The sequence below is a fragment of the Polyangium fumosum genome, assembly GCF_005144585.1.
In the GTDB taxonomy this organism is placed as follows: domain Bacteria; phylum Myxococcota_A; class Polyangia; order Polyangiales; family Polyangiaceae; genus Polyangium; species Polyangium fumosum.
On record NZ_SSMQ01000065.1, the window covers coordinates 1 to 57,671 of the forward strand.

At 66.9% G+C, this 57,671-nt stretch carries 39 protein-coding genes and 1 pseudogene; 21 read left to right on the forward strand and 19 right to left on the reverse strand.

Annotated features, from left to right (window positions below; genetic code table 11):
* The first annotated feature begins 136 nt into the window (after nt 1-136).
* Both E8A74_RS40365 and E8A74_RS40370 read left to right on the forward strand, forming a co-directional pair.
* Nucleotides 137-658 (forward strand): formylglycine-generating enzyme family protein, encoded by a 522-nt coding sequence (locus E8A74_RS40365; protein ID WP_136934452.1) that lies wholly within the window; start codon nt 137-139, stop codon nt 656-658.
* A gap of 123 nt (nt 659-781) precedes the next feature.
* Nucleotides 782-1,834, forward strand: coding sequence for a formylglycine-generating enzyme family protein (locus E8A74_RS40370; RefSeq protein ID WP_170229738.1), 1,053 nt, complete (start codon nt 782-784; stop codon nt 1,832-1,834).
* A gap of 75 nt (nt 1,835-1,909) precedes the next feature.
* On the opposite strand, the gene E8A74_RS40375 is transcribed toward E8A74_RS40370, so the two are convergent.
* The 8 genes from E8A74_RS40375 to E8A74_RS40410 form a co-directional block, all read right to left on the reverse strand.
* Nucleotides 1,910-2,278, reverse strand: a complete 369-nt coding sequence (locus tag E8A74_RS40375; RefSeq protein WP_136934453.1) for a response regulator — start codon at nt 2,276-2,278, stop codon at nt 1,910-1,912.
* A 215-nt stretch (nt 2,279-2,493) separates the two neighbouring features.
* Nucleotides 2,494-4,050 carry a M16 family metallopeptidase gene (locus E8A74_RS40380; protein ID WP_136934454.1) on the reverse strand — a complete coding sequence of 519 codons (1,557 nt, stop codon included), beginning with the start codon at nt 4,048-4,050 and terminating at the stop codon, nt 2,494-2,496.
* A complete protein-coding gene (locus E8A74_RS40385) occupies nt 4,047-5,441 on the reverse strand; it encodes a M16 family metallopeptidase (RefSeq protein WP_136934455.1) in 1,395 nt (464 codons plus the stop codon). The genes E8A74_RS40380 and E8A74_RS40385 overlap by 4 nt, the downstream gene beginning before the upstream one ends.
* Before the next feature lie 65 nt (nt 5,442-5,506).
* On the reverse strand, nt 5,507-6,616 hold the full coding sequence (locus E8A74_RS40390; RefSeq protein ID WP_136934456.1) for an isopenicillin N synthase family dioxygenase: 1,110 nt from the start codon (nt 6,614-6,616) through the stop codon (nt 5,507-5,509).
* Nucleotides 6,617-6,692: 76 nt separating this feature from the next.
* Entirely contained in the window at nt 6,693-7,556 is an 864-nt protein-coding gene (locus tag E8A74_RS40395; RefSeq protein WP_136934457.1) for a DUF4215 domain-containing protein, read from the reverse strand.
* A 130-nt stretch (nt 7,557-7,686) separates the two neighbouring features.
* Nucleotides 7,687-8,532, reverse strand: coding sequence for a DUF4215 domain-containing protein (locus tag E8A74_RS40400; RefSeq protein ID WP_136934458.1), 846 nt, complete (start codon nt 8,530-8,532; stop codon nt 7,687-7,689).
* A gap of 65 nt (nt 8,533-8,597) precedes the next feature.
* Nucleotides 8,598-10,007 (reverse strand): PEGA domain-containing protein, encoded by a 1,410-nt coding sequence (locus E8A74_RS40405; RefSeq protein WP_136934459.1) that lies wholly within the window; start codon nt 10,005-10,007, stop codon nt 8,598-8,600.
* Between the two features lie 189 nt (nt 10,008-10,196).
* Nucleotides 10,197-11,759, reverse strand: coding sequence for a protein kinase domain-containing protein (locus E8A74_RS40410; RefSeq protein ID WP_170229739.1), 1,563 nt, complete (start codon nt 11,757-11,759; stop codon nt 10,197-10,199).
* 147 nt (nt 11,760-11,906) lie between these two features.
* Between E8A74_RS40410 and E8A74_RS40415 the strand changes: the two genes are divergently transcribed.
* Together E8A74_RS40415 and E8A74_RS40420 are read left to right on the forward strand one after the other, a co-directional pair.
* Entirely contained in the window at nt 11,907-13,445 is a 1,539-nt protein-coding gene (locus E8A74_RS40415; protein ID WP_136934461.1) for a ferritin-like domain-containing protein, read from the forward strand.
* Between the two features lie 110 nt (nt 13,446-13,555).
* Nucleotides 13,556-14,641: a hypothetical protein gene (locus E8A74_RS40420; RefSeq protein WP_136934462.1), complete on the forward strand. Its 1,086-nt coding sequence runs from the start codon at nt 13,556-13,558 to the stop codon at nt 14,639-14,641.
* 57 nt (nt 14,642-14,698) lie between these two features.
* Here E8A74_RS40420 and E8A74_RS40425 read toward each other — a convergent pair whose 3' ends face one another.
* Entirely contained in the window at nt 14,699-15,346 is a 648-nt protein-coding gene (locus E8A74_RS40425) for an HAD-IA family hydrolase (protein ID WP_136934463.1), read from the reverse strand.
* A 137-nt stretch (nt 15,347-15,483) separates the two neighbouring features.
* Between E8A74_RS40425 and E8A74_RS40430 the strand changes: the two genes are divergently transcribed.
* On the forward strand, nt 15,484-17,646 hold the full coding sequence (locus E8A74_RS40430; protein ID WP_136934464.1) for a hypothetical protein: 2,163 nt from the start codon (nt 15,484-15,486) through the stop codon (nt 17,644-17,646).
* On the opposite strand, the gene E8A74_RS40435 is transcribed toward E8A74_RS40430, so the two are convergent.
* The 5 genes from E8A74_RS40435 to E8A74_RS40455 all read right to left on the reverse strand — a co-directional run bounded on the left by E8A74_RS40435 (nt 17,647) and on the right by E8A74_RS40455 (nt 21,201).
* Nucleotides 17,647-18,096 carry a hypothetical protein gene (locus E8A74_RS40435; RefSeq protein WP_136934465.1) on the reverse strand — a complete coding sequence of 150 codons (450 nt, stop codon included), beginning with the start codon at nt 18,094-18,096 and terminating at the stop codon, nt 17,647-17,649.
* A 27-nt stretch (nt 18,097-18,123) separates the two neighbouring features.
* The gene (locus E8A74_RS40440; RefSeq protein WP_136934466.1) at nt 18,124-18,675 is read right to left on the reverse strand and encodes a hypothetical protein; all 552 of its coding nucleotides are present in this window, start codon (nt 18,673-18,675) and stop codon (nt 18,124-18,126) included.
* Complete coding sequence (locus E8A74_RS40445; RefSeq protein WP_170229740.1) at nt 18,672-19,232, reverse strand: RNA polymerase sigma factor; 561 nt, start codon at nt 19,230-19,232, stop codon at nt 18,672-18,674. The genes E8A74_RS40440 and E8A74_RS40445 overlap by 4 nt, the downstream gene beginning before the upstream one ends.
* A 246-nt stretch (nt 19,233-19,478) precedes the next feature.
* Nucleotides 19,479-20,546, reverse strand: coding sequence for a hypothetical protein (locus E8A74_RS40450; RefSeq protein ID WP_136934468.1), 1,068 nt, complete (start codon nt 20,544-20,546; stop codon nt 19,479-19,481).
* Between the two features lie 31 nt (nt 20,547-20,577).
* Nucleotides 20,578-21,201: a hypothetical protein gene (locus E8A74_RS40455; RefSeq protein WP_136934469.1), complete on the reverse strand. Its 624-nt coding sequence runs from the start codon at nt 21,199-21,201 to the stop codon at nt 20,578-20,580.
* A 146-nt stretch (nt 21,202-21,347) separates the two neighbouring features.
* Between E8A74_RS40455 and E8A74_RS40460 the strand changes: the two genes are divergently transcribed.
* Nucleotides 21,348-22,178 (forward strand): magnesium chelatase domain-containing protein, encoded by an 831-nt coding sequence (locus tag E8A74_RS40460; RefSeq protein WP_136934470.1) that lies wholly within the window; start codon nt 21,348-21,350, stop codon nt 22,176-22,178.
* Between the two features lie 5 nt (nt 22,179-22,183).
* Entirely contained in the window at nt 22,184-22,363 is a 180-nt protein-coding gene (locus E8A74_RS40465) for a hypothetical protein (RefSeq protein ID WP_136934471.1), read from the forward strand.
* A 231-nt stretch (nt 22,364-22,594) separates the two neighbouring features.
* On the opposite strand, the pseudogene E8A74_RS56145 reads toward E8A74_RS40465, so the two are convergent.
* Both E8A74_RS56145 and E8A74_RS40480 read right to left on the reverse strand, forming a co-directional pair.
* Nucleotides 22,595-23,773 (reverse strand): annotated as a pseudogene (locus E8A74_RS56145) (recombinase family protein); the annotation flags it as partial.
* On the reverse strand, nt 23,757-24,530 hold the full coding sequence (locus E8A74_RS40480; protein ID WP_136934472.1) for a hypothetical protein: 774 nt from the start codon (nt 24,528-24,530) through the stop codon (nt 23,757-23,759). The pseudogene E8A74_RS56145 and the gene E8A74_RS40480, both read right to left, overlap by 17 nt.
* A gap of 316 nt (nt 24,531-24,846) precedes the next feature.
* Between E8A74_RS40480 and E8A74_RS40485 the strand changes: the two genes are divergently transcribed.
* Both E8A74_RS40485 and E8A74_RS40490 read left to right on the forward strand, forming a co-directional pair.
* On the forward strand, nt 24,847-25,311 hold the full coding sequence (locus E8A74_RS40485) for a MerR family transcriptional regulator (protein WP_136934473.1): 465 nt from the start codon (nt 24,847-24,849) through the stop codon (nt 25,309-25,311).
* Nucleotides 25,312-25,425: 114 nt separating this feature from the next.
* Nucleotides 25,426-30,219, forward strand: a complete 4,794-nt coding sequence (locus E8A74_RS40490) for a DNA polymerase (RefSeq protein WP_170229741.1) — start codon at nt 25,426-25,428, stop codon at nt 30,217-30,219.
* Nucleotides 30,220-31,085: 866 nt separating this feature from the next.
* Here E8A74_RS40490 and E8A74_RS40495 read toward each other — a convergent pair.
* Nucleotides 31,086-31,688 (reverse strand): hypothetical protein, encoded by a 603-nt coding sequence (locus E8A74_RS40495; protein WP_136934475.1) that lies wholly within the window; start codon nt 31,686-31,688, stop codon nt 31,086-31,088.
* 478 nt (nt 31,689-32,166) lie between these two features.
* On the opposite strand from E8A74_RS40495, the gene E8A74_RS40500 reads away from it, so the two are divergent.
* The 4 genes from E8A74_RS40500 (at nt 32,167) to E8A74_RS40510 (ending at nt 34,726) form a co-directional block, all read left to right on the forward strand.
* On the forward strand, nt 32,167-32,424 hold the full coding sequence (locus E8A74_RS40500; protein WP_136934476.1) for a hypothetical protein: 258 nt from the start codon (nt 32,167-32,169) through the stop codon (nt 32,422-32,424).
* A gap of 3 nt (nt 32,425-32,427) precedes the next feature.
* Nucleotides 32,428-33,546, forward strand: coding sequence for a phage antirepressor N-terminal domain-containing protein (locus E8A74_RS40505; protein ID WP_136934477.1), 1,119 nt, complete (start codon nt 32,428-32,430; stop codon nt 33,544-33,546).
* Nucleotides 33,547-33,563: 17 nt separating this feature from the next.
* Nucleotides 33,564-33,698, forward strand: a complete 135-nt coding sequence (locus E8A74_RS55710) for a hypothetical protein (protein ID WP_269749921.1) — start codon at nt 33,564-33,566, stop codon at nt 33,696-33,698.
* Between the two features lie 110 nt (nt 33,699-33,808).
* On the forward strand, nt 33,809-34,726 hold the full coding sequence (locus E8A74_RS40510; RefSeq protein WP_136934478.1) for a hypothetical protein: 918 nt from the start codon (nt 33,809-33,811) through the stop codon (nt 34,724-34,726).
* Nucleotides 34,727-34,888: 162 nt separating this feature from the next.
* On the opposite strand, the gene E8A74_RS40515 is transcribed toward E8A74_RS40510, so the two are convergent.
* Nucleotides 34,889-35,605 (reverse strand): hypothetical protein, encoded by a 717-nt coding sequence (locus E8A74_RS40515; RefSeq protein WP_136934479.1) that lies wholly within the window; start codon nt 35,603-35,605, stop codon nt 34,889-34,891.
* 163 nt (nt 35,606-35,768) lie between these two features.
* Here E8A74_RS40515 and E8A74_RS40520 point away from each other — a divergent pair, with 163 nt between their 5' ends.
* Genes E8A74_RS40520 through E8A74_RS40530 form a run of 3 tightly spaced genes read left to right on the forward strand, consistent with a single transcriptional unit; the run spans nt 35,769 to nt 50,793 of the window.
* The gene (locus tag E8A74_RS40520; RefSeq protein WP_136934480.1) at nt 35,769-43,115 is read left to right on the forward strand and encodes a Tc toxin subunit A-related protein; all 7,347 of its coding nucleotides are present in this window, start codon (nt 35,769-35,771) and stop codon (nt 43,113-43,115) included.
* 11 nt (nt 43,116-43,126) lie between these two features.
* The gene (locus E8A74_RS40525) at nt 43,127-50,083 is read left to right on the forward strand and encodes a SpvB/TcaC N-terminal domain-containing protein (protein WP_170229742.1); all 6,957 of its coding nucleotides are present in this window, start codon (nt 43,127-43,129) and stop codon (nt 50,081-50,083) included.
* Nucleotides 50,080-50,793 (forward strand): hypothetical protein, encoded by a 714-nt coding sequence (locus E8A74_RS40530; protein ID WP_136934482.1) that lies wholly within the window; start codon nt 50,080-50,082, stop codon nt 50,791-50,793. Before E8A74_RS40525 ends, E8A74_RS40530 begins: the two co-directional genes overlap by 4 nt.
* Nucleotides 50,794-51,815: 1,022 nt before the next feature.
* On the opposite strand, the gene E8A74_RS53290 is transcribed toward E8A74_RS40530, so the two are convergent.
* Entirely contained in the window at nt 51,816-52,010 is a 195-nt protein-coding gene (locus E8A74_RS53290) for a hypothetical protein (RefSeq protein WP_170229743.1), read from the reverse strand.
* Between the two features lie 1,121 nt (nt 52,011-53,131).
* Here E8A74_RS53290 and E8A74_RS40540 point away from each other — a divergent pair.
* The 5 genes from E8A74_RS40540 (at nt 53,132) to E8A74_RS40560 (ending at nt 57,576) form a co-directional block, all read left to right on the forward strand.
* Nucleotides 53,132-54,208, forward strand: a complete 1,077-nt coding sequence (locus E8A74_RS40540; RefSeq protein ID WP_136934484.1) for a hypothetical protein — start codon at nt 53,132-53,134, stop codon at nt 54,206-54,208.
* 69 nt (nt 54,209-54,277) lie between these two features.
* Entirely contained in the window at nt 54,278-55,522 is a 1,245-nt protein-coding gene (locus E8A74_RS40545; protein ID WP_170229744.1) for an RNA polymerase sigma factor, read from the forward strand.
* Between the two features lie 788 nt (nt 55,523-56,310).
* Nucleotides 56,311-56,676 (forward strand): hypothetical protein, encoded by a 366-nt coding sequence (locus E8A74_RS40550; protein ID WP_136934486.1) that lies wholly within the window; start codon nt 56,311-56,313, stop codon nt 56,674-56,676.
* 149 nt (nt 56,677-56,825) lie between these two features.
* Nucleotides 56,826-57,206, forward strand: coding sequence for a hypothetical protein (locus E8A74_RS40555; protein WP_136934487.1), 381 nt, complete (start codon nt 56,826-56,828; stop codon nt 57,204-57,206).
* 1 nt (nt 57,207) lies between these two features.
* Nucleotides 57,208-57,576 carry a helix-turn-helix domain-containing protein gene (locus E8A74_RS40560; RefSeq protein WP_136934488.1) on the forward strand — a complete coding sequence of 123 codons (369 nt, stop codon included), beginning with the start codon at nt 57,208-57,210 and terminating at the stop codon, nt 57,574-57,576.
* Nucleotides 57,577-57,671: the final 95 nt, after the last annotated feature.

A 57,671-nucleotide genomic window follows, 5' to 3' on the forward strand; every position in this document is an offset into this window, starting at 1 on the left:
CGATACGCGAGACCTCCGCACGAATGGCTGCCGCTTGTTGTTCCGTACACATGTTGAGGCTCCTTCCGGCGGGGAGCCTGGGCACGAGGGACACGGGGCGTCAGGACGGGGGTGGGCGAGGTGATACAATCATCCGGTGGCTTGCGTCGACTGGTGCGACGCGCGCGCCTTCTGCGCGGGCGTGGGCAAGCGCCTTTGCGGCGCGTTCGGGGCCGAGCCGCTCGGCTATGACGAGTTCAACGATCCCACGAAGAGCGAGTGGACGTACGCCTGCTCCAACAAAGGAGAGAGGATCTATCCGTATGGCGATGACTACCAACCGGCCAGGTGCGTCGACGATCCCTTCGACGGCACCCTGAACGCCGGCAACGGCAATGCCGAGCCTGTCAAGACCGCCACGAACTGCAAGGTCAATGCCGGTTTCTCAGGCATCTTCGACATGTCCGGCAACGTTTGGGAGTGGGAGGACTCTTGCCGCCCCGCCGGCAACGGCGCCGATCCCAAGGACGATCAGTGCCGGGATCGGGGCGGCTCGTTCTGGGATCATGAAAACTTCCTATCCTGTACATCCCCGTCGGTGGACCGCAGGAGAGATCACTTCAACAAGAACACCGGCTTCCGCTGCTGCGCCGTTCCCGCTGTTCTCGGCTCCCCCTGAACCGGCGTGGGTTACGGCCTACAACTCGCTGCCCATCTTCAATTTTACACCACCGTTCGAACCTCCGAACCTTCCATTCCGCCCACTTCTATGCACCGTTGCTCCGTGGTAAAAGCATATCCCATGCACCGCACCTCTCTCGTCCTGTTTGGCGTGCTCTTCCTTCCCATCCTCGGCTGTTCGTTCGATACCAATGGAGCGATCCCCATTACCGGGGGCGGCGGACAAGCGGGCAACGGCGCGGGCGGAGACGCGAGTTCGACCACCGGGAGCGCGGGTGCGGGCGGCACCGGCGGGATGGGCGGCGCGGGCGGGATGGGCGGCGTCGGCGGAGCAGGTGGAATGGGCGGGATGGGCGGCGCAGGTGGAGCAGGTGGAATGGGTGGAATGGGTGGCCAGGGAGGTGTGGGCGGGGGCGGGCCGACGTGCCCCGTGGGCAGCACGCCCATGGTGCTCGTCGAAGGGCCCGAGGGGCCCTACTGCATCGACGCGACCGAGGTCACGAGCCTGCAGTATTCCTTGTGGCTCGCCACGCTGCCGGTGCCGAACACGCAAGATCCCGTGTGCGGCTGGAAAGACTCGTACGTCCCGCGTTCGAGCGGCAATAACTGCAACGGCTCCCATTACGATCCCATCACGAAGCCGAACCATCCGGTAGCTTGTGTCGATTGGTGCGACGCGCGTGCCTTCTGCGCGGGTGTGGGCAAGCGTCTTTGCGGCGCGTTCGGGGACCAACCGCTCGGCTATAACGAGTTCGACGATTCCACGAAGAGCGAGTGGACGTACGCCTGCTCCAACAAAGGGGAGAGGAACTATCCGTACGGCGATGGCTACCAACAGAAAAGGTGCGTCGACGATCCCTTCGACAACATGCTGAACGCCGGCAACGGCCATGCCGAGCCGGTCAAGACCGCCACGAACTGCAAGGGCGGGAGCGGCTTCGCGGGCCTTTTCGATATGTCCGGCAACGTTTGGGAGTGGGAGGATTCCTGCCGGTCCATTGGGAATCCCAACGATCCCAAGGACGATCAGTGCCGGGATCGGGGCGGCTCGTTCTGGGACCAGGAGGGCTTCTTGTCCTGCAAGTCCCCCTCGATCGATCGTCGGCGCGACTCCTTCAACAAGAACGTCGGCTTCCGCTGCTGCGCCGATCCAAACAACCTCGGCATGCCCTGATTCGAAAGGATCAAGGGAAGCCTCGGAGGAGCGAATGGGGGCGCTCCACCGAGGTTTCCCTTGTTCCGTGAACCTTCAGGCCGCGGCCGTGATCTTCGAGCGCAGGTAGCGGGAGACCTCGTCGAGCTCGTAGGGCTTCGGGACGAACCCGATCGCGCCGCACTCCGTCCGTTCGAGCTGGCGTTGCGAGAGCGGATACGCGCTCGTGAGAATGATGCGGGCCCGCGGGAAGCCGTGGCGGATCTCCCGGGCCAGGTCCAGGCCGTTGAGCTCCGGGATCATGAGATCGACCATCACCACGTCGTATCCTTGCTTGTCGTCGAGGTGGTCTTTGACCTCCTGGGCAGACGTCGCGAGGGCGACCCGGTAACCTTCGAGGCGCAAAGCCAGCGAAAGAGAACGGCGCTGTGTACTTTCGCTGTCCACGATGAGCACGCTGGGCATGTCTCACCTCCCTCCCGTGGGGCTCAAAAAAGGAACGAGGGACGTAGTAGCAAGGGCCGGGCCAAGATCCCCGCCGCCCCACGAGGGGGCAGATCTCAGGCATTTCCCGGGGGGTCACCGGGCTGACCAGGCCCCCATGCGGACGGACGCATTTCACCCCTGAAATCCGGGGCCACCTTCCGGTTTTCGTCTTCGCGATCCAGGGCGCGGGATCTTCAGGGCCGGGCGGGGGCCGCGGCGGCGGGCAACGTGCGGGTTCGGGCGAAGCGGCGCATCGGATCCACGACCTTCACCTCGCCGAACCTTTGCAAGATCGGGCCCACGGTCGTGGCGTCGCCCGAGACCACGACGACGGCGTGGCCGGAACGCACGTGCTCGGCAAAGGCCTTCGCCGCGGCCTCGGGGGCCATGGCGCGGATCGTGGCGATACGCTCGTCGAGGGCCTCGTCGGGCAACCCGCGGGATCCGAGGTCGCAAAGCTCGTCGGCGCGCGCCCCGGGCCGACTCGTGCTCACCGCGCGGATGCTGCCGAGGAAACGCGCGGCGGTTTCCATTTCGCGTGGACTCGGCGCCTCCTGGGTGAGGGCGCGAAGCTCTGCGAGCACCGCTGTGAGGGCCTCGCCGGTGCTCTCGTGGTTCGTTTTCGTGTACACGTAAAACGCCGACGGCCCGTTCGCGAACGGCACGATCTCCGCGAAGACGTTCGAGGCGAGCCCTCGGTTGTCGCGCAAATCCAAAGCGAGCCTGCCCGTGGCCGCGCCGCCGAGGACCTCGGCCGCAGTGACGAACCCCGCGTGGGTCGGCTCCGACTCCTTCGGCCCGAGCGACCCCACGACCATCTCGCTTTGCGTGCTGCCAGGCCTGTCGACGAGCGTGATCTTCGTCGACTCCGGGGGCATCGGGTCCGTGAAGGAGAGGGCGGGCGCCGCCTTCCCGGAGAGCCCGCTGAGGTGTTTTTCGGCGACCTTGCGGACCTCGTCCGCGGGCACGTCGCCGGTGATCGCCGCGATCATGTTTTTCGGGACGAAATACCGGCGATGGTACGCCTTGCAATCGGCGGGCTTGATCTGCCCGAGCTCCTCGGCCGTCGCGTCGAACGAGGCATACGGATGGTGCTCGCTCGGGAGCGCGAAGAGGTCGCGGTGCAGCATCATCAAAGCGCCCCAGGCGCCGTCGCTGCGTGCTTTCCCCGCGGCGCGTTCGGCGAGCGCGCCCTGCACACGCTCGACCTCTTTCGGATCGAGGCGTGGGCGGCCGAGGACCGACGCGAGCACCTCGGCCGCCTCGGCGAGGCGGGGCCCGGGCACCGAAATGCCGTACACCACCCGATCCGCATTCAGGTCCACCGACAAACTCGCCCCGAGCCCCTCGATGCGTTTTTGCAGCTCGATCGCATCGAGCGACCCCGCCCCCGACGAAGCCACGGCCCGCGCGCAGACCGCCGCGAGGCCCGTCCGTTCCCCATCCACCGCGGTGCCCGCGAGCACGGCGATCCGCAGGTGCACCACGGGCACCGCGCGATCGAGCACGCTCACGACACGCAGGCCATTTTTCAGCTCGATCCAGGTCGTCTTCGGCGTGGAAAACGGCCTCGGCGGCGCGGAATCGGGCGGCGGCTCTTTCGGGTCCGGGGCGGCTTGTGGCTCCTGCGGCTTCGCGTCGGCCGTCTTCGCGGGCGGAGGTGTGTGCAGCGGCGGGGGCGCGACGGTTTGGCCGGGACAACCCGCGACGAGGAAAGCGAAAAGCCCGAGGGCCCACGCGCGCCGCATCATCGCGACCCCTCCGCCACAGCCGCGACGTTGCCCGCAGAGGCCGGCTTCGGCCGCGTCTCGATCACGGTTCGACGTTTCGTCGTGAGATACTGTACCGCGGCCTTTTGCACGTCCGACGGCGTCACGGTGGCGAGCCGCTCGAGCTCGCGTCCGATCGCCCGCGCGTCGCCATTCCAGAGCTCGTGCTTGCCGAGCTCCACGGCGCGATTCCGATTCGACGCGAGGCCGAGGACGAACGCCGCTTCGAGCCTCTTTCGCGCCCGGATCGTCTCCGCCTCCGTGGGGGGCGCGTCGGCGAGCTCCTTCAGCGCCGCGTCGACCCGCTTCTCCACCTCCGGAACGGCCGCATTCTGCGCGAGCCGCACCTCGACGCGGAAGAGCCCCGGCCCGCGGCCGAACCGCGCATCGACCTCGGCCCGCGCCTCCATCGCGAGCGCATCCGCGCGCACGAGGCGCGCGACGAGCCGCGAGCCCTCGCCGTCGCCGAGGATCACCTGCGCGAAACGGAGCGCGTCGTGCTCGCGTGTCCCGAGCTTGGGCATCACGAATCCATACGAGAGCGCCGTCGCGCGGGCGAGCGCGTCCTCGACGACCTCACGCCGCTCTGCCGTCTGCTCGGGCACGGCGGGCTCGGCGAAGGGTTTGGCCTGGATACGTGCAATGTCGTCGAAATGGCGGTGCACGAGGGACATGGCCATGTCGGGATCAAAATCGCCCGAGATCCCGAGCACGGCTGTGTTCGGACCGAAATGCGCCGCGTGGAAGGCGCGGACCGCGGCGAGATCCGCACGCGCGAGATCCGCGCCCGACGTCCCGTGCGCATACGCCGGACATCCCTCGAACGCGAGCGCGCGGAGCCGGACGACCGTTTTTCCGTAGGGCACGTGATCCACGATGGCGAGGGCCTTGCCGTCGGCGTCGATCGCCGCTTGCTGGAGGTCGACGCCCCGCATGCGCTGGGCTTCGAGCCAGAGGCCGAGCGCGAGCTCGTTTTCGGGCACGATCATCGAATACGCCGCCCGATCGACCGTGCTCTTCGCCGTGACGAACCCGCCGCGCGCGGCGACGAGGGATTCGAATTCGCCCGCCGCGAGGTGTTTTGTTGCGCCGAACAGGAGGTGCTCGAAGAGCCGGACGAACCCACCCTCGCCAGGCGCCTCGTCCCGCGCGCCGACGTCGTAGGTGACGGCGAGGGCCACTGCGTTCGAGGCGTGATCCACGTTCATCACGACCCGCAGGCCGTTGTCGAGCGTGGCGCGCTGGATCGCGAGGCGCAGCGCCGGGGGCGGATCGGCCTTCGGAGGAGCTGCGAGCGCGGGCGCGGGCGCGGCGAGGAGCGCGAGCGCGAGCGCGAGCGCGACGAACGACGAGCGCGGGGAGGGGAGGCGCATGGGCCCGCGTTTCTTACCACGCGGGCCCTCGGGACTCAACGCGCGGCCTTTCGCGCGGGGCCCGTTCAGCGAGGCTCGCCCGCGCGCACGCTGGCGAGCCTGTCGTAATGGCGATAGCCGAGCTTCGAGAGGACCTCGGGCGGCGCGAGGCCGATGTCGACCAGCGTCTTGATATCATACGTGCCCGCCAGGACCGGCGGCCGATAGGCCGTCATCGTCTCCCGCGTTTGGAACGGCGGCAACGGGAAGAGGCGCGTATCGGTGTGCACGTGAACGAAATGGGCCATCGAGGTGCGCGCATACCCTGGGGTTTTCGGCGCGGTGATCACGTGGGGCGTCGCGAGCAGGCGCCCCCCGGTCAGGATCTCGAGCTGCTGGCCCACCTGGGCCACGATGCAGCCCGGCGGCGCGGTGCCCGGCACGAGCGCACCACCGGGACGACCCTCCGTGCCGCGCGTGCGCAAAAAGAGCCCGCTCCGGTCGTCGGGACGCGCGCAGCGATTTTGATCCCGGTCGAGGAACCAGCCGCCCGGCAGGAGCGTGAGCAAGTTGAAATCGGTATGCTCCTCACCCCAGAGCACGCCGCTCTCGCATTGCTGCGCGTCGAGCGGCAGATACTTGAGAGCGCGCGTGACGTGAGGGGCGCCGCGGGTCACGTCCACGAAGGTCTCGCGCGGCAAGGCGAGCGCGTCGGCGCACGCGCGGAGGAGCGCGAGGCCGGCCTCGTGCAGGGCAAGCCCGATCGCCTCGTAAAACGTGCGGAAGCGCGGCCGGTCCTCGGGCCAGACGTTCGGCGGATGGATCTCGGGGTAGAGCTCGGCCGCGACGGGATCGACGTCGATGGGCGCGGCAAACCAGCACTCCTTGAAATCCGGCTGACCCCCGGCGACGACGGCCTTTTCGGTGTTCGGCGGGGTGTATCCGCGCTGGAACCAGAGGTCGGCGCGGGCCCAGCGTCGCTTCTCGGCCTCGGGGAGCGCGGTGAGCGCGAGGAACTCGGCGTAGAACGCATCGAGCGCAGCGGGGTCGATGCCGTGGTTTTTCACGTACACGAGCCCGTACCGGCCGAGCCCACGCTCGATCGCAGCGGCGGCCCGTGTTTCGCGCTCGACGTCGCCGGAGCCGACGTCCTGGAGATCGAGAATGGGGATATCGTCGTGGAGCGTGCCGGTCATGGCGCGGGGACTACCATGGGTGGGGGAGGGGGCGCAACGGGGGTGTTTGGTTCGGGCGAACACGGGCCGAGGGCCGTCACATTGCGCAGAGGCTGTTCGTGCAGATGTTCGTGTAACAATCGGCGGGCAGAGCACAGGGTTCGCCGACGAGCTTCACGCAGGTTTTTGATCCGTTCATATCGGGGTCGGCGCAGCGGGTCGTCGAGCACTCGATGTTGGTTGCGCATGGTTGACCGAAGGCTTTGAGGCAATTTCCTCCGTTGCCTATGCATGCCTCACCCTCGGAGGCGAGGCACGCCTCGCCCGCGCCATAGCTGGGGTCCTCGCCGTACTTGTCGACGGCGCTGCACTCGCCGATGAACCCCGGAGAGATGCACGTCAAGCACGCTCCGTCGCACGGTTCCCCGCAGCAGACGCCATCCACGCAAAACGTCGTCGCACAGTCAGTTTTTGTCTCGCAGGTCTTCCCCTGGGCGCACGGCGAACAATGCGTGCCGCCGCAATCTGCATCCGTCTCGTCGCCGTTCTTGAGCCCGTCCTCACAGCTTTTGCAGCTATGATCGAAGCAATACCCATTAATGCTACAATGCTGGTTGACCAGGCACTCGACACACTGCCCCGCGCCGTCGCACAGACCCGCCGCGCACAACTCGCCGGCCTTCTTCGCCACGCAGATGCTTTGCGTACCGACCGTCCCTGGGCAAGTGTAGCAAGCGTCCACTGTGCACGACGTACAGCCGTCGTCGGCAGTGTCATTCCCATCGTCGCAAGTCTCGCCCGGATCGACGACGCCGTCCCCGCAAGCCGACATGGCCCCGCCCGAACCGCCGGCCCCGTCGACGCCTACGTACTCGTCTAGCCCGAGGAGCTGACCACAGCCGCCCCCGATCAGCGCCAGGGTTGCCAACCATCCGCAGATCCGCGCGTACGCTCCGTTCACCGGTACCTCAAGGCCTCCGGACGGACGCTAGCCGAGCTTCAGGCGGGCGTGAAGAGAGACGAAAGATGTGAAGGGGAGCTTGTTGGGGGAAGGGAGCGCGCGGGGGGCTCGTCGAGCCCCCACGGCTACTTCACAACATGGCGCAAACGCCATCCATGCAGTTGTTGCTGAAGCATTCGGCGTTCTCGGTGCACGGCTCGCCGTTTTGCTTCACGCACGTCTTCGTCCCGTCCCCGTCGGGATCGCCGCACCGCGTGGTGATGCATTCGTTGTTATTTGCACAGGTCGCACCCTCAGCTGAGAGGCAATTCCCCAGTCCCGAGCACGTTTTCCCATTTGCGGCGAGGCACGACTCCCCCATGCCGTAGCTCGGATCATCGCTGTACTTGTCGATGAAGTTGCACTCGCCGACGAGCCCGGGGATGTTGCATGCGGCGCACGCGCTATCGCATGCGGCGCTACAGCAAACGCCATCCGCGCAGAACGTCGACGTGCAATCCGCGCCCGCGAGGCACGTCTTGCCCTGCTCGCAGAGCCCGCAATGCATGCCACCACAATCGACGTCCGTCTCGTCGCCGTTCTTTACGGTATCATCGCACGCCGCGCACGCGTTCTGGAAGCAGTACCCAGTGCCGCACTGCGAATTGTCGATGCACTCGACACACTGACCCGCTTCATTGCAGATCTTGGTGTCCTCACACGCCTCGCCCGCAGCTTTCGGCGTGCACGCGCTCGGCGCGTTCGCGTCACACGTATAACAAGCGTCCACCGCGCAGGCGGAGCATCCATCGCCGTCCGTGTTGTTCCCGTCGTCGCACGTCTCGCCCATGTCGAGGACGCCGTCGCCGCAGCTCGACGCCATCCCTCCCGAGCCGCCGTTGCCCGCGCCGCCCGTCGTGTCCGGCGGAAGCGGGTCTTCGGAGGGACAGCCCCCGAGCGCCGCCATGAGCGCGCCGAGGGCCAAAGCCAAGGTCATCGATGATCCGTACCGATTCATTTGGAGATTCCAACCTCTCGTTCGTCGGGGCGTCCGGCCCTCGATCAAAAGCTACCCTTCACCACGACGCCGCCCGGCGTCACGTGGAAGGACGCAGAAGGCTGCGATTTCGGGCCCGTCAATGCGTACACCGCCGTACCCGCGCCGATGACCCCCGCGCCGATCAGCGTGATGAGGGATGTGATCCCGAGCGCCGTGCTGGTCCCCTGCGCATCCTTGAAGTCATTCACGCATTGCTGATTCGCTCGCGTGCATTGGTTCGACTCCCAGGTGTCGAAGCTCCCCGACTCGACCACCGAGTACCCAATGAACGTCCCGAGGCTCACGAGCGCGAGCCCACCCGCAATGCCCGCGCCCGCGAGGATCAGCGTCTTGTTCCGCGCCGGCGCCGGGGGCGGCGGCGGGGGCAGGGGTTTGGCCACGGGCTGCGGCGGGGGCGTGACCGCGAGCGGCACCGTGGTCTCGGCGCCGGCTGCGACCGTGAGCTCTTTCTTGGCCTCCGGCATTCCTTCCTTGCGCGCCGTGAGGATACGCGGCCCGGGCTCCACGAAGACCGCGCCGCCGAGCGGCGACGTCCCGACCGGCTTGCCGTCGACCTGCACCTCGGAGCCGTCCACGTCGACGCTCACGATCACCGTGCCGACCTTGGATTTCGCCTCGGCGAACATCTTCTCGGCCGCCTGACGATCCTCGGGCTTCGCCGCCTGGCCCTCGCGCAAGAAATACGAGAGGTGCTCCGCCGCGTCGCGTGGGTTTCCGAGCTGCATCTCAGAGCGCGCGAGGGCGAGCGCAATCTCCGCGTTTGGCTTGATCCGGAACGCGGCATCGAGCGCCTCGCGGGCCTTGTCGTGCTGGCCGGCCTTCTGCGCGCGCAGACCCTCTTCGAGTTTTTTCGCGGCTTCCTTCTCCGGATCGGCGGCGGGCGCAGCGGGCGCCTTTGCATCGGCGCCAGCTTGTGCCTTCGCGTCCGGCGTCGCGGCATCCTTTTTCGGATCGGGCGTCGCGGCTTGCGCCTTTGCATCCGCCGGCGCGGCGGGGGCCTTTGCTCCCGGCGGCGAGGCCGGAGGCGGAGCGGCGGGGGGCGCGGCCTGGGCCTTTGCGCCTGCCGGAGGCGCGGGAGGCGGAGCGGCGGGGGGCGCGGCCTGGGCCTTTGCGCCTGCCGGAGGCGTGGCCGGTGCAGCGACGGGTGCAGCGGCCGGGTTTTTCGCGCCTGCCGGTGACGCAGCGGCCGGAGCCGCCGCCGGGGTGGCCGGCGCCTTTGCGGCCGGGGGCGGCGCGGCGGGCGCCGCAGGCTTCGCGGGCAATGCCCCGCCCGACTTCGGCGCGTCCGCTGCCGCGGGGGAGGCCACGCTCGCCAGCGCCGCCGCGAACCCGAGCGCGGCCCACGCCGCGCGACCCTGTTTCGTTGTGCGCCGGATCTTACCGTCCGGTGGAGCCAACCATCGTCGTTTCATGCGCCGGCATTGGAACGCACCCCCGCGCCGTTCACAAGAAAAAAGGTACGCCTATTCCGTGCCCCAGGCTTCCGTCCGCGCCGACCCCCGGTCGTCCCACCTTCCAGCCAATCCACGCCACACGCCACACGTGTCCCATGGCAGAAGAATATTTCGGTGGTGGTTTGTCGCACCTTATCGTTCTCGCATTCAACGCGCCTTGCGTCGCCGCTCGCCCTTCGCTGCCCGGAGGCCCGCCTCTTCCTCGGCGAGCGCCGCGAGCTCTGCGCGCGCTTCTGCCTCCCGCGCGTCCTTCTCGGGCCGCGGCAGCTCCTCGATCCGTTTTCCCCCGGCCGCGATGCGCATGCGCTCGCCCCCGTGCTTTCGGGCGAGCTTCTCCCGCCGGATCTCCTGCCGCAGGCGCAGCTCCGCTTCTTCCTCGGGGGTCGGATCGACCGGGAACAGATACTTCACCGCGTGCGCGGCGAGCCCGACGCCCCAGCCGAGCACCGGGACAAACCACCATTTCCCTCCTGCCGTCACCATGTCGAACAAGAAAAAGAATACGCTGAAGACGCCCCACATCGCCGCATGCCGCTCGAGCTTCTGCTTCTGACGGGCCCGCTGCGCGGTCTTCCCGTCGGGGTCCGGGGCGGCCGGAGGCGTCGCGGGGGGCGCCGGTTCGAGCGCCGGCTTGAGCGCCACGAGCGCCGCGCGGAGTTCCTCCTCCTCGACGCCCACCTCCCGCGCGGCCGCGGCGAGATCGGCATACGCGTACTTGCCCCCCGCCGCCTCCAGCTTCGCCTTGCGCTCGAGCGCGAGCGCGATCGCCTGCCCGAGCTCCTGCGTGGAGTAACGCCCCGCCGTGATCGGCCCCGACGAAGGCCGCGGGGCCACGCGCGGCTCGCCTTTCGGCCCCTTCGAATCCGCCTCCTCCGCGAACGGTTCGAGCAGCTCCACGAGGTCGTCCATCGATCCGTACCGCTCCGCCGGCGAACGCGAGAGCGCGCGGCCGAAGACCTCTCGCACCACCGCGGGCACGCCCTCGGCCCGCATCGGCCGCGGCGGCTCGGACATCATCGCCGCCACGGTCGAGAGCGCGTCGTGCGCGTCCCAGGGCCTCGTCCCCTCGCAGAGCTCGTAGCCGAGCACGGCCCACGAGAACTGATCCGTGCGCCCGTCCGCGGACTTCCCGCGCACCTGCTCGGGCGCCATGTACATCGGCGTCCCGCTCACGCTGCTCTTCGTGGCGAGTGACGCCGCGGTCGGCTTCGCCGTGGGCCCCGCGGGATCCACGGGCGCCTGGCTGCGCCGCGCAATGCCGAAGTCGAGCACCTTCACCCGCCCGTCGCGCCGGACCATCACGTTCTCGGGCTTGATGTCGCGGTGCACGATGCCCGCCCGGTGTGCGGCCGCGAGCGCGCGGGCCACGTCGACGAGCCAGCGGATCTTGCGACCGACGGGCACGCTCGGATCGCCGACGTAGGCGCGCAACGTCTCGCCTTCGACGAGCTCCATCGCGATGAACGGCTGCCCTTCCCACGCGCCTGCGTCGTAGATGGCGATCGCGTTCGGATGATCGAGCGCCGCGACGGCCCGCGCTTCACGCAGCGCCCGCGCCGCGGCCTCCTCGTCGCCGGCCGCGAGCGTCTTCAGAGCGACCTTCCGATCGAGCTTCAGATCGTGGGCCCGATACACGACGCCCATGCCGCCCTCGCCGAGCACGGCTTCGATCTCGAAGCGGTTTGCCACCACGTCGGAAGCTTTCAGCATACGGCGCGCGAGGGTAGCGCCCGCCGCGTCCGCGCGCGAGTCTTCGATGCGACGCGAGCGTGCGCCGGATCTCGACACCATCCTTGCCTTCCTTTGCGACGGCGAGCGCCTTAGGATCGGCCCCTCACGCCACGAGGAGGAACCCTCATGCACGATCGATTTGCTTTTCTTTCGTTACGCCTCTCGCTCTTCGCCGCCCTCGGCCTCTCCGCCATCGCTTGCGGAACGACCGTGGAGAACGGCGGCTCCGGTGGATCCGGGGGCGCGGGCGGGGATCCGAGCACCAGCAGTAGCTCCAGCAGCAGCACGAGCTCGAGCCAGGGCGGCGGCTCGTCCGGCTGCGTCGGCGGGACACCCATTCCGCTCCCGGACGGCTCCGACAGCGGCTACGTGCGCTGCGACGACGGCACGATCCACCGCGCCGCGGCCGTCGCATGTGATCCCACGATCAACACGGCGGCCTGCGACGGCACCGAGATGTTCAAGGAGTGCACGTCGGACGCCGACTGCACGGCCAAGCCCCATGGCAAGTGCATCCACCGCGACGCGAACTTCGAAAGCCCCGGGCCCTCCTGCGGCTGTGTGTACTCGTGCGCGAACGACGCCGAGTGCGGGGCCGATTCGGTCTGCGTCTGTCAGGGCGTCGTCGAGAATGACGTCGCCTGGTCGCGCTGCTCGGCCGTCGCGAAATGCGCGACCGACGCCGATTGCGCGAGCGGCGAGTGTGGCATCACCTCCTTCCACGACGGCTGCTTCCAGCAGATCGGCCTCGCCTGCCGCGCGGACACGGACGCTTGTCGCGTGGACGCTGATTGCATGGCCGGCTACGCCTGCGCGACGCTTCCGTATAGCGCGGTCGGAGAGGCCGGCACGTTCAACTGCGAGACGCAAAACTGCGCGATCGGCCGCCCCTTGCTCGTCGCTGGCGCGGCCCGCACCGCGCCCACCTCGGCCCGCGCCGATTGGATCCTCGCTGAAATCACGCCCGACACGGCGTCGCTCGATCCGGCCGTCCGGAGCGCCCTCGCCGAGGCGTGGACCGAGATCGCCGCGCTCGAACACGCGTCCGTCGCGAGCTTCGCCCGCTTCACGCTCCAGCTCATGGCCCTCGGCGCGCCGCCCGAGCTGCTCTTCGCCGCGCAACGCGCTGCCGCCGACGAGGTCGAGCATGCCCGCGTCGGGTATGCCCTCGCGAGCCGGTATGCCGATCGCCCGATCGGCCCCTCGAAGCTCGATCTCACGGGCGTCCCGCTCGACACCGACCCGCGCGTCGTGCTTGCCTCCCTCATCGAGGAGGCTTGCGTGGGCGAGACGATCGGCGCGGCCGAGGCGCTCGCGCTCGCGGGGCTCGTGCGTGATCCCGCGCTGCGCGAGGTCCACGCGCGGATCGCCGAGGACGAGCAACGCCACGCCGAGCTCGCCTGGCGCACCTTGCGCTTCCTGCTCGCCGGGGCCGACGAGGACACGCGCCACTTCGCCCGCGCCACGTTCGACCGGGCGATCGAGGCTGCGTCCGCCGAGCCTTCCCTCCGGCGCGCCGTCGTGGCCGAGGACGTCGGCCTTTTGTCCTCCAAGCAAATCGGCGCCCTCCGCCGCCAGGCTTTGCGGGACGTCGTGCGTCCTTGCGCCGACGCGCTCCTCGCGCCTGCCGCGGCGCCGGTCGCCTTGGCCGACCTCCATGCCTGAGCGCCTCCGCGCGCGCCCGTGACCCCGCGCGGCTCGGGTCCACACCCCATAGCCGCGCGGTTCTCCCTTGACACAAGCGTGAAACATCCGGTCTGCTGGACTCTGACCGCATGCTGCGCCGTGCCCGCGCCCCCATGGCCCTCGGCGGCCTCGCGATCCTCGTGATGGGGCTCGCGGTCTTGTCGCTGGGCTCGCGATCGGCGCCCATGGCATCGGCGGCCGTGCAGGTCGAGGCGCCGCTTTCCCCGCCTGCGCCTCCGCCTCTGCCCGCGCCCCCGCCTGCGAGCGTGTCTCCCGCGACCGTGCCTGCGGTGCGGGCCCCCGAAACGCCGCCCGCGCCTCTGCCTCCCGCGAAAGCAAAGCCGAGCGAACGCGCCGACGCCCATTTTGATCGTTCCTGGCGCGCGCCGCTCGCCGGTGGGCTCTTGATGTTCCCGCCGTCGTGGTCGTCGGAGGACGGCCAGTACGACCTCGTCCTCCACCTCAACGGCAATACGGATCTCGTCGAGGAAAACTACGGATACGCGGGCGTGAACGCGGTCGTGGCCATCCTGAACCTCGGCGTCGGCTCGGGCGTCTACGAGGACAGGTTCGCCGATCCCGCCGGCCTCCGGCTCATCCTGTCACGCGCGCAGGACGTCATGGTGGCGCGTGGCTTGAAGAATGCCCGCCTCCGGCGCATCGGCCTCTCGGCCTGGAGCTCAGGGTACGGCGGCATCATCAAGATCCTCCAGCACGAGGAGTTTTTCGATCGAATCAACGCGATCGTCCTCATCGACTCCATTCATTGCGGGTACGACCCCCACTCGAAGGCGCTCAAGGTCGACCAGATCGAGCCCACGCGCCGCTTCGCGAAGAAGGCCGTGGACGGGAAGGTCCTGCTCTCGATCGTGCACTCGGAGATCGAGACGTACGGGTATCACAACGCGCACCGCACCACCGATTTCGTGCTCGCCTCGGTGGGCGTCTCGCGGACGCCGACGAACGTCTGGCAGCCTTTGCCGAAGGTTGCGGCGATGAAACACGTCGTCCCGAACGCGTACATGAAGCCGCTCGATCCGCTCACCGAGGCGCACCGCGGCGCGCTCCACGTGCGAGGGTACGGCGGCACCGGGCCCTACACGCACATGCTGCACCTCATTCAATTCTCGACGACCGCGCTGCCGGATCTCGTGGCGTTCTGGGGCAAGCCCTGAACGCGGGTCCGGCCCATCCGGACGAACCTCGTCCGGGTTTGGCACGAAGAAATCGACTCAGCCGAGGACCAGCGGGACGATGTCCTCGGGTTTTTCCAGCCAGTGCGAGGGCTCGGACGGGGCGAGGTGGGCGCGCGACATCGGTCCCCATAACGCGGCGCCCGTCGCGACCCCGGCGCTGCGCCCGGCGTGCATGTCGTGCAGGCTGTCGCCCACGAAGATCGCCTCCTCGGGCCGGGCTCCGAGCTGCGCGAGGGCGAGATCGACCGGCTCTTTGTGCGGCTTCGGGTTCGTCACGTCATCGGCGCAGACGAGGACCGAAAACACATCCGAGAGCCCCGCGACGTCGAGACCGCGCAGGGTGCTGTGCCGGTTCTTGCTCGTCACGACGGCGATCTTGACGCCCGCCTCGGCGAGCGCGCGGACGCAGGGGACCGCGCCGGGGTAGGGCCGCACGCACGCGTCGTGGTGCGCGAGGTTGTACGCTCGGTACGTCTCGATCATCGCGAGCACCGCCTCCGGATCGTCCGCGAAGCCGGCGAGCTGCGCCTTGAGCGGCGTGCCGACGCCGCGGAGCAGCACGTCGTCCTCGCACGGAGGCAGGCCGTGGACGGCGAACGTGTGGTGATAACTGTCGAGGATGAGCCGGATCGAGTCGATCAGCGTGCCGTCGAGATCAAAGAGGACCGTCTTGTATCGCCGCATGAGTGCCGCGTCATTACCACGTTCCCGTCCGGGCGCACGCGGCGCCTCGGGGCGGAAGGAGCTTCGGAGATTTCGGGGAACTCGCTGAGGCGCGGCGTGTCCTTGCCCCGACCGCCCAACCCCCCGAGGCCCCTTCGATGCTTTCGACTCCCCGCTACTTTTCCGCCATTCTTGTCACGGCGCTCCTCGCGACGAGCGGGCATGCTTTGGCGCAGACCGCGCCGAAGGCGCCCCTTCCCCTCAAGACCGTGCGTCTCTACGAGTCGGGGGTCGGTTACTTCGAGCGATCGGGCAGGGTCGGCCGCGACGCCGGCCTCGCGCTGCCCGTGCCGGTCTCGCACCTCGACGACGCGCTGAAGACGCTCGTCGTGCTCGGGACCGACGGAAAGACCAGCGTCGCGGGCATCGAGTTCGCGAGCAGCATCAGCGTGGAGAATGGCCGGGCGCTCGCCGGTTTGCCCGAGGGATCGGGCCCCGTCACGCACGCGAGCCTGCTCCGCAGCCTGAAGGGCGGCGGCATCGAGCTCCGCACGGCGCGCGAGACCGTGAAAGGCAAGCTCGTCGACGTGCTCGATCCCGAGAACGGCGAGCCGGGCCCGTGCGTGCCGGTCGCCGAGGGCGAGGCCCCGAAAAAGCAGGGCGAGGGCGCGCCCGTCCCCTGCGTGCCGCGCAAAGAGACGACGTTGCTCGTGCTCACCACGGAAGCCGAGATCCGGAAGTTTTTCCTGTCCGATGTGGTCGGCGTCAAACCCACGGATCCTGCGCTCGCGGCGCGGCTCGGCGCGAGCGCGTCCGTGTCCTCGACGCAAGGCACCTTGGCGCGGCGCGATTTGCGGGTGCTCGCGGAGAGCACGTCCGACGTCACGCTCGGGTATGTCGCCGAGGCGCCGGTCTGGCGCTCGACGTACCGGATGGTGCTCAGCGACAAGGAGCAACGCGGCATTTTGCAGGGCTGGGCGCTCGTCCACAACGACACGGACGAGGAATGGAAAAAGGTCAAGGTCGAGCTCGTCAATGGCCGCCCCGATTCGTTCCTGTATCCGCTCGCCGCCCCGCGCTACACGCGCCGCGAGCTCGTCGCGCCGGCCGAGGCGCTCTCCACGGTCCCGCAGCTCGTCCTCCAGACCGCGGACGCGATGTGGAGCGAGATGATCGGCGATACCTTCGGCGCCGGCGGGCTCGGGCTCTCGGGCCTCGGCGAGGGCGGGGGCGGGCGCGGGGAGGGGATCGGGCTCGGTCGCGTCGGCACGATCGGGCACGGGAGCGGCACGGGGACGGGCATCGACCCGAATTCGAGCACGGTGCTCTCCGTGGGGGATCTCGCGAAGGTGGCCGAGGCGGAGGGCATGGAAGCGGGCGCGCTCTTCCGGTATTCGATGCCCCTTCCGATCGACCTCCGGGCGCACGGCTCGGCGCTCTTGCCGTTCCTCCAGCAATCGATTTCCGCGCGGCGGATCGTGTGGTTCGGGAGCGTGTACGACGTTGGCCGGAGCGCGGCGCGCATCAAGAACGACACGAAGCAGACCTTGCCCGCGGGCCCCATTTCGTTCTTCGCGGACGGCGGCTTCGCGGGCGAGGCGCAGATCGACCGCCTGAAGCCGAGCGAGAGCCGGTTCCTCGCGTTTGGCACGGACATCGACGTCGAGCTCGCACAGAACAACATGCTGGTCACGGAGGAGGTGCAGCTCGTCGAGCTCCAGGGCGATCAGCTCGTCGAGCATTTCATCCGGCACACCCGCGTCGATTACACGGTCGAGAACCGGAGCGGCGGGGCGCGGACGGTGTTTTTGAACCTCGACTTCGTGCGCAACGCGACGGTGACCGGCGCGGACGAGCTCGATTTCGACGTCGTGTCGAACAAGCCGCTCGCGGTGTTCGCGAGCGAGCCGCGATCGAAAAAAGTGCGACGCGTCGAGGCCGACGAAGGGCTCTCCCGGCGGACGCTCGTGAGCGCGCTCAATCCGAGGGGGCTTCGGGCCATCGCGGCCGCGCCGAAATTGAGCGCCGCGCAACGCGCCTCGCTGGAGGAGGCGGCGAAACACCTCACGGACGCGGAGGCGCGCGAGAGCCTCTTGCCGAAACGAAGGGCCGATCTCGACGAGCTCGTCCAGGATCTCGGCCGGCTGCGGGGCTACCTCGCCGCCACGCGAGCGAAGAACGACGCGGAGAAGTTCACGGCGCAGATCCTCGAGAAAGAAGCCCGCGTGAAGGAGCTCCGCACGCGGATCGCCAGCCTCGGGACCGAGGCGGAGGGGTATCGCGGGCGGGCGCGGACGGCGCTGGCGAAGCTCCATCGGTGATCACGCGCCCGCGGGCTCCTCCCGGCTCGACGACGCCCACGTATGTTCGAGCCGCGCGAGGAGCAGGGGCCCGGCGATCCGCTCGAAGCCGGCCCGGAGCAGATCGTTCGCCGTCGCCGGCTCGACGATCCCGTCCGTCGCGACCGTGACGTGCGGAATGGCATTTTCCGTAAAACCATGTTCGAGGAGCCTCCCGTTGTCGAGGAGGAGCCCCACGACCACGGCCTCGATCCCGCCGTCGTCTCGTCGCGCGTAGCCCGTGACGGCGAGGGTGAACGTGCGGCCGAGGTCGTTCGCCGTGAACGGAGGCGGCAGATCGGCGGGGTTTTTCGTGCCGTACCGGACCGTGCAATGGTGGGCGATCGGGCGAGGTAACGTGCAGAAGCCTCGCCGGAGGGTCTCGGCGGAGGCCGGATCGAGGACGAGCGCGAAATACCCGTCGGGGTGCATGGCTCGACCCGAGCTTAGCGGAGAACGTCACCGCGCGCCGCGCGAAGCATTACGCAGCCTCTCCAGGAGGACGCGGGCCAGGCGGCGGAGCTTCTTCCAGAGCGATGGGGATTCCACCACGGCGGCGTCGAGCGGCGCGGGCGCCTCGGGCTCGGCCGTCTCCGCGGCCCAAGCGATGAGGCGTTCCCGCAAGGCCGCGGGTGCCGGGGCGCGCGGCGCGAGCGCTTCGAGGACGCCGTCGAGCTCCTCGGGGAACGGCTCCGACGTCTCCTCGGCCCAGGTCACGAGCTGCTCGCGCAACGCGTCCGGCGCACGCACGTCGGGGTCGGGCGCGAGCGCCGCGAGCACCGAGCGCAGGATCGGATCGGAGGCCGGTTCCGGCTCCGGTGCGACGCTCGGCGGGGGCGCGGGCGGGACGAACGGCGCGGGCATCGGGCGCGGCGCGTGCGGCTCGGTGCGCTTCTTGGCCGCCTCGCGGACGTCGTTGCGTGGGCGGACGAAGAGCGTGATGAGCTTCGCGAACCCCGTTTTCGGCGCGGGCGCCTGGGTTTGTCGCTTCCTCGCCTGCGAGCGCTTCATAACTCGCCCCCGGACAGCTTGAGTTTTTCGATCAGCCGCGAGAGCCGTGATTTCACGGTCCCGAGCGGGATGGAGAGCGCCTGCGCGATGTCATCGTAGCTGAGATCCTCCTGGTATCGGAGCAAGAGGAGCGCGCGATCGGTCTCGTTCAGGTCCTTCACCACGCCGCTCACGCGCTCGGCGCGCTGCCTTTGCTCGATGCGCGAGATGGGGTCCGTGCTCGCCGGGTCCGTGGCCTCGTCCGCGCCCGGCTCCTCGAACACCTGGCGCTCCCGCTCCCGCCTCCGACGCACGTCGATCGCCTTGCGCACCGTGATCTTGACAACCCACGCGTGCTTGTCCTCGACGGACGCGTCGTACCGGTGCGTGCGCATGGCCACGATGACCGCCATGAAAGCCTCCTGGGCCGCGTCGTCGACGTCGGGGCCGGCGTGGAGGACGCTGTGGACCCACCCGTAGATGAAATCCGCGAGCGTGCCCCCCGCCACCCTGTCGCCCCGAGCCGCCGCTTCCAGCAGCTCGACGGTGATGCGGTGTGTTGCTTGTCGCTTGATCATGAAACGTCCGGGCCTACCACGAGCGAGCGCGGCGGATGGTTCCCTCATTTCGAACGTCGCGACGTCGCGACGTTCGAAATGGAGCGTCCGGGCGTACCACGCAGGAGGGGGCGGATGGTTCCATCATTTCGAACGTCGCGACGTCGCGACGTTCGAAATGATGCGTCCGGACGTACCACGAACGAGGGCAGCGGATGGTTCCCTCGTTTCGAACGTCGCGACGTCGCTCCCGGCCCGACGGGCCCTTCAGCGCCGCTCGGGCAAGACGATCACGGTCCCCTCGGACGAAAGCTCGAGCCTCCGCCGCGCCGCTCCCTCCGTCATTTCGACCTCCATCTTTCCGGGCGCGACGACACGCGCCGTGGGGCGCTTCGGCGTTTTTCCGGACGGGCGCCCCACCGCGATGGGCGCGGGCCAGAGCCCTTTCCCGCGCTCGTCGTACCGCATCGCGAACACGGCCTCCTCGCGCCGCGAAAGCGGCCCTTCGGCCGTGCCCGCGCCGACGAGGACAAACGTATCCTCGGTATCGACCAGGATCCCGACGGCCGCGCCCGGATCCGGCTTCCACGGGAGCGTCAGCCCCGAGCGGCCCCACGCGCGCATGCCCCGCTCGTCGATCCGCGACGCGCGCGCCTCGCCTTCGCCCGCGGCCACGACGACATGCCCGTGCCCGGGCCAGTACAGCGCGGAGATCGCCTCGCAATGGGGGATCTCCACGACCTCGTAATCGGCGAAGATCCCGCCCTCCGAGGTCCAGGCGCGGAGCGCCGCGAGCCCGCCCGCCGCGTCGCAAAAGGCCACGCCGACCGACGCCTCCGGGCCCCGCACGACGGTCATCTCCCGCACGCCCGGCACGACCCCCGCGAGCGGCATTTCCTTCGTCCACGCCCGCGTGCCGTCCGCCGCGACGACCAGCACGAGAGGTTTGTCGGGCTGGGACGAATCCTGGATCAAGAGCGCCTGCCGATCGCCCGGGAGCGTCTCCACCTGCAACGAGAGCGGGAGCCCCACGTGCTCCCCGAAATGCGAGAGGACGGCGTCACGATGCAGGGAGAGCCGCGGATCGTCTTCGATTCGCTTGACGTCCGAGCGTCGGGGTTCGGTCGCTGGCAGCGAATGATCAGAGGGCCCCTCGGGCGCGGGCGCGAGGTCGGGCGGCGACGACGCGGGATTCGCGCCCGCGGAGGTGGTCGCCGCGGGCGAAGCGTCGGTCCCTGCGTCGGCTGGCGCGGCGCTCTCGTCGCGGCGGCAGGCGGGGAGAACGACGAGCGCGGCGGTGACGAGGAGCGTACCTGACGAACGCCTTCGAATCATCACGCGGAGTGTACCGCCCGGACGAGCCGCCTCAAGGACCGTCGAAGGTCGCGACCTCGGAGACGTAGGCCTCGTCGCCGCACGTGCTCACGAGGACGAGTGAACGAGCGCGTTGCCGCGGCAGCGGGAAAAACGCCACGAGGTGCGTGCCGCCGTCCTCCCCGCGCTGGTGTTCGGGCGCGACGAGCGTGGTCTTCGTGCCGTCGAGCACGACGACCGTGGAGGCGCAGCCCTTCGCGTCCGCAGGCAAATCCGTGGTGCAGGACTCGTTCGTGCACGCGAGCGGCAGGGGCCGCGGCGGGCGCGCGTGGGCCGGATCGAGATCGATCGCCGCGTGAAGCGAGCCGTCCTGCTCCTCGATGCGGAAATCACGGCCGGGCACGAGCACGCGCGGGCGCAGCCCGGGCACGTGGACGAAGAGCGGAATGTGGTCCGGGGGCACGCTCCGCGCGCCGTACGTCCCGACGAACCGGCCCGACGTGTCCACGGGGAAAACGCTCTTCGCGCCTTCGAGCGGGACCACAAGCGCGGCGTCGGTGGCTCGGGGGAGCCGGATTCGCCCCTCGACGTGGACGCGGGAGGTCCGGTCGCACCCCGCGATCACGAGCGCGCCGAGCCCGAGCACGACCCTGGATCGAACGAGGCGACGCCCCATCGGCGACGACCCTACCATGCGCGCGGGGAAGGGGGGACCCCTGGCGGCCGCCAGGCGGAAATCCGCGCCGCCACCCCGCGCCGCTCGAAAACCGCGGGGTTTTCCGCAGGTCTCGGTCCGGCACGGCGCTCGCAAAAAGGGCGGGCATGCAGGCGACGGCCCTGACCTTCCTCCTCGTCGGCCTCGACGCGTTTCCCGTGCGCGTCGAGGTGGACTCCGGCCGCGGGCCGGCGTCGTTCCAGCTCGTCGGGCTCGCCGAGGCGAGCGTGCGCGAGAGCCGCGTCCGCGTGCGCGCGGCGCTCTCGCAGATCGGCGTGGCCCTCGACGAGCACGTGATCACGGTGAACCTGGCGCCCGCCGATCTGCGCAAGAGCGGCGGCGCGTTCGACCTGGCGATCGCCATGGCGGTGCTCGGCGCGCTCGGCAAGGTGCCGGGCGAGGCGCTGCGCGGGCTCGCGTTCCTCGGCGAGCTCTCGCTGACCGGCGCGATCCGGCCCGTGCGTGGGGTCTTGCCCGCGCTGCGCGGCGCGGCGGCGCGTGGGCTCGGGCGCGCGGTGGTCCCGCGGCACAACGGGGCCGAGGCGGCGAGCGTGCCGGGCATCGACGTCCTCGTGGCCGACCACCTCGGCGATGTCGTGTCGGCCCTCGCGGGCGGAGACGACCTCCCGTCGGCCGGGCCGCGCCCGTCGCTCGCGACAAACCACGCGGAGGCGGCCGTGGATCTCGCGGAGGTGCGGGGCCAGCACGTGGCGCGGCGCGCGCTGGAGATCGCGGCGGCGGGCGGGCACAACCTCCTGATGATGGGCCCGCCGGGCGCGGGGGATTCTGGTTCCTCTGACCCACGACGTGCTCTCGTGCCTGCCAGCACCGTCATAAGCCGTTCGCTGGGTGGAGCGGCGTCGTTGGCCGGGAGCATCTCGCGGATCGGTAGCGCCAGAGAGACCGTGAACTCGGTGTTCGACATGGCACGCACCTGAAAGTCGTGCGCGCGCTTGAACTCCTGGAAGAGGGCGCGCTGGTACTGGGGGCGGTCCTCGACCCTCTTCTTGAGCTTTTGGAGGTACTCGCGGACGCGTTCGACCGTGATCTTGCTCGGCGCCGCGGCGGCCTGAGCTTCGAGCTCGGCAAGGTCCGCTTCGACCACCTGGAGTTCGGCGCGTAGCTCGCGTACACGGCCGAGAAGGGCAGCGTCTCCCTCAAGATCCTGCGATGACTCGAACAGGGTGAAGTACTTCGCGATCGCGCCCTTGAGCTCGTCGCGCCTGCGCCTGAGTGCAGGCACCCGTCGCTGCACGGCAGGTTGCTCTGCTTCGAGCTTCTTCTGGAGCCGCTCCACGTGCTCCATCACGAACTCCGGCGAGGACAGGATTTCGTGGAGCCAGCTCCAGACGCCGTCTTGTAGGCCGGTGGCGTTGATGAGCGGGAAGGAGCAGAGATCTGGCCCTCCCGTATGTCGGCGAGAGCAGATGTAGTAGCGCCGCGTCGAATGATGGGTCCACTTTCCAATGACGCGACTGCCGCAGCTTGGACAATGTAGAATGCCCGTGAGCGAGAAGGTCTCGTTCGCCTTCGGCCCCGGCCGCTGCCTCTTGACGGTGTTCTCTGACGTCTTGACGGACTGCGTCTTTTCCCAAGTGTCGGGCGTAATGAGCGGAGGATGCTCGCCCTGGTAGAGCTTCTGCTTGTAACGCGGGAGGCGAGAAGGGAGCCGCTCTTCGTACGCCCCTTCGTCGTAGGTCGTGAAGCCTGCGTACGCGGGATTGTTAATGATGCGGTTGACGTAGTTCGAGAGCCAGGCACAGCCGTTGCGCGTCTTGTAGCCGCGCTCGTTCAAATGCCTGCAGATCCGCTTGCAGCCGTACCGGTACTGGGGCGCGGTGTAGAGTTCGAAGATGAGACGAACGATTTCGGCTTCTTTTTCATCGATGTACCAGCACTTCCCGACGGGGTACTCGAGGCACGCACCCTTGTACGCCTCATCGGGCGAGTGGCCCACCGCCACAAGGTCCTTGATACGGCGCGACTGTGACGTGTAACCGAACGGCGGAGGGCCACCTCCGGTCTTCCCCTTGGTGGCCTTGCCACGCTTCATCTCTCGGATGCGTTCAGCCGTGAGGTTGACCTCGAGTTCACTGGCGGCACCGAGAACCTGCAGCGAGAAGCGCCCGTGGGCGCTCTTGTAATCGTACTGATGGGAGAAATCCCATAGCTCTACGCCACGAGCCCGCAGGGCGCTGAGTACTTGCGCCTGGATCTCGTTGGTTCTCCAAAGTCGATCCGTGTGGCGTGCGCAGATCCCGACGATGCGTCCAGCTGCGACATCATCGAGAAGCACCTTGAGTGCGGGCCTCTTGTCGACCCAGAGCTCGGCCGAGACGTGCTTCGGTTCGATGTAGATCTTGTAGTTCGTCCAGCCACGCTGCCTCGCCACTTCGCGTGCACGGTTCGTCTGGTTCGGGATGGAGAGGTCGACGGTGACGCTCTCTTCCCTGGTGACACGCACGTAAAAGGCCCACCAACGTGCAGGCGCCGGGCCGTCTCCCCAAGATTGAAGCTCAGCTGCGGTCATCATCTTCGTGCACCAGTTCTACAAGTAGCTCGCTTACGACGTCGAGAACATCATCTGAGAGCCGAAATCCGCGAGTCGCAAGCTCACGGGTGGGTTGGTCGACGGGCTTTATACATGCCGTGACTTCGTAGTTTCCTTCCTTTGGCGTTGAGCGGTGTAGCGAGACCACGAAGGATCCTCGTACGACAGGGAGCGTGTTTGCGTCGCGGCTGGGTTTTCGAGGCGACGTTGTGGGCTCGGAGCGTTCTCGCCCAGCGCTTAGTGCAGACGTATTGTGCGGACGGTCCGTAGGTTGTCCGAGCGCAACAACGTCTGGTTCTGGCTCTGGTCGCGGTGGCTCCGGCGATGCCATCGCCGCGTTCACGCGTGTCGAGGGGCGGCGCGCCTTGGGCGTACGAGGCCGCGCGCTCGTCGTGGTCTCGGGGCGTGCGGTGCGGGCAGCGTCATTCCGCGCCTTCATCCGCTCTGCCCGAGCCATCTCGGCGCGCCGCGCCGCCGTTCGGCGCCGGATCGCCGCGAACTGCTCGGGCGTCACACCCACGGTCTGTCGGCTGAGCTTCGCAATGCTGTACTGCCAGAGGAGCGCCGACTTGACCGGGTCGACGTCCTCGGGGTCCTCATCGGGCTCGGCTTCAGCTACGCGGTAGTAGTCGTCGTCGACGAGCCGCCAGACATCCCCCTCGTCGGGCCCATCGACGAACTGCTCGAGCTCGCCATGCGCGCCGGGCTGGGCTTCCTGCGGCAGAATCTGCTCTTCCATCACTGTCACCTCGGGAAGCGGCAAGGATACTACAAGCTTGTCATCTTGGCCAGGGCACCAGGCGCCCTTCTCCGGGAGTTTGGAATTCCGGGAGCCGGGAGTACGACATCTGCCCGCTGAAGGTTTGTCTGGGAACGTGCTTATTCAGAAGAACAAGTAGTTGTTCTTGTCGCTGACTACTTGTGGCGCGCGTTCTTCTTTCGGCTTGAAATGAAGGCTCTTGCGCGATCGGCACAAGTCCTTGTTGTGCCATGAAGACCTGCAGAAGGGGGTGGGGTTCCCTTTCTACGATGCCCCGTGATGGAATACCCACACCATGGATATTACCTATACGGCAGGCGACGCGGTCCGGGTTTCCGGGTTGCGTTATAAGAAGCTGGACGAGATTCTTCGCAGCGGGCTCCTCAAGCCCAGCGCCGGCGGAGGTCAGGGGCGCGGCTCGCCGCGTCGGTTCACGGCCCGAGATCTGCTCGCGTTGCGGCTTACGCGGGAGATCTTGAAGGCGGGTATTCGCGTGAGGACGATGGTCGGGCTCTTGCGCTACGTGCAGCGGGGCCACGGGTTCCCCGAGCTCCACGAGCTCGTGAACGTGGCCGTCTGGACCGATGGTGATGGCGTCGTCTTGTTCGACAAGACGAAAAAGAAGTCGGCCGCGGGATCGAGCGAGCGGTGCGTGAGCCACGTCGTTGACCTCGGTCCCGCCGCAGAGCGTGTGCTCCGCGGTATCGAGCGCATCGCGAACACGGAGCCGCAGAGCCGAAAGAATAAGAAGGATCGTTGAAAAAGGAGAACGGCTCCATCCGCTAGGTCTGCCGAGGCCGCGAATGGAGCCGTCCAGGAGGTAGACATGAATCTAGCATGCGCTTCTACGGAAACCAATACAGAGGGCGCACAGGTGCTGCCCCTCGAGTCTCATCACATCAACTACTTGAAAGAGCGCGCCATCGATCCGGAGCGAGCGGCCCGCGCCGGCTTGCATACTGTCTCCCCAGAAGAAGGGGCGAAGCGGATCGGGAGGGGCACCCCGCTGCCCTGCTCCGGCCTGTGCATCCCCTACCCGAACGAAGGCTACGCGCGTATCCGCCTCGACACGCCGCTCGATAACGCGCGGTATCTCGCCCCTGCGGGCGTCGAGGTCCCCATCTACGTTCCGGCAGATATCCCGCCGCAAGACGTGGGACAGCGTCTCTACGTGGTCGAGGCGCCCATCAAGGCGCTGGCGCTCACGCAGCATGGTTTTCCAGCCGTCGGTCTCGGGGGAACCGCGACGACCCTCACCACCAAGGGTGGTGATAGATACCTGAACGGGAGCTGGGACAAGATCCCGCTCCAAGGCCGCGAGGTCGGGATTCTGTTCGATGCCGGGCGTGCCACGAACCCGAGCGTCGCCCGCGATGAAGCGAGGCTCGTCTTGGGCCTCCAGAAGGCCGGCGCGAGGGTGCGGGTGGCCGCGCTCCCGCTGAAACCGAACGGCAAGGATCAGGGGCCGGATGACTTCCTCGCGGCCCATGGGCCTGCCGCCCTGCAAGCGGTCATCGACGCGGCTGTTCCCGCCAACCCTGTTGAGCGGGTCCAGTACCTCTCCACGCGCTTCACCACGAACGAGGAGCTCGCTCGCGCGGCCGCTGCGCTCCTCGATGAGCTGCCCTTTCTGGCTTCGATCAAGGAGCGCGGCATCGGCACCGAAAAGGAGGTGCTGTGGCTCTTGAAGAAGTTCAAGGTGACGCCGAGCGACTTCCACCGCGCGATGAGGCGGATGGAGGACAAGGGCAAAGAGAAGGCAGCATCGGCGCCCGAGGTGGTCTCGACCTGCAGGAAATACGACGTCCACAATGGCCAGTTGTGCCTCGTCCACCGAATCGGCGACGTCGTCACGCATGAGCCGATCTGCAACTTCACTGCCAGCATCGAGCACGAGGAGGTGCTCGATGATGGCGTCGAGCAGCAACGGCGCTTCACGGTGGCCGGCACGCTCGTGACGGGCGAGCAGCTCCACGCGGTGCACGTCAACCCGTCGGAGTTCGCGAGCGACGACTGGCCGCTCAAGAAGTGGGGCGCGAGGGCGGTTGTGTTTGCCCTTCCCCGCGCGGCCGGGCATCTCCGAGCTGCGGTCCAGGAGAACTCGAATCCGGCCTCGTCTACGACGTACACGCACACGGGGCTGCGCAAGCACCATGGAGATCTGATTTTCCTCCATGCGAACGGCGCGGTCGGAGCGGCAGATGTCGCCGTCGACATCGACGACATCTTCCACCGCTACGAGCTGCCTGAGCTGGCAGAAGACGTCGCCGATGCCGTTCGGCTGTCGCTCGACTTCCTCGACGTCGCCGATTCAAGGATCACGGCCGTGCTTCACGCGGCGATGTACAGGGCGCCGTTGCAGAGCGTGCTCTACTGCGACGCAGCCATCGCGCCCTACGGGCTGAGCGGCAGCTTGAAGAGCTCCGTTTCGGCTGTTGCCCTGTCGCACTACGGCCTCTTCGACCACAAGACGCTGCCGCTGAGCTGGACCTCCACGTCCAATGCGATCGAAGCGCACCTCTTCACGATGAAGGACATGCCTGTCGTCATCGACGACTACGTGCCGAAGAGTGCAGACCCCGGCGACGAGTACCACAAGAAGGCGGCGCAGGTCTTCCGATCGGTCGGCAACGGCAACGCGCGCCAGCGCCTCACCCGCGACTTACACCTCCGGCAGAGCCGGCCGCCGAGGGCCCTCGTCATCACGACCGGAGAACAACTCCCCGAGGGCAGCTCGATCCGGGCGCGTCTCATCACCATCCGCATGCGGCGCGAAGATGTCGACCTCGCGAAGCTGAGGTACTTGCAGCAGGCACGCCGCCGCTTGCCGCATGCGCTTCGAGCTTACATCGAATGGCTTCTGCCGCGCCTGGACAGCATCCGCACGGAGGCCGTGGAGATTCACGAGAAGTACGCGGCGGCTCTCCAGCAACAGGGTGATGTTCATCTGCGTGCGCCGGAGGCGATGGCGCACCTGCTCGTCGGCGCGCACTACTTCGCGGAGTTCGCGGTCGACATGGGCGTTCTCGACGCCGCCGGGGCAAGCGCCTACATCGAGAAGGTGAAGGCCGCGCTCGTGGCGAACAGCCGCGACCAGGCGCGCCTGGCCACGGAGATGAAGCCGAGCCGGCGCTTTCTCTCCGTGCTCAAGTCGCTCCTCACGCAAGGTCGGGTCGGTCTGGTGACCAAGAGTCTGCCGCTTACGAAGACCGAGGAGCACGGCACCGTTCCCACGTCGTGCGATGTCGGCGGCGGCAAAAACATCGGCTGGGTCGACGACAAGTTCGTCTACCTGGTCCCCGAGGCTGCGTACGAGTCCTTCGTGCAGGCCCTCAGGGCCATGAACGAGCCGATGCCGCTCGACCAGCAGGCGTTCTGGGCGCAGCTCGTGGAAGAAGGGCTGACCTCGAAGGGCGATGGGAAGAACCTGCACCCCAAGCGGCGCGTCGGCGGGGCCCGGGTGCGGGTGGTGGAGCTGCCCAAACACTACCTCCTCGATCCGAGCGAGATCGAGGCGCGCATCGACGAGGAGTTCGGCAACAACGCGGACGAGCCCGACGACGATGACCCCGACGACGGGCCCGAGGGGGGCTCTGGGCCGGGAGGTGGTGCGGGGCCTGCGAGCGGGTCCGGGCAGCGCCCTGCGGGGTGCAGTGGGGATGCTGGGCCGCCTGCTCTCCACCCGGTATCGCTGCAGCTCCCGCACCCGGCCCTACTGGCCCTACCGCGGCCCTACCGTGGCCCTACCGTGGAATCGAGCGTTTCCGAGGCGAATCCAGCCAATTCTGAGAGGTGGCCCTACCGGCCCTACCTCCCAGAGGGTAGCTCCCAACAGGGCGGCGCTTCGGAGCAGGTGGGAGGAGATCTCTCCCTACGTGGTGCTTCCCCTATGGGAGCCACCCCTGCCCCTGAAAAGGTAGGGCCAGTAGGGCCAGGGGCTCCAACCGCTGGATCTACAGAGGGAATCGTGGTCCAGCCTGGTAGGGCCACGTCGGGCCCGAGGTCGGGCCAGGAGACGGACCTCACCCCAGATGTCGCCACGTTCGCCACGGCCGCTTCCCGTGCCGGTAGGGTCGGCATGGCGATGCGCTCGACGGGGGCCCGCCCGATCGTCGACCGGCCGAGCCTGCTCGCCCTGGCCACGCCGGACGGGCAGCTCTGCGTGCTCGACCTGTCGAAGCCAGGGGCCCTCGGGCCACTCGCCGATGTCCTCCGGGATGTGACCGTCGTGGGTCACGACATGAAGGCGTCGCTCATGCACCTCGCCCATCACCTGGGCGTGGAGCCGAAGGCCGCGCTCGACACGATGCTGCTCTGGAAGCTACGCGATCTCGGAGAGCACATTGATGATCCGAAGTACTTCAACCTCGAGCGCGCTCGCGCGGAAGCGGGGCTCTCCTCGAACGACAATGCGCGGGCGGGAACAGGCGTGCAACGAGAACACGAGACGGTGCTGGCAGAAGCGCGGGATGTGCTTCGCATCGCCGACTGCCTGCGCGAGGAGATCAAGCAATGCGGCCTGGAAGAAGTCGCCGCGCTCGAGCTGGCGCTCCTCCCCCGTATCGCGCAGATGGAGCTCGCGGGCGTGCCCATCAACCGCATGGAGTGGGCGAGCATCGTGGCCGCGTGGGGCGCAGAGGCGGAGCTGATCAAGAAGCGCTTCGAGGCCAGGGGCGTCAACATCCACAACGACAAGGAGGTGCGCACTCTGCTCGGCCAGGAGGGCATCATCGTGCCTCGCACTGGCGGTGATGCGCTCGCGCCCTTCGCGCATGTTCCCCTCGTTCAAGACCTGGTGCGGTTCCGAAGCCTCCACGGCTTCGTCGCCGGGCCAGGAAAAGAAGTCCTGCGAATGTTGGACGAGAACAGCAGGGTGCATGCTTCGTTGCATCAGCTCGGCTGCGCGACAGGGCGCATGTCCTGCTCCCGGCCGAACCTGCTCGCGCTGCCACGCGACAACAAGGTCCGGGGATGCATCCAGGCTCCCCGGGGCAAGAAGCTGATCGTCGGCGACTACAACGCGATCGAGCTTCGCGTCCTCGCGGACTTCACCGGCGATGAGCGCCTCGTCGAGCTGTTCCAGCAAGGGCGAGACCCGCACACCGAGACCGCGATGCACATCTTGGGCGTGTCTCCTGATGCTGTTACGAAAGATGCGCGTAATAAGGCCAAGGCGATCAACTTCGGCCTGATGAACGGCATGGGAGCGGCGTCGCTCGTGACCTACGCCCTCGAAAACTTCGGGGTGGTGATGAGCCTCGAAGAGGCCGAGGAGTACAAGCGGAAGTACTTCGAGCTCTACGTCCGCGTGCAGTACTGGCACGAGTACGTGCGAGAAGAAAAGCCGGACGGGCTGCGTACTGCGAGCGGGCGCATTCGATGGTTCGGCGAGCCGAACCAGTACAACGCCAAGCTGTGCACACCCATCCAGGGCACCGCGGCCGACGGCATCAAGCAGGCGATGGTGCTCCTCGCACCGCACCTCAAGCGGCTCGGGGCGCAGATGATCCTCGCGGTGCATGACGAACTCCTCGTTGAAGCCCCCGAAGAACACGCCGAGGAGGTCAAGGTGCTCATGCGCGACTGCATGATCGCCGGGATGCAGAAGTACGTGCCTTCGGTGCCGATCGTGGTCGAGCCGAAGGTGATGTCGCGCTGGGAGAAGTAGACGGGCTACGGGCGGTGGGCACACGAGCTCCCCGCCTATCGGTTCACGCCCACCGTGGTCACGATCCTGGGCGTGCCGATCAACCCCCACGCCCTCCACCAACCCGGCGTGAAGCACAGGTAAAGCACGAGAATAGGCGCTTCTTTTGCCCGTACAGGGATTCGGCACGTCCCCTTGTGATTCTACACAGCGCTATGACTCCCTCGGGGATCAGGCACCTGGATGTTCCGAGCGGGCCCAAAGCTCAGGACCCATCCGGATCGCGAAGTGGCTGGATAGCCAGGGTTTCGCTCTCCGGGGGCTTGGGATCGACGCGGGCCGCGTATGGAGATGCTTCCTCGGAGAGGTTGGCTCTGGAGCCCTGTCAGTACCTGCCGGTCCCGCTGCGCGCCCGAGGTGCCGACAGCTGCGTCTGGGGCAGGTCCGCAGCCTAAAAAGTCGCGACGTCGCGACTTTGTCGCCGAGCGGCCGAGCTGTGGCCCGACCTCGCTGGCGAGCCTTGAGAACGGGGTTGCCGGGCGTCTGCGGCCATCGCCGACGGGCCCTTCTTCCGCAGAACAATCGACATTCCCGATACGAAGCGCTGCCGCCAACTACCTCGACCGACGCATTCAGATCCAGCCATCCAGGTGCGCGATTGATTCGCCTCGGCGCCTGATTCCTGATCTTGCTCGGGGACTTGCAAGCGATGCGGTCGAGGAGGTGGGGCTGGTTCTTGTGGTTGATGGTCCCCAACACCCCGTCGTCTCCTCCCGGGCCGCACGTGCGCCTGTACCGCGCGCCGACGTGGGGGGCGGCGAATGCGCTGCAGTGAGCGCGACAGCCTGTTAGGTGCGGCTCGCTCATCGGCGGGTAAGCCCGCCGGGCTATGCAGCCGCCTGCCTTCGCAAGAACTCGACGGCGTTGTCGTAGGCTTTCTTGAAGGCGATGAACGCCTCGCTCGATCCGCCCTGATCGGGGTGACGTGTCTTCACCCCCCGGCGCCAAGCAGCCTTCACGTCCTCCTCGGTACACGGCCACGTCAGCCCGAGCTCCCGGATAAACCACGGCGTCGTGTCCGCTGCCTTTTTCGGACCAGGAGCCTGCGTGCTGCCTGCTGTGCGCTCCCGGGGCGGCTCACGTTGAGCGGTCTCTGCCTTCTGCCTCCAGAAGCCGCGCTCAGTTTCCCACCACAGGCGCTGTCGTTCCTCCACGAGCCGCCGCGCCTCCTGAAGAAGACGCGTACGCCGCTGCTCAAACGTTTCTCCAGATCGCCAGGGTTGCTGCAGGCTCTTCATGCAGAACCACAATGCCTCCTCGGCCGGCGAGGGCCGTGGGACCACCTGGGCGATCCCATCCGTGATCCACTTGTAGTGCTCACGCAGGCGAGCGCGTTCGGACTCGTCGAGACCCTCCTGAAGGCGCCAGAAATCGATCTCGAACTGCTGCCACCATTCAACACGCGCCGTGGGGTCGTTCTTGTCCTCCACGCAGCACGTCCTGATGCCCCGCGAAGGACGCCATAGGGTGCGGTTTCTGGGCTTGCCGCCCTTGCGATAGGACTCCTTGATGAGCGGCGTCAACGTCGACCGCCCGGGACCAGCGTGGCTGCAGTATGGATCTCGATAGGCTCGGTCCGAGAGCGGGACCTTCTTCCAATGCACGAACATCTCGACCTCCGCATCGACGCCGGCAGCGCGAAGCATCCAGCGTAGTTCCTCGGGCGCTCAGCGCTGCATGGTCGCTGAATTGTAGTTCCACGAATCTACCCCGCCTGAGCGAATTGCGCTAGAGAAAATGCTTGGAATTGGGGGCAAGACCGGGTGCTCCGCGCTGCGTAGTTCTATTCATCCGTGGACCGCGGCAATATTCCGTGGACCGGCTGCCCCGTAGTGCCTTGAATCGCCGCTCATAGCTGCTCTATGCGCGCGGCGCTAATCCAGATCAAATTGACATCGGAGCCCTTGCTTGCGAAAAAAGAACGCATTCGTTAATCTCGGGCAAAAGGAGGCTGCAATGTCGAGCAGTCGAAAGCGCACGGGTCGGCCGCCGGGAAGGCCAGCGACGATTGCCGGGCCCGTTATTCAACCGCGGGTGACGCCGGAGGACGATAAGAAGTTGGGCGAGCTGGCGATGCTGCCGGCGTTTGAAGGCAACCGCTCGCAGGTGGTGCGTGTCGCGATTCGGGAGCTCTACCAGCGCCGGATCGGAAACAAGAAGGAGTGAACCATGAACGACGAGAAGAAGATCCAATTGGTGAAGGTCAACGTCTGCGACGCTGAGCTCGAGGCCGGCAAGGATGACGGAGGTGCGGTTTGGGTCTCGGTTCGGAGGGTGTGTGAGGTGCTGGGGGTGGCAGAGAACCGCCAGCTCTCGAAGCTGAAGAGCAAGCCGTGGGCAGGTGTGAACATGATGTTCACGACTGGACCAGACGGGAAGCGCTACCAGACCTCCGTCATCCCCTTGAAGGCGTTCCCCATGTGGCTCGCCACGATCAACGTCACGAAGGTGAAGCCAGGGATTCGCACCACGCTCGAGCGCTTCCAGAAGGAGGCAGCCGATGTCCTGGCGGCGTACTTCGTCGGCATCCCGATGCCCGCGCAGGTGCGCGAAGAAGAGCCCCGCGCCGTTACCCCGCCCCCGTCGCTGGCCGAGCAGATCAATATGCTGGCGCTCCGCCAGAAGCGCGCGCTGGAGTTGCTGACGGTGATCCCTGGCCTCTACGGCGAGGACTACCTGCGACATCGCGTCGAGCACGCCGTCGCGCTCGTTACAGGCGAGAAGCCGGTCATCGAGAACCCGCTCCTCTCGGTGGCAGGCTATCTCGAGGGTCGTGGCCTTACGCCCAAGCAGCAGAAAGAGAACGGGCCAAAGTTCGGCAAGCGCGTGAAGGCTTTGTACTTCGAGCGTTATGGGCAGGATCCGCCGAAGCAGCCGCGCGAGGTGAACGGCGCCGATCGTTTGGTGTATTCGTACACCGAGCGCGATCGGCCTCTCTTCGACCGCGCGTTCGAGGAGATGACGGCAGGCACGCCTTTGCCTCCGCTTGATGGGGCGAGGCTCATCCCGACGCCCGTGCCGCCCCCTCCGGCTGTTGATCTGCGGCTCCCGCCGCCGCCCTTTACCCCCGGCGCTACGTTCACTGCGTCCGAGATCGGCCAGCCCTACAACTACAGCGGGCAGCGCGTGAACAACATCGCGAAGACGCTGGGACTCCACGGCGACCTCGCGTTCGGGCAGTTCAAGGCGTTCACGAACGAGCGCGGCGTGCATAACAACTGGGTCTACAATACCCGGGGTAAGCTCGCCCTGGAGAACAAGATCAAGCAGCTCGATAGCCTCCAGTAGGGTGGAAGAGAAGCGCAATGAAAAACAAGATGAACCTGCCCCCGCTGGTGAAGAGCGTGCTGGAGATCGTTCTCTGCTTTGCGCTGGCGGCCGGGATGGTTTCGGCGCAGTGCGGCCTCGAGCAGCTCGTCAGGGCAGCAATCTCGAAGTAACCGGAAGCGCCCAGGCGGGGGAGCCTCATGGGCTGCCAAGCTGCTCCTCGCGCGATAACCACCACGTATGGCCGGGCCAGGCCCTGCCCAAGACCAGCACCGACCGCGCCATGATACGGCGCCTGCGCCGCAACGGCCGGCTGCCCGCCTGGGTGTGCGCGGAGCCCGTCGATACCAGGGTCGCCAATCGGCAGGATCTTCTCGTCGAGCTCGCCATCAAGATCGAGGGCAAACCGATCGAGGAGGCAGTGGCGATGGCCAAGGACCTCGTCGAGAACCCGCCCAAGTACGGCCCCCGGACCACGCCCAAGGCTGCACCTGCAGACCACGACGTTACGGATTCGGTTGCAGAGCCAGACGTGAAAGCGCCCACAGAGACGCTCGTGCCGGTCACGGTGGAGGACTGGACCCTGTTCACGAGCGATGGCGGGGAGCACTGGCTGCGGGATCTCGACCTGGCAGAGAAGGCAGCCCTCGCAAACCCGCACGACATCCGTACGACCATCCAGAAGGCGCTTGCTGATGGACTGGTGCGCGACGCCATGACCATTCTCGGTGGCGCCGAGAATGGTCCGCTGGTCCATGAAGTGAAGGTCCAGGTGGCCATCGGTTCTGGGGCCAAGCGCTGGGTGCCCGAGTACTACCTCAACGAGGAGGCTGCGCTGCTCCTCGTGACGCGTCTGCGTATGCCGAAGGCGATCGAGCTTACCAAAGCGATCGTGCGGGTTTTCCTGGCGGTGGTTCGAGGTGAGGTCCCTCAGAAGACGCACGCGCCTGTCGACGATGTCAGTGCGGAAGAGCAGCGGCTTCGCCTCCTGGCGCTCCGTCAGAAGAGTGCCATCGAGCTCTACGCAGCGATTCCCGTACCACAGAACCACTTCTGTGCCACGAAACCGTCAGCACCCCATCGGACGGCTGGCAGGCGCCTCGTGTTCGACGACCAGCACTTCGCAGCGAAGCGTGCTCCACGGACCACGGAGTACTGGCTCAACGAGGAGCAGGCCCTCTTCGTCACGACCCAATTGTAGCCCCAGTTACTCATAAAGACTCCGGCACGTCCCCGATGCGCGCCTAGCATCGGTGAACCGGCCTCGCGTCCGGACGAGGTGCGCGGAACAATCTCCGTTGCGGGCCGACTCGGTCACCGAACCCGGAGCTATGAGAACGGAACAAGCCCGTTCTCTGCGGCATCAAGCCGCTTGCCGCGCTCGCCGAGACGGCTTGTGCGACTGTTGAGACGCCACCGACTTCTTGGGCCTGCCCCTTATCACCTTCGCCCGGATGCCGCTCTCCGGCGCCGGCTCCTCGCTCGCCTTTGCGCGCTTGAGCTGCCTGTGATGGACAGCATCTGGCATGCCGGCATGCTCGGCCAGAAGCTCGCCGAGTACCTTGACCCTGCGGCAGACGGCAACCCTGTCCATGCCGAGCGCGGCGCCGACCTCGTCGAGGCCGTGTCCGGCGGCACGCAGCTCGATGAGCTGGCGGTCCCGCGGAGCCAGCGTCTCGAGCCATTCGTTCAGGCTGATGGCGCTGATGATCCGACCCGTCGGGTTCAGGCTGTGTGCCCGTGCCCTGCCGACATCCGCGTTCGACTCCTCGTTGTCGATCTGCGGGTTGTCCTCGAACTCCGCGACGTACTCGCCGAGGCCCAGGACCTCGACGCGGCGGCGGTTGTAGTTGCGCTGGTCGAAGACGTCCTTGAGCCTCTGCGTCCGATCGCCGGAGGCGAGATGGCGGCTCAGGTCGATGGCGCGTAGACGGCAGGCATGCACGAGCAGGGCGTCGTCGAGGATGTCGCCCGCCTCGGCGTGCCGCTTGTAGAGCCCCCAAGTAAAGCCGAAGGACCAGCGGAACATCAACGGCTCTCCCTCGGCTTCTACCCACATGCGCGTACCCGCGTGCATCACGCGGCCCTCCGTGCACGTAGATGTCTTGAGCAGGGGCTTCGTCCACCTTCGACGGTTCTCGTACTGCTGGCGGAAGTGACATTTTCGGTCCGATGTGCTGCACGGAGTCGGAGCAGCCTGCGCCCGTCCGGCGTTATCATCGCCACCGGAACGGGAGGTCACGATGCAGCAGGGGTACGGGGGCGACGAGTACATCCTCACGGGGCGAGTCGTCGACATCCAGACCGGGCAAGGGCTGCCCGATGTGCGCGTAGAGGCGTGGGACAAGGGGCGGCTCTGCAACGACTTGGTCGCGTGCGCCGTCTCTGACGCGCTCGGCATCTTCCGCATTGTTCTTGAGAGCCGGCACCTGCGTGAGCTCTTCCTCGACCGTGTCCCGGTGCTGTTCTTCCGCGTCTTCGAGGGCGCCACCTGCATCGCCAGCACAGAGCGCTCGGTCCCCTGGCGGGTCGATCGCCCGGAGAGCGCGGTGCGAATCGAGATCAACCGCTCGACGAGTACGCGCAGCTTCACCCCGGCACCCTTCCTCGTACGTGGTCGGGTAGTCACGGCCGCGGGGGCGCCACGCGCGGGCCTCGTCGTGCGCGCCTACAACCGGAACCTCCGGGAGGAGCAGCTCCTCGGCGAGGCCACGACCAGCGATACTGGTAGCTACCGAATCGTCTACGCGGCCGACAAGCTCGCCCAGGACTTCGAGTACACCGGCACGCTGCTCGACGTGGCGCTCTTCGATCCCGGCCCCGGGCGCGGGCACCGGAAGTCGGCTGCTGATCTCGTCGTGCGCGTGTACGACGCGGAGCGCGCCGTCACGGCCGAGAAGAAGCTCTGCCACGCGCCGCCCACGGCGACCGTGAACCTGGTGATGGGCGGCGAGGTCTACCGCGGCCCCTCGGCCTACGAGCGCCTTGTTGTTCTTCTGGCCCCTGCCATCCGCGGCGCCTCTCTGACGGACCTCACCGAGGAGGACATTCGCCACCTCGCGTGCAGCCTGCGCCTCGATCTGGATGATCTCGACGCCCTCGTCACGGCTACGCAGCTCGCACGCGCCCTCGGGATTCACCCCGCGGCCCTCTACGGGTTGTTCCGCGAAGGACTCCCCCGCGAGCGCCGTGCCCTGCTCACGACGAGGCCATCCGAGCAGCGCCGGGCGCTTCTTCTCGCGCTCGAGCACAACCTGATCCCGGCGATGCTCCGGGATCAGGTCGACGCCATCCTCGCTGCGCTCCACAGGGCCGCCGTGCAGCTCGCCTTCGAGCCGGTGGAGACTGGGATCTCTCTGGGCGATCTCCTCGCCATCGCGCTTCCCACCCGAGATGCGCGGGAAGCGCTGGTCTCGGCCTACCTCCAGTACGAAGGGCCGGTCGACGGCTTCTGGCAAGGACTTCGGGAACACCCGATGTTCAAAGAAGAAGGGCTCGTCGACCGCATGCAGCTCGCCCTGCAGCTCGCCACGCTCAGCCGCCAGCACCTGCCCCTTGTTCGTGCCCTCGACGAATGGCGTCGCAGCGGGATGTGGTCGTCGCTCGCCGATCTCGCGAAGCTCGCCATCCCCGACTGGCTCGCCCTCCTCGAGAAGGGCATCGACGGCGCACCCATCGGCGCCCCGCCTGACGTGCTGGGCGCCGACGACAAGGAGAAGAGCGCGAACTACGCGCTGCTCTTGACCGACACGCTGGCGAACACCCTCCCCACGGCCGCGCTCGCGGGGCAGCTCCAGGGCAAGGCTGATCAAGACCTCGCACTGTTCTTCTCGAAGAACCCGGACTTCGAGATCGGCAAGACCCAGGTGCGCTCCTACTTGCAGGAGAAGCCGGGCGCCCTCGACGGCCTATCCTCGCCGAAGACCGCGACGGCGAACCTCGAAGCCCTCGAGCGCCTCTTCAAGGTGACGCCCAGCCCCAGCGAGATGAACGTGCTCTTCTCCGCGGGCATCCACTCCGCGCAGGGCATCCAGAAGCTCGGCAAGCCGGCGTTCATCAAGTCGTACAGCCAGGTGCTCGGCGGCCAGTCCAAGGCCGAGACCCTCTTCCAGAAGGCCCAGCAGATCACGAGCGGCGCCCTCGCGCTCTTCGGGAAGTTCGCCTCCGTCGCTCGGCCGCCTGGGCTCTACGTCCTCCCCGCTCCGGACCTCGCAAGCACGGGTGACGCCGCCACGCTCATGGACATCTTCGGCCCGCAGAACCTCGCGTGCGAGCACTGCGCGTCGATCTACGGCCCGGCTGCCTACCTCGTCGACGTCCTCGACTTCCTGGGCCGCTACTCGGCCACGCAGAAGAAGCCTGGCGACCCCAACACGGCCCGTGATGTTCTTCTGTCCCGCCGCCCGGATATCGCACGCATCGAGCTCTCCTGCGCGAACACCCTGACCGAGGTGCCGTACGTGGATCTCGCCGATGAGATCCTCGAGTTCCGCCTCGCCCACGCGGTTGACCCGTCGGTTCTCCTCGACGCGCACATCAAGACCGTGGGCACCGCGGAGGAACTCGCGCTCTCACCCCAGCCCATCCATGGCAAGGCGCGCTTCACGGCCTACAAGGCGCTCGCGCAGGGGAAGTTCCCCCCGGCGCCGCCGTTCGACGTCTGGGCCGAGGAGACGGACATCCTGCTCGCGCACTTCGGAACCTCGCGCGCCGAGCTTGTTGACGTCTTCTCCCAGGCCCCGGCCACGCCGGCGCCGCCGGCCCCCGGCCTGCTCGATGCGTTCTCGGCGCTGCTCAAGGAGACCAAGGCGGACGCGTCCGCGTTCTTCTCGGCCGTTGCCGAGCGCGCTGGGCTGCCCGCTGCGGACCTGGATGTCCTCGTCAACAAGCTCGGCCTGGTCTTCCCCGCGAGCTTCGAGAACGAGGCTGCGGTCGCCCGCCTCTGGAACGCGATCCAAGTCATGAAGGGACTCGGCGTGTCCGCGACGCGCGCCATCTCCTGGGCTACCACAACGGCTCCGATCGAGAGCGCCGACCCCGCGGTACTCACCGCCCCGGCTCTTGCCGATGATGTCCGCCTGGCCGTGAAGGCGAAGTACACCGAAGACGCCTGGCCTGATATCGGGCGGGCGCTCCGGGATGATCTGCGCGAACTACAACGAAAGGCGCTTGTCGCCCCCGCGCTCGCGCTGGGCAAGTACGACTCCACGAACGACCTCTTTGCCGAGCTGCTCGTCGACGTGGAGATGAGCCCGAAGCCGACGACGTCGCGCATCCAGCAGGCGATCAGCTCGGTGCAGCTCTTCGTCCAGCGCTGCTTCATGGGTCTGGAGACCGCGGTCGCGTCCCTCGACGACGAGGCCGCCACGCAATGGGCCTGGATGAAGAACTACCGGGTCTGGGAGGCCAACCGAAAGATCTTCTTCCACCCGGAGAACTGGATCGAGCCCGAGCTGCGCGACGACAAGACGCCCTTCTTCAAGGAGCTCGAGAGCGAGCTACTCCAGGGGGACATCACCGACGCCCGTGCCGAGGGGGCATTCCGCAAGTACCTCCAGAAGCTTCACGATGTGGCTCACCTCGATATCGTCGGTGTGTGCGAGGAGGGTCAGAAGACCGGAAGCTCGTGGATCACCATCCTGCACGTCATCGGCCGGACGCATACCTCGCCGCACGTGTACTACTATCGGCAGCGCGTCGACCAGTTGTGGTCGCCCTGGGAGAAGCTCGACCTCGATATCCAGAGCGAGCACGCTCTGCTCGCCGTCTACAATCGCCGGCTGTACTTGTTCTGGGCGCTGCTCGAGGAGGCGGAGGACACCGGGCAAGATGCGGCATCTGCGCCAAAGGGCGGCAAGCCCGCGGGTAACAAAAACAAGTACGAGCTCGACGAGCACGGAAAACCCGAGAAGGACATCGACCCCGACATCGACGAGCCGCACAAGTCCCCAGGCCCCAAGGCGCCTGCCATCAAGAAGAAGCCCATGCGGCTCAAGATGGCCTGGAGCGAGTACCAGAATGGCCGTTGGTCCCCCAGGAAGACAGGCCCGGAAGAGCCTCTACGCCTCGATCTGCCCGAGGGCGACCCGGCTGCGCTGACGTTCTGGAGCACGTACAAGAACGGCCAGCTCGCCATCCTCTGCGCGGTAAAAGAGTTGGCCCCGCCGGATCGAGCGAGCCGGGTGTACGAGCTCGTGCTGGGCTGCGACGGACGCCTGACTGGTGGTTCAGCGTCGAATCCATGTCCCACGGGCGCGCCGTACGGCACGCACCTCGCGGGGATGGAGTTCATCAAGGACAAGAACACCGTGGGCCTCTGGCTGCGCGGCTTCGTGCTCACCGACAAGGACGTGAAGGTCCTCGGGGCGACGCCGAGCGCGTACCGGCTCGTCTGCGCGGAGCGCGGGCCGAGGCTCTGGACCATGCTCCACGGAGCATTCCCGCACCCGTCGTTCTTCTACAAGGACGACAGCAGGACCTTCCTCGTCAGGATCGAGCACCAAGCTCAAGCGCCCAAGCGCGCGGCAGCGGGAGAGGCGTCCCCCATGAAGCCGTGGGGACAAGTGCTGCCCGGACTTCCGCCCGCCCAGGCCGAAGGGCCGTTCTACATCCCCAATATCTCGATCGAGCTCGACCCGCGCCAGGTCCGAATCGAGACGTTCTACCACCCGCACGCCTGCGGCATGCTCGAGGCCCTCGACGGCGACGGCCTCGACGGTCTCTACCGCTGGCCGGCGGACGGCTCGGCCATCCAGCTCCAGAGCGACGCCTACTTCCAGAAGACCTACAAGCCGGCGCTCTCCGTGGTGAAGAAGCCGTATCCGGTGGATGATATCGACTTCTCCCTGGCGGGTGCCTACAGCCAGTACAACTGGGAGGTCTTCTTCCACGCGCCATTCCTCATTGCCTGCATGCTGATGAAGAACCACAGGCACGAGGAGGCCCAGCGCTGGTTCCACCGCATCTTCGATCCCACCCCGGGCACAGGCGGCCCGGAGCGGTTCTGGAAGGTGAAACCGCTCCGCGAGAAGGCCGACCCGAAGGCGCTCGCGGCCGAGCTCGCCGCGCTCGCGGCGGGAGATGAAGAAGCCCTCGGTGAGCTCGCGGCGCAGATCAAAGCCTGGCGCGAAGAGCCCTTCAACCCACATCTCATCGCACGCATGCGGCCGATCGCGTACCAGCGGGCCGTTGTGATGAAGTACATCGACAACTTGATCGCGTGGGGCGACTACTTGTTCTCCCAGGACACGCGCGAGGCGATCAACGAGGCGACGGGGCTCTACATCCTCGCGGCGGACATCCTCGGCCCGAAGCCCGAGCTGAACAAGCAGCCCGAGGCTGCTCCGAAGACATACGCAGAGCTTCTTGCCTCCGCCCCGCTCGCCGACCTCGAGAACCTCGTGCCCGAGCTCAACGGCGCCGGGGATGTTCCCCTCATCGACACGGCCCACTTCGCGATCCCGCCGAACGACAAGCTCCTCGGGTACTGGGATCTCGTCGCAGACCGGCTCTTCAACGTCAGGCACGGGCTCAACATCGAGGGCCAGGCACGGCCGCTCCCGCTCTTCGCGCCGCCGATCGATCCGGCGCTGCTGGTGAAGGCGGCGGCGATGGGCGTCAATTGGAAGGACGTCAGCGAGGTCGTGCCGATGCCCCACTACCGCTTCGGGGTTCTGCACGCCAAGGCGATGGAGTTCTGCGGCGGCGTGATCGCCCTGGGCGCGGCCCTGCTCTCCGCGCTTGAGAAGAAGGACGCGGAGAAGCTGACCCTGCTGCGGGCGACGCACGAGGCGGCGGTACTCACCGCTACCCGCGAGGTGAAGAAGCGGCAGATTGACGAGGCGAAGCAGACGCTCGCGGGCCTGAAGAAGACTCGTGAGGCCGCCGCGATCCGATACCAGCACTACAAGGGCCTGCCGTTCATGAACTCCTACGAGGAGCAGGCCATGGTGATGTCAGGCGCCGCCGCCATCACCCAGGCCCTCGTCCAGGTCACGCACACCGAGTCAGCGGGGGCCTACCTTCTTCCCACGGCAATCACGGGCGGCGCCGGCATCGCCAGCCCCGCTGCATTGGTCGTGTACGGGGGCGAGAACGCGGCGAAGTCCGGTGAGTCGTTTGGCAATGCCCTCGGCGTGATGGCGTCGTTGATGCGCGACGGTGCAGCGATGAGCGCGACGATGGGCTACTACACACGCCGCGCCGAGGACTGGAAGCTCCAGGAGAAGGTCGCCGCCAAGGAGATCGAGCAGCTCGACAAGCAGATCTTGGCCGCCGAGATCAGGCTCGCGCTCGTGGAGAAGGACCTCGAGAACCACGACCTCATCGTGGAGAACGCCAAGGTCGTCGAGGCGACGCTGCGCGAGAAGTTCACGAACGAGGCGCTCTATTCCTGGACGGTGAACGAGGTCTCGACGGTGTACTTCGACGCCTACAAGCTCGCGCTGGGCATGGCGAGGCGGGCCGCGATGGCGTTCAAGCACGAGCTCGCGAAGGATCCGCCGGACGTCTCGCTCACGCACTGGGACAACACGAGAAACGGCCTGCTCGCTGGGGAGAAGCTGTTGCAAGAGCTCCGGCAGATGGAGGCTGCGTACCTCGACAAGAACAAGCGCGAGTACGAGCTCACGAAGCACATCTCCCTCGCGCAGCTCGCCCCGCAGAAGCTTCTCGAGCTGAAGCAGAAGGGCGTCTGCGAGTTCGATGTGCCCGAGCTCGAGTTCGACCTCGACTTCCCGGGGCACTACCTGCGCCGGATCAAGACCGTCAGCCTCTCCGTCCCCTGCGTGACGGATGCCTACGGCACGCTCAACGCCACGCTCACGCTGGTGAAGAGCCGGGTCCGGAAGAGCGCCGAGCTCACGGGGGGCTACGCCGAGAAGGTGAACGACGGCCGATTCACCACGCCGTACGTCGCCCCGATCTCGCTCGCCATCAGCGGCGCGCAGAACGACACGGGCGTCTTCGAGCTGTCTCTGCGCGACGAGCGGTACTTGCCCTTCGAGGGCGCTGGTGCCATCGGCACCTGGAAGCTCGAGCTCTCCGCCAACAACACCGATCTCGACGCATTGAGTGACGTTGTTCTGCACGTCCGCTACACGGCGACCGACGGCGGAGACTCATTGAAAACCGAAGCGCAGAAGAACTCCGCGCTGCTCCTCTCGGGCCTGCGCTTGTTCTCGTTGAAGGACGAGTTCCCGACGGAGTGGCGCCACTTCCTCATGCCGGATGCCGGCGCAGCACAGACGCTGGTACTGCCGCTCGAGAAGAGCGTCTTCCCAAGGTGCCGCAATGGCGGCGCCCCGAAGATCAATGCCGTGCGGATGTTCGCTGCGTGGAAAGACCCCACGGCGTACTTCGCGGGCACGCCTCTCGCGGTGAACGTCACGCCGCCCTCGGCTGCCTCCGTGCAGACCACGCTCGTGAAGGGCCCCGGCGCGCTCGACAGCCTCGCCGTGAGCCCGACGCTGACGCCTGCCGCCGGAACATCCTGGGCTGCCGGTTCGTGGACACTCTCGGCTGCGGGCCCCGTGGGCGAGGGCCTCGACAACATCTGGGTCCTCTGCGACTTCTCGCGGCAGGGGGCCTGATCATGGAGGGCGTGCCGAAGCGGTCCTCGGTCATCCCCAGGCCGACGGTGAAGGCGCCCAACCCCTCGCTGCCCAAGGGCGGCGGTGCGGTGCGCGGGCTCGGGGAGAAGTTCAACGCGAACCTCGCCATGGGCACGGGCTCGTTCAACGTGCCGATCGCGACGACGCCTTGCAGGGGCCTCACGCCCGAACTCGCGCTCACCTACGACTCGGGGACCGGGAACGGCCCCTTCGGCGTCGGCTGGCACCTCTCGGTCCCGTCGATCACCCGCAAGACGGACAAGGGCCTGCCCGAATACACCGACCACTGGGACACAGACTCGTTCATCCTGTCCGGCGCCGAGGACCTTGTTCCGGTGCTCGGTCCGGATGCGAAGAAGCTGATCGTCACCGAGCAGGGCCGGAGGATCCAGCGCTATCAGCCTCGCGTCGAGGGGGCCTTCGCCCGCGTCGAGCGCGTTACCGAGGCGGGCACCCACTACTGGCAGGTGACGACGAAGGACAACATCCGGCACATCTACGGCAAGTCGAAGACTGCCCGGGTTGCCGATGCGTTGTACCCCGACCGGATCTTCACCTGGCTCCTCGAGCGCACGGAGGACGCGCGGGGGAACATCATTCAGTACGAATACAAGGCGGAAGACCTGGCGAGCGTGCCGAAGTCTCTCCATGAGAAGCACCGGCACGAGGATCCCAAGCTCTTCTCGAACAGCTACTTGAAGCGCATTCGGTACGGGAACAAGAAGCCCGGCGAGGCCGACGACTTCTACTTCCAGGTCGTCTTCGACTACGGCGAGCACGACGCCGAGGCCCCGACACCGGACGAGGGGAAGCCGTGGCCGTGCCGAAAAGACCCGTTCTCGAGCTACAGGGCCACCTTCGAGATCCGCACCTACCGCCTCTGCCGACGCGTTCTGGTCTTCCACCACATCCCCGAGTTCGGCGCGGAGCCCGTCCTCGTGCGCTCGACGGACTTCGCCTATGCCGAGGCGCCGACGCTCTCGCAGCTCGTCGCGGTCACGCAGTCGGGGTACATCCAGAAGAACGGCGGCTACGCGAAGAAGTCGCTGCCGCCGCTCGAGCTCGGCTACTCCCTGCCCGAGCTCCACACCGAGGTACAGACGGTCGACCCGGAGTACACCGCGGACCTCGGCAACGTCGACGGCAAGCGGGCGCGCTGGGTTGACCTCGAAGGCGAGGGGCTGCCCGGCGTTCTTGTCCAGCACGGCGAGGGCTTGTTCTACAAGCAGAACCTTGGCGAGGCGGAGCTCGCACCGGCCAGGCAGCTCGTGCGCCGTCCCAATGCACTTGCACCCACCATGGGCCGCACGGAGCTTCTGGATCTCGAGCACGAAGGCCGCCCGAGCCTCGTGTTCTTCAACAGGACAGGCTCAGGGATCCACGAGCGCACCGCGGATGGCGAATGGGGGCCGTTCATGCCCTTCTCCTCCCATCCGAATATCCCCTGGAACGACCCAGGCGTGCGCTTCATCGATATCACCGGCGACGGCCAGCAGGACATCATCTTCACGAGCGGGCACGTGCACATCTGGTTTCCCTCGCTCGGCAAGAACGGCTGGGGGCCGCCGCGGAATCTGCCGATGGTCTTCGACGAGGATCTGGCGCCGACGGAGGTGTACCGGGACAATCGAGGCATTGTCTTCGTCGCGGACATGACCGGCGACGGGATGCCCGACATCGTGCGGATCAAGAACGGCAGCATCTGCTACTGGCCAAACCGTGGCCTCGGGCGGCTGGGGCCCAAGGTCGCGATGAGCAACGCGCCTCGGTTCGATGACCCGCTCCGCTTCGATCCACGGCGCATCCGGCTCGCGGACATCGACGGCTCGGGCACGACGGACATCCTCTACATCGGCGCGGACGGGATCCAGATCGCCTTCAACCAGGCGGGCAATAGCTGGAGCAAGGTCGAGAAGCTACCCGGGTTCCCGACGGCTGACCTCGGGTCGCCGATCTCGGTGCTCGACTTCTTGGGCACGGGGACGGCCAGCATCGTCTGGTCCTCGCCGTGGAAGGGCGTGGCGCAGCCGCCGATGCGGTACATCGACCTGCTCGGCAGCAAGAAGCCGTACTTGCTCACCTCGGTGAAGAACACCCTCGGGGCGGAGATGAAGCTCGAGTACGTGCCCTCGACGAAGTTCTACTTGGAGGACTTGAAGAACGGGACGCCCTGGGTCACTCGACTTCCCTTTCCGGTGCATGTACTCGCCCGCGTGGAGACCCACGATGCCGTGAGCGGCACGAGGTTCGTTAGTACATACAATTACCACCACGGCTATTACGACAGCGCGGAGAAGGAGTTCAGAGGGTTCGGTCTTGTAGAACAATGGGATGCTGAGTCGTTCTCGGAGAGCGCGCTTCACCTCCCGCCGGTCCTGACGAAGACCTGGTTCCACACGGGTGCGTTCTTCGAGCAGGACAAGATCGAGAACCAGTTCGCGAGGGAGTACTACGCGCTCGACGCCCAGGCGCCTGTGCTCCCTGAAGCTGTACTTCCCCCGGCCATGAGCCCGAGGGAGGCCAGGGAGGCAGCGCGGGCCCTCAAGGGCCAGATGTTGAGGCAGGAGATCTACGGGCTCGACGGCTCACCGCAGCAACAGCACCCGTACCTCGTCACCTCGGCCAGTCACGAGATTCGCAAGCTGCAGCCGGCCACGGACAAGGCGCACGCGGTCTTCTTCCCGTACGTCCGGGAGAAGTTCGAGGCCCACTACGAGCGTGATCCGAAGGATACGCGCGTCGTCCACACCCTGGCGCTCGACGTGGACACGTTCGGGCACGTGACGCGCTCGGCGACAGTGGCCTACGCCCGCCGGAACATGGAGCTGCCCGAGCAGGGCCTGCTTGCCACGATCACCGAGGCCACGGTGGCGAACGAGCCCGCCCAGCCGGGCTTCTACCGCCTCGGGGTGCCCGTCGAGACCCGGACGTACGAGCTCACAGGCCTGCCGAAGACGCAGAGCGCGTGCCTGCCGTTCGCCACCGTCCTTGCCTCGGTGAACAACGCCACGCCCATCCCCTACGAGGCCACCCCCGATGGCAGCCTCCAGAAGCGCCTCGTCGAGCACGTGAGGCACCTCTACTGGGACAGCTCGACCCTGGCCGGCGCGCTGCCTCTCGGAGCCGTGGACGGGCTCGCGTTGCCCTACGAGACCTACGCGCTCGCCTTCACGCCGGGGCTGCTGGCCGGGGCGTACGGCTCGCGCGTCACGCTGCAGCTCCTCGCCGAGGGCGGGTACGTCGAGCAAGACGGCTTGTTCTGGATCCGGAGTGGACGGGAGACCTTTGATCCGACCTGGTTCTACTTGCCCATCGAGGTCAGAGACCCCCTGGGACAAACCACGAAGATCGGCTACGACAGCCACAACCTGCTCGTGGTCTCGGTCGTTGATCCTCTCGGCAACGAGATCACGGCGGAGAATGACTACCGCACGATGTCCCCGGTCCTGGTCACCGACCCGAACAAGAACCGCACCGCGGTAGAGCTCGACGAGCTCGGTCTGGTTGTGGCCACGGCGGTCATGGGCAAGCTCGGCGCGGGCGAAGGGGACACGCTCGCGGAGCCGACCTCTACGTTCGAGTACGACCTCGAGCGGTGGTGGAAGGACAAGAAGCCGAACGTCGTGCACGCCGCGGCGCGCGAGCGGCATGGGGATTCCGCCACGCCCTGGCAGCACCGCTACACGTACCTCGACGGGCTCGGGCGCGAGGTCATGAAGAAGGTCCGCGCCGAGGCCGGGCCGGCACCGAAGCGGGACCAGAACGGCCTCCTGGTCAAGGACGCGCAGGGGCAGCTCGTCCTCGAGGCCACGACCGTCCGCTGGGTGGGGACGGGACGAACCGTGTTCGACAACAAGGGCAACGCGGTCAAGAAGTACGAGCCCTTCTTCAGCGCGACGCACGAGTACGAGGACGAGAAGGATCTCGTCGAGTGGGGCGTGACGCCCACCCTCCGATACGACCCCCTCGGGCGGCTCGTCAGGACCGATCACCCCAACGGCACGTTCTCCCGTATGGAGTTCACGCCCTGGAAGCAAACGAGCTGGGACGAGAACGACACCTTACTGGAGAGCGCGTGGTACGCGGCCCGGCAGGCTGGCGCCTCGCTCTCACCGTCGGCCCAGGAGCAGCGCGCCGCGCAGCTTGCCGCCAAGCACACCGGCACCCCCGCGGCGGTTCTCCTGGATGTCCTGGGCCGGCCGGTCGTGAAGGTCGAGGACAACGGGGCTGCGGGGAAGTACACGACCGTGACGAAGCTCGACATCGAGGGCAACGCTCTCGCCGTCGTCGACGCCCGAGGCAACACGGCGATGGCGCAGCTCTTCGATATGCTGGGCCGGCCGCTCAGCCAGAAGAGCATCGATGCGGGCGAGCGGTGGACCTTCTTCGACGTGCTCGGTAACCCGATCAGGAGCTGGGACAGCCGCGGGCATGCCGTCCGCTCGGTCTATGATGCTCTTCACCGGCGCACGGAGCTCTGGGTGCAGAAGGACGCGGGCGCGGAGATCCTGGCGGAGAAGATGAGCTACGGCGAAGGGCAGCCGAACGCGCAGGCCGCGAACCTGCGCGGGAAGGTCTACCAGGTCAGGGACGGCGCCGGCCTCGTCACGAACGTGGCCTACGACTTCAAGGGCAACCTGCTCGAGGTGCACAGGCAGCTCGCCAAGAACTACAAGGGTGACCTCGACTGGTCGGCCTCGCCGGTGCTCGAGGCGGAGACGTTCGTCCAGACGACACAATACGACGCGCTCAACAGGCCGACGAGCCTCACCACGCCCGACCAGAGCGAGGCCAGGCCGAAGTACAACGAAGCTGGCCTGCTCGAGCAGGTAGAAGTGCGGCTGCGCGGGTCTGCCAACTGGTCGACGTTCGTCGATGACATCGATTACGACGCGAAGGGGCAGCGGGAGAAGATCGTCTACGGAAACGACGTCGTCACCGAGTACAGCTACGACCCGCTCACGTTCCGGCTGACGCGGATCAAGACGACCAGGCCCTCGGACGGGGCGCTTCTACAAGACCTTCGCTACACCTACGACCCCGTCGGCAATATCGTCGAGATCGCGGACCTCGCGCAGAAGACCGTCTTCAACAACGGGCCTGTCGAGCCGGTCTGGAAGTACGAATACGACGCCTTGTACAGGCTCAGCGAGGCGATAGGCCGCGAGCACGCGGGCCAAAACGCGGACATCCAGCAGGACGAGAGCGGCTTCCCGCTGCTCAATGTGCCGCACCCGAACGACCCGCTGGCGCTCCGGAACTACACCGAGCGCTACAAGTACGACGCGGTCGGCAACATCGAGAAGATGATCCACGAGGTCGTGGGTCTCTCGGGGAGCTGGACACGCCGCTACGACGTCGCGCAGGAGAACAACCGCCTGCTCCGCACGAGCGTACCCGGCGATGCGGACGGGCAATTCTCGGCGAAGTACAACCACGACGCTCACGGGAACATGACCTTGATGCCCCACCTGCCAAGCATCGGGTGGGACTTCAAGGACCAGAAGCGCGAGGTCGACAAGGGCGGCGGCGGCAAGGTGTACTTCACCTACGACGCCGCGGGGCAGCGCGTCCGGAAGGTCTGGGAGCACAACGGGATCGTCGAGGAGCGGATCTACCTCGGTGGCTTCGAGGTCTACCGGAGGAGCGAGGCGGGCTCGCTGGTCCTTGAGCGCGAGACGCTCCATGTGATGGACGGGGCCCAGCGCATCGCCCTGGCCGAGACGAAGACCGTGGACGCCTCGGTGCCGAACCTCAGCGTGGTGTCGCGCGTGCGCTACCAGCTCGGCAACCACCTCGGCTCGGCTGCACTCGAACTTGAGGAGGCCGGCCTGGTCATCTCCTACGAGGAGTACCACCCCTTCGGGACGACGGCCTTCCACGCGGCGGCGAGCGGCGTCGAGGTGAGCGCGAAGCGGTACAGGTACACGGGCAAGGAGCGCGACGAGGAGACGGGCCTCTACTACCACGGGGCGAGGTACTACGCGCCGTGGCTCGGACGGTGGACAAGTGCGGATCCGGCGGGGATGGTGGATGGGCCGAACCTGTATGCGTATGGCCGAAATAACCCCCTCCGCTTTGTTGATCCGGATGGGCGCCAGGCGCTTGTCAAGCAGACAATGGTACGTCCTCCTCGGACGCCCGCTGATGTGCAGGCGGAGCATCGGGCACAGCAGATGCGGCACCCACCGCCTCCAGAGCCTAAAAAAGAGGAGGAGCAACCTGCACCTAAGCCGGTCCCCAAGGAGCCGGAGCTCGACAAGAGTGCAGCCGCGCCCGAGCGCAAGCCTGTCTCGGAGCTAAAGCCTAGCGAATCGCTGAAAAAGTTCGTCGCAGAGCGCGAGCTCGCCCCGGGCGCCCCGATGAAGCGGAAGGTCGAGATCGGGCTAAGCATCGGATATGGCCATGACATTGGAGATGAAGAAGAACTCAGCAAAGTCAGGAGCAGGTACGGAACAGAGCTAGATGACGCCGAGGCAAAAGACCTCCTGAGCCGGGATCTGGAAGGCCAAGCGAAGGAGATCCGTACGCGCCTGAAGGGCGTGGCGCTGACCCAAGGTGAATTCGACGCGCTCGTCAGCCAAGGCTTTAACGGCGCGCTCTATAAGAACGGAAAGTCGAAGACGCTCGATGCGCTGAAGCGCAAGGCGACCAGTGATGAGGTGGCTGCCCTAATGCTTGATACGGTGACATCGGAGGAACCTCAGCACCGGGGAAAGGGGGCCATCGAAGGACTGACGGAACGTCGATTCGAGGAACTCCAGATATTCTTTGGCGCGGGCTACCCATCACGTCGCACGCCCGCGGTAGTCGCCCTCAGCAGGGAGTTCACGCAAGCGTACAACAACGAGGTCCATAAGGCATCTAGGGCAGAGAAGGGCGCAAAGCTCGCCGAGCTGCAGCGCCGGTTTATAGGTCTGGCCCGCCAACAAGGACTCATCCCATGACCATATCTGTTCCACGTGCCGGCAGCATCCTATTCGCCCTGCCCCTGTCCATCGCTTGCACGACCTCTCGCACGCGTTGCGCCAGTGATTCGTCCGCCCCAGCCGATCGCGCCAGCACTATTTCAGTGGCGGACGCGCAGCCTCTGGATGCGAACAGCGAAAGTGGGGCAGACGAAAGCGAAGATGCTGCAGCGTCGGGCACTCGCCAGTCCAATCAGTGCGAACTCATTGCACGTGAACTGAGATTCGTAGCGCGATGGCGGCATCATCCAAACCGAGCATTCGGTGGGAAGCCGCTTTACTGTGATATCTCGTCGACCGCCGACATCTGCGGACGGACCAAGGTCGACGAGGACGGGCTCGTGTCCGTCGCCGTTCCCCAAAACGGACCGGGCGCATTCTTTCACTTTATACTAAACGATGACGAGGACACTAAGAAGCGTCTCACCTGCAGAACAATCGGCTTGATCGCCACCGATCGACCTGAACCCGGTGTCGAGCACTGTGGGACTATCAAAGCTGGCCCACTCGCCGGCATGAAGATCATTGCCGACAGTCGATGCGATCGGTTACGCATGAAGCTGTTCGATAAAGCATACCAAGCGAAGGACCCGGATGCCGAAAAGCTGACAGACTGCGATGAGCCTCTACCTGAGCGTTTGGCTGGGCCAGAGCTGCTGTGCAAACCTGTGAACTTTGGGCGGGACTGAGTGCCCAGGTGAAACCACACCTGCCCACGCCCGGTCATGAATCCTTGATATTTCGCCGACAAGTTGTCGAACGTCGCTTCGAGGATTCACGCGGCGACCGTGGGGTCCGATGTCGTATGAACGCTGGGCTGATCAGCGCTGGCGCCCTCGCGTTACCATCGCGGCGGCCAAGGAGGCCCAGATGAACCTGCGTCACCTCATTGCGGCGATCACCCTCACACTTCTTCTCGCCGGCCTTGAAATCTTGCCGTCATGCAGTAGCGCTTCTTGCGACGGCGGCGGCGAGGGCTGCCCATGTACGACGGGCGTCGAGTGCGGCAGGCCGCCCATGTGCACGGGATGGATCTGCGACGGCACCTGTCACAGCTTTAACGAGCGCGTGGGGTTCCGCTGCCGCATCGAGCCCTGCCCCAGCGGCGAGAAGTGTCCCGGCGTGTGCGACGGCGCGGGCACGTGCATCGGGTGCCTGCAGGACGCGGACTGCAAGCCGGGGCATACCTGCGAGGCTGGGAACGTGTGCTCGCGGTGCGATGACGGCGTGAAGAACGGGGACGAGGCCGACGTCGACTGCGGCGGCTCATGCCCGCTATGCCCGGGGACGTGCAAGGTGGACGCGGACTGCCCAGGTGGGTACTGCTGGGAGGGGCAGTGCGCTCGGTGCGATGACGGAATCCAGAACGGGGACGAACAAGGCGTGGACTGCGGCTCAATCTTTGGACATTGCCGCATATGCCTTGGTTACGAGTGCGAGCACGATCAACAATGCACGAGCGGTATCTGTTCAGCGAATGGCGTGTGTTGCAAGGTCTCCTGCGAGGGCTGCTACGACTGCAACGGTACAGGTGATTGCAACCTGAATGTCGGCTACGTGCCATGGGCCGGGTGTGCCGAGGGCCAGCTCTGTGGATGGGGTGGATTGTGCTCTTGGCCTGATGGCCACTCCTGCACAAAGAACGAGGACTGTTATCACCTCTCCTGCGTCAATGGCGTATGCACATAATCGCTGTTTGCTCCGTCCCAGTTCAAGGCGGCGGGGTGGGCTCTGCGAGGCAGCAGTACGTCACGGGCCACGCGGTGAACGTTTCGCCGACGATCTCGCCGCCGCTCGGCTGACACGCGCCAGCATCGTATGAGAGAATCTCGGCCGTCTTGCTGCCGACCGCCGCGCCGCTCAGCAGGTCTACGCACTTCGTCCCTCCATTCGACGAAAGCGACATGCTGGCTTGCTCGTTCCCGCAGGCACCATCCGTATACGCCTTGACTCGCACCGTGCATGACCCCCCTTCCACAGGACCGCAGGTGCATGTCGAGCAGTACCGCCCCTCCTCCGCCTGCTCCCATCCGGTGTGCCGTTCGGGCCAGGCATCAGGGCATGGGTGGGCCGCGCCGAGCCCATCCGCGACGATGCATAGCCGATAGCCCGCTGGCGTGTTCGGGATGCAGGCTTTGAAGCCGTCGCAGTTGCCAAAGTCAGCCGAAACGACCTCGATTACCCTTGTGCGCACGGGCGGGGGCAGGGGCTGGCCCTCGGGAGGAATCGCCGGCTCGGCCACGCACGGCGCGAGTGTCGGCGGTTCGACCACCAACGACCCAGCACACGGCACGCCATTGCAGTCGAGTCCCGCAGGGAGGGCGTTCTCCGGCGAGCAGGTGCCGTCCCACCCGGCCGGCGCCCCGAACGGGGTGGTAGTTGGGTCCGTATTATCTTGACAAGCGGTTGACTCGACGTTCCACGCTGCTGGGAGGATACATGCCTCCGATGGCGTCGCGCACGAGCAGGCAGGGCACGCAGGTTCGGCGAACATGACGTCGACCCACGTCTCGCGGACGGTTCCGGGCAGCGGCGGAGGAAGGGGATCCGTCTCCTTCCCCATCCACACGAACGAAGGGAAGTGCTCCCAGACCCCGATGCCCGGCGTGACGCACTGCCCAGAGCACGACGAGCCCGCTTCTGGACCTCCGTCATCTTCGCCCGCATCGACATCGTCGCCGGCATCCACGTCGGCATCATCGCCTGCATCGGGCGGGCACGCATACTTCTCCCCTGCCGGGCCGCAGCAGGGGACCTCCTCCTGCGCGTCGTTGTAGCAAACGGACACGTACTCGCTCGTCGCGAAGCCACATGCAGCCACCCCGGAGGCGACCAACATGCCGAGGTACCAGGCGAGGATCCTGAACGCGCGCATGCCCCAAAGGCTAGCTCCCGAAACCAGGCACGGTCAACGTTCGGACCTGACGGACAAACCAACGCGGGGCGCCGTCGCGTTCCACCAACGCTTGCGCCTCACGCGCCCCCCGGGCATGCTCTGCACCAGGGACAAACCTGCTCTCTCGGGTCATGCGGGACGCCTCTTTATGCCCTTTCAGGGCGCGCTTTTTGCTCGTCGCGGCCCTGCTCTGTGGCGCCTCGGAGGCGACGGCGCAGTCGCCCCAGGTGCTGCCGTGGCGCCTCGACTACACCCCCGGTCCTGACGCCCCGAAGAACTGCCCGGACAGGAGCTATATCAAGGCCGCCCTCGCCACGAAGCTCAAGGGCCACGACCCCTTCACCGATGACGCGCCGCGCTCCATCTCCGTGAAGTTGGTGCTCAATCCGCAGCGGATCGAGGCGCACATCGAGGCCCGCGACGAGACCGGTGAGGTTGTCGCCAACCATGTTACGTACGCGGAATCTTGGCGCTGTGACCAGCTCGCCGATCGCACTGTCTTCTACCTGCGCGACATCATCGACCCACTGACGATCCCGCCCGCGGCACCGGCGGCGTCGAACTCGTCGGCGCCGCCCGCGCCCTCCGCGTCTTCATCAGCCGTTCCGCCCCCAGCTCCCTCGACGCCTGCTCGCGTCGAGCCGCTTCAACCCGCCGCAGGCCCCTCGGCACCGAAGACCCCGCCGCCCCTGGCAGGGCTGCCGCAGCTTGCCATCTACGCGAACATGGGGGCTGCCTGGTGGAGTGCCTCCGAAACCGCCCTGAGCCTCGCGACGGGCATCGAGGCGCGGTGGCGGTGGGTCTCCATCGGTGTCGAAGGGCAGTACGATCGGGCTTGGGCTTTACCGACGAAGCTCGACGTAGAGGCGCGACGGGTGGGTCTGACCGCGCTGGCATGCGGACGCCATGAGCTCCTTACTGCCCGCGTCTTCGTCCGCGCCTGCGTCTTCGGAGACGTGGCGCAGCTTTCACTCGATGTGCAGAAATTCAAGCTCATCCACGAGGAGGATGACCTTGTCATTGACCTCGGCGCGCGGCTCGGCGGCGAGTTCCGTCTCGCTCGCTTCGTGGGCCTCCAGCTCCACGGGGACATGGCCTACGCGGCTCGTCAGCGTAGGTTCGTCGTCGATGGCGAGGAGCTTTGGCGCTCTCCTCGTCTCACCGGCGCGGTCCGGGTCGGCCTGGTTGTTCCCTTCGATATCCGGTGAAGTCGCCTTCGAGCAGGAAGCCGTACGATTTATTGGACGGGTCGCCCGTCTCGGCGCGTGTTTGTAGTCGTGCGCCTCCTCCTCCCGTTCCTGCATCACGCCAGCGACGCCTTTCTCCGCTTCTACGCGACGCACATTCTGACCGTTCTCGGGATCCTGGCGCGGATGGGCGTGCGCCAGGCGGATGTAGATGACCTCGCGCAGCTCGTCTTCGTGAAGGTCTACAAGAACTTCGACAAGGTCCCGTCCGCGGGGGTCGAGGACTGGCTCAAGATGATCTGCGATCAGCAGGCGGCGGAGCACTATCGCCTCTACCGTCACCGCTTCGAGACCCCCGAGGCAGACGTCGGCGTGGACGTGCCCAGCGACGAGAACCCGCACGAGCGCTTCGAGCATCATGAGCTCGATCAAGTCGTCAAACGCGTGCTCCAGACCATGGACGCGGAGCTCGTCGATGTACTCGTCAGGGCCGAGTTCAACGGGGAGTCGCTGCCGAAGATCGCCGCGGCGCTCGGTGTCTCGCGTAACACCGCGCAAGCCAGGCTCGTCGAGGCCAAGGACGTCTTCCGTCGCAGGGTGAAGAAGCTGTTCGGCCGGGACTTCACGCCGTTCATTCTGCTGCCCTTCGGCCTCGATACCGTCTTCCGCACCGACCACCTCACGCCCGACTTCATCGAGAAGGAGCGGCACGAAGTCTGGCGCGGCGTCGCCCGCAAGCTCGGCTTCCACGAGGAGCTTCCTCCCGCCCTGGCACCGAGCCCGTCGCCGCCTTCCGAGCCGCCGGCTTCGGGCGAGCGGCTCATCCAGGCGGTTGCGCTCCCGGGCTCTGGGCCTGTCGCTCGGGCCACCGTGAAGGCGGTGCTCGAGCGCATCATCAAGCACCCGCTCTTCCTGGTCGGCGTGGGCGCCCTGGGTGGGGGTGGCGCGGTCGCGCTCTGGCCCCACGACGAGTCGCCTGCTGCGCGGCATGCTGTGCCGATGGTGCTGTCCGTCGTGGTCGACGAGAGCGGACGTGGCGAGAGCTCTTCTGTCGTCGCGCCCCCTGCCACTCCCGGACCGAGCCCCACCGTGGTTGTCGTCGCGCCCTCGCGTCCTCCTACCGCCGCCGTGCCACTCAACGACCCGGAGACGACCAACCTCGAACAAGCTCGAGAGATGCTCTCGCGCGGGCATTTCGCCGAGGCGCTCTCCACGCTGCGACAGCATGAACGGGACTACAGGGACAGTCAGCACGCGGCGGTCCGGAACAATTACATCGCCACGGCGCTTGAGGGCCTGCGGCAGAACGATCAGAAGCGCGGCACCACGCCCTGACCAGCCTCTTGCACGGGGGCAGGCACTTTTCTTGGACGGTCGCCAGCGTCGGCTCGTGTTTGGAGAGTAAGGGACATGCGGCTTCTGGGCCCGGCCATGACTGCCGGTTCGCGGGCGCGGTTGTCCTTGCGATTTATCATCATCCGCAGACGGCCGCGGTGCAGGGCGCGCATTGGGGTGCGTTCGTCGAGGCATACCACCGCGGTCGCCTGGGGATGGTGATGATCGCTCGACGGAGGTCGCGGGACACAGCTCGCATTCGCTAGCCCAGGTTCCGCGCCCGCCTCCGGGCGATCATCGCTCCGATCGTCATCCGCTGTCGTGTGCGGCGTCTCCCGAGTCGACGTCGCAAAGCCGACGACAAGCGTCTTCGCGGCTTTTTCAGGCTGCAGACGGCATTCGTGCGCTCGGAGGAGTACATGGCCGACGAGGAAGAAGACGAAGCCGCCACGCGCGTGATGACGCGCCTGGGAACGAGCCACGAAGAGGACGACAACGCCCCCACGGCGTTCTTCGTGCGGCCGGCTATTCCCGCGCCTCCCGTTCCCGCCACGTCGATCCCGGTGAGGCCCTCATGGTGGCGCATGCTCATCGGCGTCTTGTGTTTCTGGCGGCGCCGTCCAGGAGCAGCGGTCGTTGCGGCTCCGGCCCATGCACCTGCGCGTCCCGCGGCCTCTGCGTCGACATCGCACGTGCACGTGTCCGCGCCCAAGGCGGCGCGCAGGCCCGCTCCCACCCTGGTCTCGCCTCTCTCCCCGGGGCGACGGGCGGTTGTCGACGAGGTGCACATGCTGCTCTGGAGCTTCGAGCCGCACGAGCTCGAGGCGACGGCGAAGCTCATCGAGCACATCGTCGCAGCTAGGCTCGCGGGGCCGGAGGGGCGCGTCGAGGCGCAGATCATCTACGCGCTCATGTACATGCGCACGGACGAAGACGGGGCGGTCGGCCTCGCTGTTCTGCGGGGCAAGCTCCTCGGGCTCGCTCGATCCGCAGTGGACCAAGCGCTCCTTCATCTCGAAGAGCAAGGCCAGGTTGTACTCCGGCCTGCGGATCCGACCTCCGGGACACGACAAGTTGCTGCAGGGATCGAACATCCGACGCGAGGGCTGCTTGAGCGTGTCGCTCTCGTTGCACAAGCGAGGAGAGCGTCTTGAGCGGCGAGCGCGCCACAACACGTCCGCCGGGCGGCGCCAATGCGCCGGCCGCGCCCATCTCAACAAACCCGCCGTCGACGATCCGACCTTCCCCGTCTGCGCCCCCACCCGTCGAGCCTCGACGGCGTCATCGCACGCCGATCGAGGAGGTGAACAATGTCCTCCGGCAGCTCCGCATCCCCGAGCTCGCCGACGTCCTGCTGTACGCGCAGCGCGCGCTCGCCGCGCGTGACGCAGGCCCAGCTCCGGCAGTCGTGAGCGAGATCCTTGCGGCGATGGGCCGGCTTCATCCGGCCTACAAGAACGCGCTGGGCGTGCCGCTGCCGATCCTCCGCGGGGCGCTTGTTCAAGTTCCACGCGCGGCATTCGAGTCAGCGCTGCTTCACGCCGAGCGCGAGGGGCGCATCCGGCTGGTCGCTGCCTCGCAGCTCGCTCCTTTCGTCGAGCACGCCGCGGGCATCCACGACCCGAAGCGAGGCTTGCTCTACTTCTGTACCGCTCCGGAGGCACGCGGACGGCGGGAGCCCTGACATGGGCCGCCGACACGAGCCGGATCCATTTGCCCTCAAACTAGGTCATCGGATTAGGGATCTGCGCCTCGCACAAGGGATGTCGCTCGAGCACCTCAGAAGGAAGACCGGCATCGTCGCGAGCCACCTGTCGCTCATCGAGCGCGGGTATGTCGCGATCAACGTCGGCACCCTCGATCGCATCGCACGCGCGCTCGGCTTGACGCCGATGTTCCTGGTTCTGTTCCCCGAGGAGAGTGCGCTCGAGGCAGTCGTCGAGCAGATCGGCAGCATGAGCGCGGAGGAGCTCGCGCAGCTCCGCGAACAGGTGTCCGCCTCGAGCCCACGGGCAGAGAAGCCTCGCCCTTCGCGTGGAACTCGTCGCACGTAGAACACCAAGTGGTCGGACTCGACAGATAACCAGATGAGCCTCGACAGCAGATGGGGATGAACGAGTGCCACGGCATGCAAGCGAAGAACCCAAGG

What these genes read in the sequence shown, in the direction of transcription:
- E8A74_RS40450 (WP_136934468.1), bottom strand. Translation starts at nt 20,546, where the DNA reads ATGATTCGAAGGCGTTCGTCAGGTACGCTCCTCGTCACCGCCGCGCTC.
- E8A74_RS40445 (WP_170229740.1), bottom strand. Translation starts at nt 19,232, where the DNA reads ATGATCAAGCGACAAGCAACACACCGCATCACCGTCGAGCTGCTGGAA.
- E8A74_RS40520 (WP_136934480.1), top strand. Translation starts at nt 35,769, where the DNA reads ATGCAGCAGGGGTACGGGGGCGACGAGTACATCCTCACGGGGCGAGTC.
- E8A74_RS40405 (WP_136934459.1), bottom strand. Translation starts at nt 10,007, where the DNA reads ATGAAACGACGATGGTTGGCTCCACCGGACGGTAAGATCCGGCGCACA.
- E8A74_RS40505 (WP_136934477.1), top strand. Translation starts at nt 32,428, where the DNA reads ATGAACGACGAGAAGAAGATCCAATTGGTGAAGGTCAACGTCTGCGAC.
- E8A74_RS40410 (WP_170229739.1), bottom strand. Translation starts at nt 11,759, where the DNA reads ATGCTGAAAGCTTCCGACGTGGTGGCAAACCGCTTCGAGATCGAAGCC.
- E8A74_RS40430 (WP_136934464.1), top strand. Translation starts at nt 15,484, where the DNA reads ATGCTTTCGACTCCCCGCTACTTTTCCGCCATTCTTGTCACGGCGCTC.
- E8A74_RS40440 (WP_136934466.1), bottom strand. Translation starts at nt 18,675, where the DNA reads ATGAAGCGCTCGCAGGCGAGGAAGCGACAAACCCAGGCGCCCGCGCCG.
- E8A74_RS40510 (WP_136934478.1), top strand. Translation starts at nt 33,809, where the DNA reads ATGATACGGCGCCTGCGCCGCAACGGCCGGCTGCCCGCCTGGGTGTGC.
- E8A74_RS40390 (WP_136934456.1), bottom strand. Translation starts at nt 6,616, where the DNA reads ATGACCGGCACGCTCCACGACGATATCCCCATTCTCGATCTCCAGGAC.
- E8A74_RS40385 (WP_136934455.1), bottom strand. Translation starts at nt 5,441, where the DNA reads ATGCGCCTCCCCTCCCCGCGCTCGTCGTTCGTCGCGCTCGCGCTCGCG.
- E8A74_RS40420 (WP_136934462.1), top strand. Translation starts at nt 13,556, where the DNA reads ATGCTGCGCCGTGCCCGCGCCCCCATGGCCCTCGGCGGCCTCGCGATC.
- E8A74_RS40540 (WP_136934484.1), top strand. Translation starts at nt 53,132, where the DNA reads ATGCGGGACGCCTCTTTATGCCCTTTCAGGGCGCGCTTTTTGCTCGTC.
- E8A74_RS40460 (WP_136934470.1), top strand. Translation starts at nt 21,348, where the DNA reads ATGCAGGCGACGGCCCTGACCTTCCTCCTCGTCGGCCTCGACGCGTTT.
- E8A74_RS40560 (WP_136934488.1), top strand. Translation starts at nt 57,208, where the DNA reads ATGGGCCGCCGACACGAGCCGGATCCATTTGCCCTCAAACTAGGTCAT.
- E8A74_RS53290 (WP_170229743.1), bottom strand. Translation starts at nt 52,010, where the DNA reads ATGTCGCTTTCGTCGAATGGAGGGACGAAGTGCGTAGACCTGCTGAGC.
- E8A74_RS40370 (WP_170229738.1), top strand. Translation starts at nt 782, where the DNA reads ATGCACCGCACCTCTCTCGTCCTGTTTGGCGTGCTCTTCCTTCCCATC.
- E8A74_RS40425 (WP_136934463.1), bottom strand. Translation starts at nt 15,346, where the DNA reads ATGCGGCGATACAAGACGGTCCTCTTTGATCTCGACGGCACGCTGATC.
- E8A74_RS40480 (WP_136934472.1), bottom strand. Translation starts at nt 24,530, where the DNA reads ATGGAAGAGCAGATTCTGCCGCAGGAAGCCCAGCCCGGCGCGCATGGC.
- E8A74_RS40435 (WP_136934465.1), bottom strand. Translation starts at nt 18,096, where the DNA reads ATGCACCCCGACGGGTATTTCGCGCTCGTCCTCGATCCGGCCTCCGCC.
- E8A74_RS40550 (WP_136934486.1), top strand. Translation starts at nt 56,311, where the DNA reads ATGCTGCTCTGGAGCTTCGAGCCGCACGAGCTCGAGGCGACGGCGAAG.
- E8A74_RS40415 (WP_136934461.1), top strand. Translation starts at nt 11,907, where the DNA reads ATGCACGATCGATTTGCTTTTCTTTCGTTACGCCTCTCGCTCTTCGCC.
- E8A74_RS40530 (WP_136934482.1), top strand. Translation starts at nt 50,080, where the DNA reads ATGACCATATCTGTTCCACGTGCCGGCAGCATCCTATTCGCCCTGCCC.
- E8A74_RS40455 (WP_136934469.1), bottom strand. Translation starts at nt 21,201, where the DNA reads ATGGGGCGTCGCCTCGTTCGATCCAGGGTCGTGCTCGGGCTCGGCGCG.
- E8A74_RS40380 (WP_136934454.1), bottom strand. Translation starts at nt 4,050, where the DNA reads ATGATGCGGCGCGCGTGGGCCCTCGGGCTTTTCGCTTTCCTCGTCGCG.
- E8A74_RS40375 (WP_136934453.1), bottom strand. Translation starts at nt 2,278, where the DNA reads ATGCCCAGCGTGCTCATCGTGGACAGCGAAAGTACACAGCGCCGTTCT.
- E8A74_RS40485 (WP_136934473.1), top strand. Translation starts at nt 24,847, where the DNA reads ATGGATATTACCTATACGGCAGGCGACGCGGTCCGGGTTTCCGGGTTG.
- E8A74_RS55710 (WP_269749921.1), top strand. Translation starts at nt 33,564, where the DNA reads ATGAAAAACAAGATGAACCTGCCCCCGCTGGTGAAGAGCGTGCTGGAG.
- E8A74_RS40400 (WP_136934458.1), bottom strand. Translation starts at nt 8,532, where the DNA reads ATGACCTTGGCTTTGGCCCTCGGCGCGCTCATGGCGGCGCTCGGGGGC.